Raw genomic sequence first — 55563 nt, 5'->3', positions numbered from 1 at the left:
GCGGCCTGTCGCCCACTGGCCGAAACAGCCCCTCTGCGTGGCCTGATCCGCGCGCTCAGAGGGCTGAAGGCGTGAAGCCGTCTCAGATAGTAGGAAGTCCGAGTAATTGTGGAGACAGAAGCAGCGATCCGTCCTAGCTTTGTAGAAGCCGAACGTATCGCTTACCTGGCGAATGGCGGACGCGAGCCGGAGCACCTCGCAGGCAACCCCTGCCGCTCCCCGCTCTCCGCCCCTTCCGGCCCTGAGAAATCCCCATAATCTCAAGGAGTCGATCCGTCATGGCCACTGCTACGCCCGCCCGCCGCCGCGTCCGTCACGTCTCCCCTTCGAGCGAAGCCGACCGGCAGACCGCCAAGATCGCCGCCGCCGCCCTCCAGCGCGCACTGGACCGCAGGGACAACGGCGGCGAGACCGGCCACTAGAGCCTTCTTGCGGTCAGGACCCCCGCCGTATCTCGAAGTGGTCGACGCGCCGCCCGTCCTGGGCCAGGGCCGACACCTTCAGGCGCGGGTGCGCGCCACTCTCCGCGTCCACCTTGAGCAGGGAGAATCCGCGGTAGCGCACCCGTGACCACTCGACGGTCTCGGTCCTGGACCGCTGTCCCCTCTTCCACACGAGGCTGTCGACGGACTCGTGGTGGTGCTCGTGTCCCTCGTAGCTCTCCTTGCTGCCGGGACGGAAGCCGTACAGGTCGCGGCCGCCGCCGCCCGCCGTGACGTACACGATGCCGTCACGCGTGGGGTCCGTCGTGCCGCCGACCGGCACGGCCCGGCCCACCGCGCCGTCCTTGACGGCGTCGGTCCGCTCGTAGACGTGGTTGTGCCCGTTGATCACCAGATCGACCTGGTGACGGGCGAACAGCGGCAGCCACGCGGCCCGCACCCCGCCGTCCGAGGCGTGCGTGGACGTGGAGTACGCGCAGTGGTGGAAGAAGACGACGACGAAGTCGACGGTACGGGAGGCCCGTAGCGCGCCGAGGGTCTTGTCGAGCCATGCCGTCTGCCGGCCGTCGCTGTGGCCGAGGTTGGCGGGGATCTCGTACGAGATGTCGTTCGAGTCCAGCGCCACGACGCCGACGTTGCCGTAGACGAAGGAGTACGCACCCGGTGTCGAGCGTGCGTCGAACCCGCTGTCCGGCAGCGACCAGCGGGCCAGTTGGCCGCCGTAGCCGTCGGGGGAGTACCAGACCTCCATGTCGTGGTTGCCGGTGGTCACCATCCAGGGCACGGTCCGCGCGACCTGCTCGTTCTGCTTGAGGAACAGGTCCCAGAACGCGGGGTCGTAGCCGTCCGACGTCTTGCCGTGCCCGGTGCCGTCGGCGTAGCAGAGGTCGCCGGCGTGCAGATGGAACGCGGGGTCCTGGCGCAGCACGAGGTGGTCGCTCGCCGCCGCCGCGCTGCCGACGCCCTGGTCGCCGAAGGCGGTGAAGGTGAACGCGGCGGGGTGCGCGGGCGCCGTACGGAAAGCGGAGACGGTCGGGCGGTGCTCGGCGGACGCCGGGTCGAAGCCGTCGTGGCCGACGCCGTAGTAGTACGTCGTGCCGGGGCGCAGCCCGTCCAGGGCCGCGTGCACATAGAACTGGTCGAGCGCGAGACGCACCCCGTCGGCCCCCGGAGTGTGCAGGCCGCGGACCTCGGCCTCGATCTTCCGGCCGAGGTCGCCCGGTTCCGTGCCGACGCGGACGTACGGGTTCTGCACCGCGACCGGCGTCTGCCAGGAGATCCGCAGCTGCGTCCGCGGGTCGGCCCCGAAGGCGAGATGGCGGCCGAAGGGCGGGACGGCGGAGCCCGGCGCCCCGGATGTCGCGGCGGCTCCCGCCCGTTCCGGCGACCCGCCGGACGAACAACCGGTGAGCAGGCCGCCCGCCACCGCGCCCGCCGTCACCAGGGCGCGCCGCCGCGTCAGCCTGGTGCGCACGTACTCGTACTGCTCGGCCATGCTCATCCGGCGCGCGAGCCGCGGTGGGATGCCGAAGTCAGGGAGGTCCATGTCGATGAAGTTCCCTCCGCACCCCAACGCCCGCTCTACGTAGGGGTGAACGCACGCTGTCGGGATGGCGCCGCCCGACGGACCGAGGTCCGCATTCTGGACATGGCGTGTCATCCCATGGGACACGGAGTACGGTGCGGGACATGTCTCGCAGCATCAATCTCGCAGTGATCCCCGGTGACGGTATCGGCCAGGAGGTCGTGGCCCAGGGTCTGAAGGTCCTCTCCGCCGTGCTTCCGCAGGATGTGAAGCTGGAGACCGAGGAGTTCGACTTCGGCGCCAAGCGGTACCACGCGACCGGTGAGACGCTCACCGACGCCGACCTCGACGCCCTCAAGAAGCACGACGCCATCCTGCTCGGCGCCATCGGCGACCCGTCGGTCCCCTCCGGTGTCCTGGAGCGCGGCTTCCTGCTCAAGCTCCGCTTCGCCTTCGACCACCACGTGAACCTGCGGCCCAGCAAGCTGCTCCCGGGTGTCGCGACGCCGCTCGCCGGTCAGCCCGCGATCGACTTCGTCGTCGTCCGCGAGGGCACCGAGGGCCCGTACACGGGCAACGGCGGCACGATCCGCAAGGGCACCGAGCACGAGGTCGCCACCGAGGTCTCCGTCAACACCGCCTTCGGTGTCGAGCGCGTGGTCCGGGACGCCTTCGCCCGTGCCCAGGCCCGCCCCCGCAAGAAGCTCACGCTGGTCCACAAGAACAACGTGCTGACCTTCGCGGGCCACCTGTGGACGAACGTCTTCAACAGGGTGGCGCAGGAGTTCCCCGAGGTCACCACCGACTACATCCACGTCGACGCGGCGACGATCTTCCTCGTCACCGACCCGGCCCGCTTCGACGTGATCGTCACCGACAACCTCTTCGGCGACATCATCACCGACCTCGCCGCTGCCGTCTCCGGCGGCATCGGCGTCGCGGCCTCCGGGAACATCAACCCGAGCCGCGAGTTCCCCTCGATGTTCGAGCCCGTGCACGGCTCGGCCCCGGACATCGCGGGCCAGGGCAAGGCCGACCCCACGGCCACCGTCCTGTCCGTCGCGCTGCTCCTGCGTCACCTCGGCTACGAGACCGAGGCCGCCCGCATCGAGACGGCCGTCTCCGCCGACCTCGGCGAGCGCGGCGCTGCCGTCCGCTCGACCGAAGAGATCGGCGACGCGCTCGCCGGCCGAGTAGCCGGCTGACCCGGCGCTCACCCTGTTACAGCAGAAGTCGCCGGGTCGCATCACGCACCCGGCGGCTTCTTCTGTGCGGCCCCGGGTGTCACCATCAACCCTGGGCCGCACCACGCACCACCGCACCCACCAGGCCCGTTTCGAGCACACCTCCCCACGCGCGATAATCGAACGTGGGCCGCGATGTACGTAGAAGCTCGGACGTCCTAGTACAAGGAGTGCAGGCGTGAACGCGGTCCGTCACAACCAACGGTGAAGGACACGCAACCATGACGACGCCCACGATCGAGCTCAAGCCCTCGAACACCCCGCTGTCCGCCAAGGAGCGCGAGGCGATCCTGACCAACCCGGGGTTCGGCCGCCACTTCACCGATCACATGGTGACGGTCCGGTGGACCGAGGGCCGCGGCTGGCACGACGGGCAGCTCACGCCCTACGGTCCGCTCTCCCTCGACCCGGCGACGAACGTCCTGCACTACGCGCAGGAGATCTTCGAGGGCCTCAAGGCCTACCGCCAGCCCGACGGCACCGTCGCCACGTTCCGCCCCGACATGAACGCCAAGCGCTTCCAGCACTCGGCCTGGCGCCTGGGCATGCCCGAGCTGCCGGTCGAGACCTTCGTCGAGGCCTGTGACCTGCTCGTCCAGCAGGACAAGGAGTGGGTGCCCGCACACGGCGGCGAGGAGTCGCTCTACCTGCGGCCGTTCATGATCGCGACCGAGGTGGGTCTCGGCGTGAAGCCCGCGAGCGAGTACCTCTTCATCGTCATCGCCTCGCCGGCCGGCGCTTACTTCCCGGGCGGTGTGCAGCCCGTCTCCATCTGGCTCTCCGAGGACCGCGTGCGCGCCGTCCCGGGCGGCGTCGGCGACGCCAAGACCGGCGGCAACTACGCGGCCTCGCTGCTCGCGCAGGCCGAGGCCGCCGCCAAGGGCTGCGACCAGGTCGCCTACCTCGACGCCGTCGAGCACAAGTGGGTCGAGGAACTGGGCGGCATGAACCTGTACTTCGTGTACGGGGACCGGATCGTCACGCCGACGCTCACCGGCTCGCTGCTCGCGGGCGTCACCCGCGACTCGCTGCTCTCGGTCGCCGAGGACCTCGGCTACAAGTCCGAGGAGTCCCGCGTCTCCATCGAGCAGTGGCAGGCCGACTCCGCCTCGGGTGAACTCACCGAGGTCTTCGCCTGTGGCACGGCCGCCGTCATCACCCCGGTCGGCACGGTCAAGCGCGCCGGTTCCGAGTGGCAGCAGTCGGGCGGCAAGGCGGGCGAGGTCACGATGAAGCTGCGCAACGCGCTCCTGGACATCCAGCGCGGCACGGCGAAGGACCCGCACGGCTGGATGCACCAGCTGGGCTGAGCTCTCGTGAGCCGGTTCTGCGGCCGGCCTCACCCTGATGTCAGGCCTGCGCGGCGTCGAATCCCGCGAACATGTCGTGCAGCTTCTGCTGCGCGTCCGGGCCGAACATCAGGGTGAGGTTGCCCGCGGAGTCGGCCGCCGTCTCCGCGCCGCGCGGGAAGAGTTCCTTCTCGTACGAGGTGAGCGCGGCCTCCGCGTCGCCGGGGTGGCCGACGATCGCGCGGGCCAGCTCGGCGCCGTCGAACATGGCGAGATTGGCGCCCTCGCCGGCGAACGGCGACATCAGGTGCGCCGCGTCGCCGAGCAGGGTGACGCCCGGCATCCGGCTCCACTCCGTGCCGATCGGCAGTGCGTGGATCAGGCGCGGCACCAGCGCGCCCGCGGCGTCCGCGATCAGGGCGCGCAGCCGGTCGTCCCAGCCGTCGAAGAGAGCGAGCACGGCGGCGCGCGCGGCCTCCGTGTCGGCGAAGTCGATCGTGCCGAGCCACTCCTCGGGTGCCTTCACCGCTACGTAGGTATGGATGCGGCCGTCGCCCTCGCGGTGCGTCAGCAGGCCCTTGCCGTCGCCGAGGGTGAAGCTGCTGCCGCCGCCGATGAACGCGGCGAGCTCCTCGAACCGCTCCGCGCCGGGCAGCACATCGGCCTCGACGAACGAGATGCCGGTGTATGCGGGCCGGGCGTCGGTGAGCAGCGGGCGCACCTTGGACCAGGCGCCGTCGGCGCCGATCAGCAGGTCGGTGGTGAACCTGCTGCCGTCGGCGAGGGTCACCAGATGGCGTCCGGGGACGTCCGTGGGCTCGGCCCCCGTGACCTTCGCGCCCCAGCGGATCGTGCCGTCGGGCAGCGACTCCAGCAGGATGCGGCGCAGGTCGGCGCGGTTGACCTCGGGGCGGCCGCCCTCGCCGTCGTCCGTGTCGTGCCGGCGCAGCGTGCCGTCCGGGTCGATCATCCGGCTCTCCTCGCCGCCGGAGAGGACGATCGCGCGGAATTCCTCGTACAGGTGCGCCGCGCGCAGGGCGGCCTGGGCCGTCTCCTCGTGCAGGTCGAGCATGCCGCCCTGGGCGCGTGCGCCGGCCGAGGCGTCCAGGTCGAACAGGGTGCAGGCGATGCCGTTGACGTGCAGGACGCGGGCGAGCGTGAGGCCGCCGAGCCCGGCACCGATGACGGCGATGGGGTGGTGGGGGTGTCCTGGGGGGTGGGGGTGGTCATGGCATTCATGGTGGCCTCCTTGGTTCGTAGCTGCCCTTTCACCGTAACGAACATGTTCGTAACGAACAAGTTCGTCTAGCGGTGTGGAGACCCCAGAATGTGCCGAAGGGTGCTTGTCAGGCGTCCGTGACCTGCGGTTCGGGCGCTGCCGCGATGCCCGCGATCAGAGCGGCGAACCCCCAGTCGAGGCGCGACGACGGCGCCCCCGCGACGAGCGTCGTGGAGAGCCGGGCGAGCTCCGGATGCCGGGCGGGGGAGGCGGCGGCGATCGCGGCGGCCGTGGGGTCCATGTGGTCCTCCGCGCGGCCCGCGTGCTCGGCCGCGGTGGCCGTCGCGTACATCAGGAGCAGGTCGATGCCCCAGGCGGCCCGCGCGTCGGAGACGCCGCCCGCCAGGAGCAGCGACAGCAGGGCCTCCACCAGGTCCAGGTAGTGCTCACCCGCCGGGCGCACGGTCAGCGCGGAGCGGGCCAGTGACGGGTGGCGGAACAGCATGTCGAGATACGAGGTGAGCAGCGCGGTCAGCCGGTCCCGCCAGTCGCCCGACGCGTCCCGCGCGGGCGTCAGGTCCACCTCGGCGAGCAGCGCGTCGAGCACTGCCGCGTGCAGTTCGTCGGTGTTGCGGACGTACACGTACAGCGAGGCGGGTCCGGTGTCGAGCTCGCCCGCGAGGCGGCGCATGGTCACCTTGCCGAGGCCCTCGGCGCGCAGGACGCGCACGGCGGCGGCGACGATGCCGTCCCTGCTCAGGGCGGGTTTCGCGGGTCGCTCGCGGCGGCTGCGCGGGGGCTGGGCCGCCGGGGTGCTGTTCGAGTCGGGGCTGTTCACGGGGTCACGGTAGCCGCCGGGAAGCGGTTAGAGTGGCGTTCAAACCTTTTAGAATGCCGTTCAAACCATGAAGGGGTGTGACAGCGTGCGACTGACCCCGACCGAGCGCGACCGGCTGCTGCTGTTCGGCGCGGCCGAACTGGCGAGGGCCCGGAAAGCGCGCGGGCTCCGGCTCAACGTGCCCGAGGCGACCGCGCTGATAGCGGACACGGTCTGCGAGGCGGCCCGGGACGGGCGGCGGCTCGCGGAGGCGATCGAGGCGGCGCGCTCCGTGCTCGGCCCCGACGAGGTGCTGCCCGGCGTCGCCGATGTCGTCACCGAGGTGCACGTGGAGGCCGTCTTCGACGACGGTTCGCGGCTCGCGGTGGTGAGCGACCCGATCGGGGCCGGGGAACAGGGTCTCGGCGACCGGGCCCCGGGCGCGCTGCTCCCCGGCCCCGATCACGCCGACGTGGCTCCGCGCTCGACGCTCACCGTCACCAACACCGCGACCGTCCCCATCTCCGTGACCTCGCACTTCCACTTCTTCGAGGCCAACCCGCGCCTCGACTTCGTACGGGCACGGGCGTACGGGATGCGGCTCGCCGTGCCCGCCGGGTCGTCCGTGCGGTTCGGCCCAGGGGAGAGCGCCGAGGTCGGGCTCGTCCCGATCGGCGGTGCCCGGGTCGCCATCGGCTTCGCCGGTCTCGTGGACGGGCCGCTGGACGCACCCGGCGCCCGTGAAGAGGCGCTGCGCCGCGCCGCGGCCTGCGGCTACCTGGGCATTCGTGACGTTCTCGACGAGGAGGCGGACCGATGAGCCGCCCCGGAGGGCACCCCGCGGAGGCCCGCCGCCTCACCCCGCATGAGTACGCGAGCACGCACGGCCCGCGCGCCGGCGACCGGCTCCGGCTCGGCGACTCCGGGCTGACGATCCGGGTGGAGTCCGACTCCCAGGCGTACGGCGACGAATTCCTCGCCGGGTTCGGGAAGACCGCGCGCGACGGGCTGCACCTGAAGGCGGCCGCGGTCCGTGACACCTGCGACGTCGTCATCAGCAACGTCGTCGTCATCGACGCCGCGCTCGGCATCCGCAAGGTGTCCATCGGCATCCGCGAAGGGCGCATCCACGCGATCGGCCGCGCAGGGAACCCGGACACCCTCGACGGCGTCGACGTCGTCGTCGGCACGGGCACGTCCATCGTCTCCGGCGAAGGGCTCATCGCCACCGCCGGAGCCGTCGACACCCACGTCCACCTGCTGTCCCCGCGCATCATGGAGGCCTCCCTCGCCTCCGGTGTCACCACGATCATCGGGCAGGAGTTCGGCCCCGTCTGGGGCGTCGGCGTGAACTCGCCCTGGGCGCTCAAGCACGCCTTCTCCGCCTTCGACGCCTGGCCCGTCAACATCGGCTTCCTGGGCCGGGGTTCGTCCTCGCACCGGGCGCCTCTGGAGGAAGCGCTCGCCGAGGGCGGCGCCTGCGGGTTCAAGGTGCACGAGGACATGGGCGCACACACCCGCGCGCTCGATACCGCGCTGCGCGTGGCCGAGGAGCATGACGTCCAAGTCGCCCTGCACAGCGACGGGTTGAACGAATGCCTGTCGGTGGAGGACACGTTGAAGGTGTTGGAGGGGCGGACCATCCACGCCTTCCACATCGAGGGCTGCGGCGGCGGTCACGTACCGAACGTGCTGAAAATGGCCGGAGTCCCGAACGTCATCGGGTCCTCAACCAACCCCACCCTGCCCTTCGGCCGGGACGCCGTCGCCGAGCACTACGGCATGATCGTCTCCGTCCATGATCTGAAGACGGACCTGCCCGGCGACGCCGCCATGGCCCGGGACCGGATCCGCGCCGGGACGATGGGCGCCGAGGACGTGCTGCACGACCTGGGCGCCATCGGCATCACCTCGTCCGACGCGCAGGGCATGGGGCGGGCGGGCGAGACCGTCCGCCGTACCTTCGCGATGGCCGGGAAGATGAAGGCCGAGCTGGACGAGCCGGATCTGTCAGGCGTCGGCCACGACAACGAGCGCGTCCTGCGCTACATGGCCAAGCTGACCATCAACCCCGCCATCGCGCACGGCCTCTCGCACGAGATCGGCTCGATCGAGCCCGGCAAGATGGCCGACATCGTGCTCTGGCGCCCCGAGTTCTTCGGTGCGAAGCCGCAGCTCGTCCTCAAGTCCGGCTTCCCCGCGTACGGCGTCGTCGGCGATCCGAACGCGGCCACCGACACCTGCGAACCGCTCGTACTCGGGCCCCAGTTCGGCGCATACGGTGCCACGGCCGCCGAGCTGTCCGTCGCGTTCGTCGCGCAGGCCGCGGTCGACCAGGGCAACGACGGGATGCCCACGCGCCGACGCCGCGTCGCCGTGCGCGGCACCCGCGGCATCGGCCCGGCGGACCTGCGCCTCAACTCCCTCACCGGAGCGGTGGATGTGGACCAGCGCACCGGCCTCGTCACCCTCGACGGCGAACCGCTCGGCTCCGAGCCGGCCGAGTCCGTCTCCCTCAACCGTCTCTACTTCCTCTGAGGACCTCATGATCTATCTGATGCCGCCCGAATGGGCGCCGCACGAGCGCACCTGGATGGCCTGGCCCGGCCCCAACCCGACCTTCGCCGACGAGGGGGAGCTGGCCGAGGCACGCGCCGCCTGGGCCGCGGTCGCCCGCGCCGTCCGCCGGTACGAGCCGCTGACGATGGTGGTGGGCACGGGTCAGCTCGACACGGCCCGCGAACTCCTCGCCGACGGCGTCGAGTTGGTGGAGCGCGATCTCGACGACGCGTGGATGCGCGACATCGGCCCGACCTTCGTCAAGGACCGGACGAGCGGTGAACTCGCCGCCGTGGACTGGACGTTCAACGGCTGGGGCGCCCAGGAATGGGCCCGCTGGGAGCAGGACTCCAGGATCGCCCGGCACGTCGCCGACCTCACGGGCGTGCCCGCGCACTCCTCGCCGCTGGTCAACGAGGGCGGCGCGATCCACGTGGACGGCGCGGGCACGGTCCTGCTCACCGAGACGGTGCAGCTCGACCCGGACCGCAACCCGGGCTGGACCAAGGAGCGGGTCGAGGCCGAGATCCATGCCCGGATCGGCACCTCGAAGGCGATCTGGCTGCCGCGCGGGCTGACCGGCGACTACGGCGAGTTCGGCACCCGCGGGCACGTCGACATCGTCGCCGCGTTCGCCGCGCCCGGCGTGGTGATGGTGCACTCCCAGCGCGATCCGGCGCACCCGGACTTCGAGGTGAGCCGCGAGATCATCGGCCTGCTCACCGGGCGGACCGACGCGCGGGGGCGCCCCCTGGAGATCGTCGAGATCCCCGCACCGGCCGTGCTCGCGGACGACGACGGCTGGGTCGACTACTCCTACATCAACCACTACCTCTGCAACGACGGCGTCGTCCTGTGCGGCTTCGACGACCCGCGCGACGAGGAGGCCGCGGCGCTCTTCCGCCGCCTCTTCCCGTCCAGGGAGGTCACCCTCGTCGACGCCCGGGCGATCTTCGCGGGCGGCGGCGGCATCCACTGCATCACGCAGCAGCAGCCCGTGGCAGGGTTCTGACGTGACCCGTCGACGCGTTCGCACCCCCGCCCCGCCCCTGGACACCGTGCTCGCCGCGACCATGGCGATGATCGCCGAGAACGGTCTCGAACGGCTCACCATGGCCGCGCTCGGCCGCGAGGTCGGCATGAGCAGCGGGCACCTCGCCTACCACTTCGGGTCCAAGGACGAGCTGCTGCTGCGGACGCTGGAGTGGAGCGAGGGCCGACTCGGGGACGAGCGAGCGCAGTTGCTGGCCGGATCGGGCGGTGCACGGGAGCGACTCGACGCCTACGTGGACCTGTACGTGCCCGGCGGGCCCCGCGACCCGCACTGGACGCTCTGGATGGAGGTGTGGAACCGCTCGCAGAGCGCCGCCGCCGGCATCTCCGCCCGCGCCCGGCAGTCCGCCATCGAGGGCGCCTGGCACCACGACCTCGTGGCGCTGCTCGCCGAGGGGATCGCGCGCGGCGAGTTCAGCGAGGTGGACCCGGACCGTTACGCGGCACGCCTGAGGGCGCTCCTCGACGGGTTCTCCATCCACGTGGCGATCGGCCTTCCGGGAGCGGAGCGGGGCCAAGTGCTTGCGCACGTAAGGGAGTTCCTCGACGACGGGCTGGCCGACCCCGTCGCCTGAAAAGGGCTGTCTCAGCAGGGCGCGAAGCGCACCGGGGTACCGGGCACCGCCTGAGCCGCGGCGGCCAGGGCCGGTTCGGGCACCACGGCGATCACCGGGTAGCCGCCGGTCGTCGGATGGTCGTGCAGGAAGACCACCGGGCGGCCGTCCGGCGGCACCTGGACCGCGCCGAGCACCATGCCCTCGCTGGGCAGTTCACCCGCCGACTCCCTTTCCAGGGGTGGGCCTTCGGTGCGCAGGCCGATGCGGTTGCTGTGCACCGAGACGGTGTACGTCGCGGTCAGGAAGGTCCGCAGCGCCGCCTCGGTGAACCAGTCGGAGCGGGGGCCGAAGCGGGCCGGCAGCACCAGCTCCGCGGGGGGCGCGGGCCAGGGCGCCGCCGCGGGGAGCGCCGGGGGAGTGGCGTGGGCGGCCCCGCCGACGGGGAGCAGGTCGCCCTGCGCGAGCGGGGCCGGGCCGAGCCCCGAGAGGAGGTCGGTGGAGCGGCTGCCTAGCACGGGTGGGACGTCGATGCCTCCGGCGACGGCCACGTAGGAGCGGATGCCTGCCGTGGCCGGGCCCGCGTCGAGTGTGGCGCCGGCCGGGACGCGGACCGGCGTGCCCCAGGGGGCGGGGATTCCGTTCACGGTGACCCGGCACGGGGCTCCGCCGATCACCAGGGTGACGTCCGCGTCCGGGCGCAGGGCGCAGCCCGTGAGGGTCGTCTCCAGTACGGCGGTGTCCTCCGGGTTGCCGGCCAGTCTGTTGGCCAGGTGCATCGCGGGGGCGTCCAGGGCGCCGGATCGCGGTACGCCGAGGTGGGCGTGGCCGGTGCGTCCCGCGTCCTGGATCGTGGTCAGGGCTCCGGGCCGGGTGACCGTCAGTTTTGTCGTCATCGCTCGTTCGGCTCCGGCTGCTCGCCGTGGCGTGGTGCGTGGGTCGCCGACTGATCGTCGTCGGTGGCGGGTCGCGCCCCGCGGCGGAGCCGCTGATCGATACGGTCCCGCGCTCCTGAAGGGGCGAATCGCACCCGGGATCCAGGGGACAGGAGGGCAGCCTGCTCTCGCGACGGGTCCCACAACCGGGACGGATCCGGCATCGTGCCGATTATTTGCCAGCCGCCCGGGGTCGCCCTCGGGTAGACCGCCGAGTACGGGCCCGCCAGGGCCACCGCGCCCGCCGGGACCCGGGTGCGCGGGGTGTCCCTGCGCGGGACGTGCAGTTCCGGCGGGAGGCCCGTCAGGTAACCGAAGCCGGGGGCGAAGCCGCAGAACGCGACCCGGTAGGTGTACGAGGCATGGCGCGCCGCCACCTCGTCCTCGGGGACACCCCACCGTGCGGCGACGTCGGCCAGGTCCGGGCCGTCGTACACGACCGGGATCGTCACCACGTCACCGTCGGCCGGGGGCGTCGCGGGGATGTCCCAGGTGGTGAGCTGCCGGGTCAGCGCGGCCGGATCGGGGACGCCGTCGAGCAGTACCGTGCACGCGCCGGGCACGATCTCGGTGACCGGTGGCAGGGTGCCCGCGGCCCGGCGTCGCAGCAGCTCCGCGTGGAGGGCGCCGGTGCGCTCGGCGTCCGGCAGTTCCACCAGGAGCGCGTGCCGCCCGGCGGGCCGGACCACGAGGTCTGCGAGGTTCGCGAGGTCTGCGGTCACGCGAACGCACCCACCGTGACCCCGGCCTCGGCCAGGGCCGCGCGCACCCGCGCCGCGATCCGGGCCGCGCCCGGGGTGTCGCCGTGCACGCACAGCGAACGGGCCGCGACCGCGACCGGCGTGCCGTCGATCGCCTCGACGCCGCCGTCCACGGCGAAGCCGACGGCCCGGCGCACCACCGTGTCCGCGTCCTCGACGACCGCGCCCGGCTCGCGGCGCGGCACCAGCGTGCCCTCCGCGGTGTACGCGCGGTCGGCGAACGCCTCCCGTACGGGGTGCAGGCCCGCCTCCTCGGCGGCGGCGAGCAGCCGCGACCCGGGCAGGCCGAGCACCGGCAGGTCGCCGCCCGCGAGGCGGACCCCGGCCACCACGGCGTGCGCCTGCGCGTCGTCGCGCACCGTCCGGTTGTAGAGCGCGCCGTGCGGCTTCACGTACGTCACCTCGGCTCCGGCCGCCTGGGCGAAGACCCGCAGCGCCCCGATCTGGTAGGCCACCTCGGCCGCCAGCTCGTCCGGCGGTACGTCCATGGCGCGGCGCCCGAATCCGGCGAGGTCCCGGTAGGAGACCTGCGCCCCGATCCGCACCCCCCGCTCGGCGGCCAGGTCGCAGACCCGGCGCATCACGGAGGGGTCGCCGGCGTGGAAGCCGCAGGCGACGTTGGCGCTGGTCACGACAGAGAGCAGGGCCTCGTCGTCGGTGAGGGTCCAGCGGCCGAAGCCTTCGCCGAGGTCGGCGTTGAGGTCGATCACGCCTGGGATTTCGTCCTGGATCACCTGCTCAACGTAAGCGATCGTTCAACAATCCGACAAGAGGTGGTTTTGATGGGTGATGCGCCACAACCTCTTGTTCGATCGTTCAACGATCACCTAAGGTCCCGTGCATCCCCCATGGAAGCGGAGTCTCCGTTTTCATGCCTTCCCCGTGCCCTCGTCCTGAAGAAGGCGGCCGCATGATCGTGCTTCTCGGCGTGCTCGTGGTGATCCTCGGATTCGTCACGCGCCGCAATCCCGTCCTGGTGGTCGGCGTGGCCGGTATCGCCACCGGACTCCTCGGCAAGATGAACCCGCAGGAGATCCTCGCCGCCTTCGGCCACGCGTTCGCCGACAGCCGGTCGGTCACCGTGTTCGCCATCGTGCTCCCGGTGATCGGCCTCCTGGAGCGGTACGGCCTGCGCGAGCAGGCCCGCACCCTCATCGGGAAGCTCGGCAAGCTCAGCGCCGGCCGCTTCCTCACCGTCTACCTGCTGGTCCGCCAGGTCACGGCCGCCTTCGGGCTCAACAACCTGGGCGGCCCGGCGCAGACCGTGCGCCCGCTCGTCGCGCCGATGGCCGAGGCCGCCGCCGAACGCACCATCGGGGGGAAGCTCCCCGACAAGATGCGCGAGAAGGTCCGCTCGTACTCGGCCTCCGCCGACACCGTCGGCGTCTTCTTCGGCGAGGACTGCTTCATCGCGATCGGCTCGATCCTGCTGATCACCGGCTTCGTGAACTCCACCTACCACCAGGAGCTCGAACCGACCCAACTCGCCCTGTGGGCCATCCCGTTGGCCGTCTGCGCCTTCGTCATCCACGGCGCCCGGCTGCTGCTGCTCGACAAGCAGCTGGAGCGCGAGATGGCGCTCGCCGCCGCCGAGAACGACCTCCCCCTGCCGCCGCAGACGCCGGGACAGTCCCGTGAGGAGTCCGCCAAGTGATCAAGGTCGAATGGCTCTACTGGCTCATCGGTCTCGTCTTCGTCATCATGGCCGTCCAGATGGCGCGGGACGTCAGCAACCCCAAGCGCTGGACGTCCGCGGCCTTCTGGGGACTGCTCGGACTGACCTTCCCCTACGGCACCGGTGTCGTCGAGGGCGGCGCGAGCTGGACCCTGCCCGCCGAACCGCTCGGCGTCGCCGTCCTCGCGCTGATCGTCCTCGCCGGGTTCAACTTCATCGGCAAGGGCGTGCCGGTCACCACGACGCAGGAGCAGCGCGAGGCCTCGGCGGCCCGGCTCGGGAACAAGCTCTTCATCCCGGCCGTCACCATCCCGATCGTCGCCATCATCTGCGCGTCCTTCCTCGACGAGTCGGGCCTCTTCGAGACCGGCAAGGCCACGCTGATCGGGCTCGGCCTCGGCTGCATAGTGGCGCTGGTCGTCGGCATGCTGGTGACGGGCGAGCGCAAGGTCTCGGTCCCGATCCACTCCGGCCGCTCGATGCTGGAGGCGATGGGCTCGGCCCTGCTGCTTCCCCAGCTCCTGTCGGTGCTCGGCTCGATCTTCGCGGTCGCCGGGGTCGGCACCCAGGTCGGCAAGATCGTGAACGACGTCCTGCCCGACAACTCCAAGTACTTCGCCGTGGTCGCGTACTGCGTCGGCATGTTCCTGTTCACCGTGATCATGGGCAACGCGTTCGCCGCGTTCCCCGTGATGACCGCGGCGATCGGCTGGCCCGTACTCATCCAGCAGATGCACGGCAACGAGGCGGGGGTGCTCGCCATCGGCATGCTCGCCGGCTTCGCCGGCACGCTCTGCACGCCGATGGCCGCCAACTTCAACATCGTCCCGGCGTCGCTGCTCGAACTGAAGGATCAGTACGGGCCGATCAAGGCGCAGTTGCCGACGGGTATCGCGCTGCTCGTCTGCAACATTGTGATCATGGCCGTCTTCGCGGTCTAGCCAGTAGTCCAGTTCAGGAGGCATGTCGATGACCCGGGTCCTGCTCACCGGCTTCGAACCGTTCGGCGGGGAGTCCGTCAACCCGTCGTGGCAGGCGGCGGAGCTCGTCGCCGCCGCGCCGCCGGACGGTCTCGCCGTCACCGCGGTGCAGCTTCCCTGCGTCTTCGGGGAGTCCCTGACCGCGTTGCGCTCCGCGGTCGAGCGGGTGCGGCCCGAACTCGTGGTCTGCCTCGGCCAGGCGGGCGGCCGCACCGGCGTCACCGTCGAACGGGTGGCGATCAACGTCGACGACGCGCGCATCCCCGACAACGCGGGTGCCCAGCCGATCGACGAGCCCGTGGTGCCCGGCGGGCCCGCCGCGTACTTCTCTTCCCTGCCGGTGAAGGCGTGCGTGGCCGCGATGCGGGGTGCCGGGGTTCCGACGGCGCTCTCCAACACGGCCGGCACGTTCGTCTGCAACCACGTCGCGTACGGCCTGGGTCATCTGCTGGCGACCGAACTCCCCGGCGTCCGGGGCGGTTTCGTCCACGTCCCCTGGGCCCCGTCCCAGGTCCCGGACGGTAACGCCGCCGCGCTGCCCGCGGAGCTGGTGGCGACCGGTATCCGCGCCCTGCTCGCCGTTGCCGCCGAAACCACGACGGACATCCGCGTGACCGAGGGCGCGACTCACTAGCGCCGTGGGGTCTGGGCGGGTCGCAGGTTGTTCGCCGACCGTGCCCCGGTGGGGACTTCTCGCGCAGTTCCCCGCGCCCCTGAAATGCGCACTGCGTGCGCCATTTCATCGGGCGCGCATCACGCGCCCCATGGAGCAGCGGCGAAGCCGCACGCCCTAGGGGCGCGGGGAACTGCGCGCTCAGCCCCCACCGGGGCCGCGGTCGAAGGACCTCCTAGGGGCGCGGGGAACTGCGCGCTCAGCCCCCACCGGGGCCGCGGTCGAAGGTCCTCCTAGGGGCGCGGGGAACTGCGCGACCAGCCACGACGAACGCGCACCCGGCAACGAACCCGCCCCCGGCAGACGCATCCCCGCAAACCGACCCAGAGAGGCCACCCCATGCTCACCCCGGAGGAAACCGCTCAGCTGGCCACCGCCAACGTGACCCGCGAGTTCCCCAACTTCCCCGCCCACCTGGTGACAGCCGCCACCGAGAACACCCGCCCCAGCACCCTGCACCCGGCCTTCTACGGCGCCTACGACTGGCACTCGTCCGTGCACATGCACTGGCTGCTCGTACGGACCCTGCCGCAGCTGTCCGCCGACACCACAGCCACGTACACCGACGTGCTCGACCGGCACCTCACCCCCGCCCACCTCGCCACCGAGGCCGCCTACCTCCTGGACAGGCCGGGCTTCGAGCGGCCCTACGGCTGGGCCTGGCTGATCGCGCTCGCCGCCGAGTGCAAGGACACCCGGTGGGGCGCCGCGTTCGCGCCCGCCGTGGACGCCGTGGAGCGGCTCCTCACGGACTGGCTGCCGAAGGCCACGTATCCCGTGCGCCACGGCATCCACACCAACAGCGCTTTCGCGCTCGGCCTGATCCTGGACACCGGCGCGGCGGCCGGTCTCACGGCCGCCACCCTGGAGAGCGTCCGCACCCGCCTGCGCGGCTGGTTCGCCGACGACCACGACGCGCCCGCCCACTGGGAGCCCTCGGGCCAGGACTTCCTGTCGCCCGCGCTCAGCGAGGCCGACGCGATGCGCCGGGTCCTGGGCGCGGAGGAGTTCGCGGCGTGGCTCGACCGGTTCCTGCCCGCGCTGCGCACCGGCGAGCCCTGCGCCCTGCTCGACGTGCCGGTCGTCTCCGACCACGCCGACCCGTGGATCGGCCACCTCCTCGGCCTCGCGCTCTCCCGTGCCGCCGCCCTGCGCGCGATCGCGGGCGCGCTGCCGGACGGGCCGGTACGGACCCGCCTCACCGAGGCCGTCGACGCCCATCTCGCGGCGGGCCTCCCGGCCGTCGACAGCGGCGACTTCAGCACGGACCACTGGCTGGCCACGTTCGCGGAGCTCGCCCGCCGTCCGTGAGACCGCCGACCGTGAGCCGTCCGTAACCGGTCGTGAACTCAATGAACGCAAGTACGCGCGATCGTTGCGCGGCGCACCCTTGTCACGCGGCCCGGCGGTCCTCCATCGTGGCCCCCCATGGGACGAGAGCAATGGAAGAAAGTCCTGGTCGGATCGGCCGGGAACATGGTCGAGTGGTTCGACTGGTTCGTGTACGCGAGCTTCGCGACGTACTTCGCCGGGGCCTTCTTCCCCGACGGCAACCCGACCGCGCAGCTGATGAACACCGCGGGCATCTTCGCCGTCGGCTTCTTCATGCGCCCGGTCGGCGGCTGGCTGCTCGGCCGGGTCGGTGACCGCAAGGGCCGCAAGGCGGCGCTGACCCTCACCGTGACGCTGATGTCGGCGTCCGCGGTCCTCATCGCGGTCGCGCCGACCTACGGCGTCGCGGGGTACGGCGGCGCCGTCGTGCTCCTCATCGCCCGCCTCCTGCAAGGGCTTTCGGTCGGCGGCGAGTACGCGGCCAGCGCCACCTACCTCACCGAGGCGTCCGACCCGAAGCGGCGCGGCTTCGCCTCCAGCTTCCAGTACGTGTCCATGACAGCGGGCCAGATCGTCGGCCTCGGGCTCCTGATCATCCTGCAGCGCACCCTGTCCGACGACGCCCTGCACGGCTGGGGCTGGCGCATCCCGTTCATCGTCGGCGCGCTCGGCGCGGCGATCATCTTCTACCTGCGCCGCAACATGCTGGAGACCGAGGTCTACGAGGAGTCCGCCGACGCCGGCACCGTGGCCGGTGACGACAAGGGCAGCATGAAGGCCCTGTGGGCGCACCGGCGCGAGGCGTTCCTCGTCATCGCGCTCACCATGGGCGGCACCGTGGCGTACTACACGTACACGACCTACCTCACCAAGTACCTGTCCAACTCGGCGGGCCTCAGCAAGCAGACGGCGACCCTCGTCTCGTTCTGCGCGCTCATCGTCTTCGCCTGTCTGCAGCCGCTCGCGGGCGCGCTCTCGGACCGCATCGGCCGCCGTCCGCTCCTGATCACGTTCGCCGTCGGCTCGACCTTCCTGACCGTGCCGATCATGACGCTGCTGCAGCACGCGGGCTCGTTCTGGCCGGCGCTCGGTCTGTCGCTGCTGGCGCTCGTCATCGTCACCGGCTACACCTCCATCAACGCCTGCGTGAAGGCGGAGCTCTTCCCGACCGGTATCCGCGCCCTCGGCGTCGCCCTGCCGTACGCCATCGCCAACGCCCTGTTCGGCGGCACCGCCGAGTACGTCGCCCTGTGGTTCAAGGACGGCGGCATGGAGTCGGGCTTCTACTGGTACGTCGCCGGATGCGCGGCCGTGTCGCTGATCGTCTACCTGAGCATGCGCGAGACCCGCGACATCGACCTCAATCGAGTGAAGCCGACGGACCCCGCAGTGCAGCCGGAGCCGGCGACTTAAGGACGCCTGTTCGCATCGTGAGACCACAGTCCGGGGCCGCCCGGGCTGTGGCAGACTGCGGTCGTGCTCTCGTTGGCAATGATTATTGGCAGCAGGCGCGCCGGTCCGCAGTGACCGCCACGTACGACCACGTACGGGCGGACACCGTCGTCCTCGACCCGCGCGCAGACCTCTCGCACCCGCGAGAGGTTTTTCTCGTTTCTGGCCCACCCCATGCCAGGCGGAGAGCGCGCGGGATCATTGATGGACGGTGGAGCCGGTCATTCCGGTAGACCGAGATCCCATACAGGAGCCAGATCAGCATGAGCAGCAGCACCGGCGAACGCACCAGCGAAACCGACGATTCCTTCCACGTCTTCGACACGACGCTGCGCGACGGCGCACAGCGTGAGGGCATCAACCTCACCGTCGCGGACAAGCTGACCATCGCACGGCACCTGGACGACTTCGGCGTGGGCTTCATCGAGGGCGGCTGGCCCGGCGCCAACCCCCGCGACACCGAGTTCTTCGCCCGCGCGCAGGAGGAGATCGACTTCCAGCACGCGCAGCTCGTGGCGTTCGGCGCGACGCGCCGCGCCGGCGCAGAGGCGGCGCAGGATCCGCAGGTCAAGGCCCTCCTCGACTCCGGCGCCCCGGTGATCTGCCTGGTCGCCAAGTCCCATGACCGGCATGTCGAACTGGCCCTTCGCACGACCCTCGACGAGAACCTGGAGATGGTCCGCGACACCGTCTCCCACCTCGTCGCCCAGGGCCGCCGGGTCTTCGTCGACTGCGAGCACTTCTTCGACGGCTACCGCGCCAACCCCGGGTACGCGAAGGCGGTCGTACGGGCCGCGCACGAGGCGGGCGCCTCGGTCGTCGTGCTCTGCGACACCAACGGCGGCATGCTGCCCGCGCAGGTCCAGGCGATCGTGCACACCGTGCTCGACGACACCGGCGCCCGGCTCGGCATCCATGCCCAGGACGACACGGGCTGCGCCGTCGCCAACACCCTTGCCGCTGTCGACGCGGGCGCCACCCACGTGCAGTGCACGGCCAACGGCTACGGCGAGCGCGTCGGCAACTCCAACCTCTTCCCGGTCGTCGCGGCCCTGGAGCTCAAGTACGGCAAGAAGGTCCTCCCCGACGGCTCGCTGAGCGAGATGACGCGTATCTCGCACGCCATCGCGGAGGTCGTGAACCTCACCCCGTCCACGCACCAGCCCTACGTGGGCGTCTCCGCGTTCGCCCACAAGGCGGGCCTGCACGCCTCCGCGATCAAGGTCGACCCGGACCTGTACCAGCACATCGACCCCGACCTCGTCGGCAACCGCATCCGGATGCTGGTCTCCGACATGGCGGGCCGCGCCTCCATCGAGCTCAAGGGCAAGGAGCTCGGTGTCGACATCTCCGGCGACCGCGAGCTGGTCGGCCGCGTCGTCGAGCGCGTCAAGGAGCGCGAACTCAAGGGGTACACGTACGAGGCCGCCGACGCCTCCTTCGAACTCCTCCTGCGCGAGGAGGCCGAGGGCAGGGCCCGCCGCTACTTCCGCGTCGAGTCCTGGCGGGCCATCGTCGAGGACCGCCCCGACGGCACGCACGCCAACGAGGCGACCGTGAAACTGTGGGCCAAGGGCGAGCGCATCGTCGCCACGGCGGAGGGCAACGGCCCGGTCAACGCCCTCGACCGCGCCCTGCGCGTCGGCCTGGAGCGCATCTACCCCCAGCTCGCCAAGATGGAGCTGGTCGACTACAAGGTCCGCATCCTGGAGGGCAAGCACGGCACGTCCTCCACGACCCGCGTCCTGATCTCCACGGCCGACGGCGCCGGAGAGTGGGCCACGGTGGGCGTCGCCGAGAACGTGATCGCGGCGTCGTGGGACGCCTTGGAGGACGCGTACACGTACGGCTTGCTCCGCGCCGGGGTCGAGCCGGTCGAGTAGCTCAAGCTCGGGGGCGGGGCTCGGGGCTCTGCCCCGGACCCCGCTCCTCGATCGCCGGAGGGGCCGGATCTAAGCCTGCCCCCCGCTCCACGTGAAGGTCGCCGACGTCTTGCCCGGCAGGGAGTAAGTGGCGTGCTGCCCGCCCCAGTTGACGGTGACGTTCTTCGCGCTCGACGCGTCGTTGTAGGCGATCAGCGCCTTCGAACCGTCCGGGTTGCGCCACGCGACGTTCGGCACGGTGGTCGACGCGGTCGAGGCGATCCGCGACGCACCCGGCCGCACGAACTTCGTCAGGTGCCCCATCGTGTAGTACTCGATGTTGTAGTCGACCTGCCCGGAGCGGCCGTCCCCGTTGTGGACGGTGATGAGCCCGTCGCACGTGCCGCAACCGCCGTTGTGCGGGCCCCTGTTCTGGTCCACGGCCAGCGACCACTTGGTCACCGACTTCGCCCAGTTACGGGTGTAGTCGATGATGTTCGTCATGTCCTCGCGCTGCTGGTTCGCGATCCAGGTGCCGCCGGAGTGCTCGGTCTGGAAGGCGCCCAGCTGCGGGTACTTGTTGTGGATCTCGGTCTGTTTGGCGACGTCACCGCCGTAGCCGTGCCAGGCGATACCGCCGAAGTTCGGGTGGGAGCGCACGGCCGCGTCGTCGACGGTCGGCGCCGCGTACGCGTCGTAGGTGTCCCAGTTCCAGTCGTGCGCGAGGACCTTGGTCTTCACGCCCGCGCCCGCCAGCTTCGGCAGCAGCTCGCTCTTGGTGAAGTACGCGAGCCCGGAGCCGTTCCAGCTCATCGACGGGTACCCGGAGCAGCACGTCGGCTCGTTCTGCGCGGTGACGTAGTCGATGGGGACACCGGCCGCCTGGTACGCCTGGATGTACTTCACGAAGTAGCTCGCGTAGGCCCCGTAGTCCTCGGCCTTCAGCCAGCCGCCGTTGAGCTGCCCGCTGTCCTTCATCCAGGCGGGCGCGGTCCACGGCGAGGCCATCACGGTGGCGGCGGGGTTGAGCTGCTTGGCCTGCTTGGTCAGGGGCAGCACGTCGGCCTGGTCGTGCGCGAGGGAGAACTTGGCCAGCGACGGATCGCTCTGCCCGGCCGGTACGTCGTCGTACGTGTACCCGGAGCGGGCGAGGTCGGAGCCGCCCATGGGGTTGCGGATGAAGGAGAGCCCGATGCCCTCGGTCGGCGAGAACAGCTTCTTCATCGTCGCGTCGCGGGTGGCCCCCGACAGGGCGCCGCTGCTGTTCATCAGCCAGGCGGCGGTGTCGGTGAAGGAGGCGCCGCCGCCGGTGAACGTCTGGTACTTGGTGTTCTCGTCGACGGTGATCGCGGTGCCGCTGCCGCCGGTGCCCGACTGGAACGAGACCGGGGTCTGCTGCTGCAGCCCCCGCGTGACATGGCGGCCGCCGCTGTCGTCGGTGGTGGTGAGATAGACGGAGACCTGTTCGCCCGCGGCGTGCGCCGTGGTGGCGCCCGCGCCGGCGAGGCCCGCGGTGGTCAGGGCTCCGGCCAATAGCAGTCTGGTCAGGCGTGCAGCGCGGGTGGGGGGTTTTGTGGGGGTGCGCACGATGCCTCCTGTATCCCAACAGTCAACTCTCATGGCTTATTTCAAGACGTGAGTTAAAGGGCGTTCCATGCCCGCGTCAAGACTTCACGTCGCGAACGCCCCGATCCGTCATTCACACCCCGGCTGGGTTAGCGTCGAGGTATGAGGCCCCTCCTCGCGGCCCTCGCCGCTCCGCTGCTCGCCCTCGGCGCGACGCTCACCGTCGCGCCCGCCGCCTCCGCCGCGACGGACGTCTCCACCGTGGCGGACGCCCTCGAAAAGAGCCCGGTCTATGTCGATCCGGCCGCCGCCGGGGGCCTGACCTCGACGGATGTCGACGCGCTCAAGAAAAAGATCAAGGATGCGGACAAGCCGGTGATGGTGGCGGTGCTGCCCGCCGACTTCCCGAAACAGGACCTGTTCAACGACCTCCGTACGAAGACGGGGGTCGTCGGCGTGTACGGGGTGCGGCTCGGTGACGCCTTCGACGCGCGCGCCGATCACCAGGTCATGTCGAACGACGCCGTTCACAACCTGACGACGAGTGTCCGCGGCGAGCCGGTGAAGCGGCAGCTCGACGACTTCGTCGACACGGCGGTCCGTACGGCCAAGGGCTCGGCTCCGTCGTCCTGGGGCGGCGGCGACAAGGCCGGCGGGGGGTCGCACGCCGGTGCGCTGATCGGCGTCGGCGTGGTCGTCGTGGCCGGTGGCGCGGGCGTGTACGCCCTGACCCGCCGCAACCGGCGCCGCCGCGAGGAGGAACAGCGCCAGGCCCTCGACAAGCTGCGGGTCGTGGTCGACGAGGACATCACCGCGTTCGGCGAAGAGCTCGACCGGCTCGACTTCCATCCGGCGGAGGCGGGCGCCGACGACGCGATGCGCGCGGATTACGAGCGGGCGCTCGACGCGTACGAGAAGGCCAAGCAGTACATGGCCGCTGCTCAGCGCCCCGAGGACGTCCGGGGTGTCACGCAGGCGCTGGAGGACGGCCGTTTCTCCCTCGCCCTGCTGGCCGCCCGCCGCGAGGGCCGCCCGCTGCCGGAACGCCGGGCGCCGTGCTTCTTCGACCCGCGCCACGGCCCCTCGGTCGAGGACGCCCGGTGGACACCGGCCGGCGGGGCGCCCCGCGAGGTCCCGGTGTGCGCGGCGGACGCGACCCGGCTGCGGGACGGGGTCGAGCCGATGGTGCGCACGGTCGACACCGGCGCGGGTGAGCGCCGCCCGTACTACGACGCGGGCCCGATGTACGGCCCGTGGGCCGGCGGCTACTTCGGCGGCGGCATCCTGCCCGGCCTGCTCGTCGGCACGGTGCTCGGCTCGATGATGTCGAGCCCCGCGTACGCCGCCGACTACGGCTCCGGGTACGGCGACTTCGGCGGCGACGCCGGGTACGACGGCGGCGACTACTCCGGAGCGGACTTCGACTCGTCGGACTTCGGCGGCGGCTTCGGTGACGGAGGCGGCGGAGACTTTGGCGGTGGCAGCGGCGGCGGTGACTTCGGGGGTGGCGGCTTCTGAGCGCCGCGCGGGGCGTTCCTAGTTCCGGCTGAGCGCCCGCGTCACTCCGGCAAGCACGGTCGTCGTCAGCACCCAGCCGAGGGCGATCAGTAGGTACGCGAGCCCCTGGACGCCGCCCTCGGCCCAGTGCCAGCCGTCCCGCTGGCCGAGCCCGCCCACCGGGATCAGCAGGTCGAGCGTGTACGCGACCGGGTTGAACGGTGCGCCCTCGCCCGCCTTGTTCGGCAGGGGAGTATGGGTGTGGAAGACGAGCGAGCCGAGCAGGGTGAGCAGCATCAGCCAGATCCCGGCGATCCACGGCCGGTACCCGTACCCCACGGTCGCCTCGAGCAGCCAGCCCCACACCCGCCCCAGCGGGCGCTGAGTGCCGCGCCGTCTTCGCTCCCGCACCAGCAGGACCCGCCGCGCCTCGTCCTCGTGCCCCAACCTCCGGTAGTACGCGGCCAATTGCTCGTACGGCTGCGGTGCGAACGCGGGCTGCAGGCGCAGCCACGCCAGCCGGTTCGCGGTGTCCTCGCGCTGGGTGGCCGCCGACGACTCCATCCAGTCGTACGTCAGGCCGTCCAGACCCAGCGGGGCGCGCCACGTGGCCGGCCGGTCCTGGATGCGGGTCGCGCGGGCATTACGCAGGTTCACGCCGCCAGCAGGCGGTCGGGCGAACCGCAGGTCCAAAGCCTCCACCTGCGCGCCGACCGCCATCAACGACGAGCCCACGCCGAGGAGTTCGGCATCATGGAACGTCAGCAGGTCCTCGATCCGCGCCCCGCGCAGCCGCACCCGCCCCTCGGCCCGGAACCCCTCGTGCAGCCGGACCGTCGAAGCCCGCACCCCGTCCCCGTTGAACGCGATCTCCTCCGGGGCGCCGACCACGATCCGGGCCCCGCGCATCCACAGCCCGCCCGCCAACTCGGCGCCCGGCACCAGCACTTGGCCGTGCGCGACGAACCCGTTCTCGCAGAAGACTCCGCCCTGGATGACGAGACCGCCCGCGTTCAGCGCGATCTCCTCCGTCGTGACCAGGTGCGCCCCGTCGAGCCGCAGCCCGCCCGCTATGTGTGCGTGGACGATGTTCACCGCGCCGCGACGGCCCCCGGTGATCGTCGACCCCCGCAGGTCGAGCCGCCCGCCGATCTGCGCGGTCGGCGCCACGAACCCGGGCAGCACGCAGTCGGTGACGGTGAACGCCAGCGTGCTCGCGCCCTCCAGCGTCATCGGCCCGTCGAACCGACACCCCTCGAACCGCACCAGCCGCCGGATCTCGGCCCCGTCCAGCGCGAGCGCTCCCCGTACGCGGGCGCCCCGCAGTATGTAGGGGTCCGGCCCCGCGTCAGGATCGAGAATCTCCCGTCTGACACTCTCGGCGCTTACGCTCCGCTCAGGGGCGGGTGGCATGGGTGCGCAGGAATGCGGTCCAGGTGTCGGGGGTGACGGTGAGCACGGCTCCGGTGGCGGGGTTGTTCTTGGAGTCGCGGATGTGGATGGCGGTGGGGTGGGTGGCGACCTCCAGGCAGTTGCCGCCCTGGTCGGTGCTGTATGGCGACTTCCGCCAGCCGCTAGCGACCTCGAGACAATTGCCGCCGTTGTCGCCGCTGTAGGTCGACTTCTGCCAGTCGCAGGCGACTTCGAGGCAATCGCCGCCTTGGCTGCCGCTGTAGCTGGACTTGAACCACGCGAGGTCGGTGGTTGCGCGGCCGTGTGGTCGTGCTGCGGTGTCCATCATGCTCCTAGCAGTCCGTCCAGCAAGCGTGCGCTCTCGTCGGGCGATAGTGCCTGTGACCGCAGCATTCCATACTTGAGTTGGAGCGAGTGCACCTCGTCGGCGTCTTCGACGAGGGCGCTGATGCACTGGTCCTCCAGGTAAGCCACGCTGTCGTGGTCGACCGTCTCGACCAGCACCATCGGGCCGCTGAGCCCGGCGTGCGGTCGCCGCAGAGTAGGCATGATCTGGATGCCCATGCATTGGAGTTCGCCCAGTTCGACAACCCGACGGACCTGCGCCCGCATCACATCCGGGTCGCCGACGGGGCGGTGAAAGGCCACCTCCTCGATGATGAAGTTGCACCAAGGCGGGTGCTCACGCTCCCAGATCGCCTGCCGCTCCAAACGCCCGGCGAGCCAGTCCTCCAGCGTCTCGTCCTCGATCGGCGGATAACTGGAATCGAAGACTGCGCGCATGTACTCCGGCGTCTGCAGTAGTCCGGGCACGACCTGGGTCTCGTACGTCTGGATCGCGCGCGCCTGCTGCTCCAGCTCCACCAGATCGGCCACGAATAGCGGGAACTTCTCCCGGGCTGGAATCTTGGCCACCGCGACCTTCAACGAGCCCCGGGTATCGAAGAGTTCATCGAGAGACTCGGCCAGCGCCAGGCTAACCGGCCTCCGCCCCTGCTCGATCGACGCCACCTTGTCCTGACTCACGCGCAGCCGGTCGGCCAACTCGGCCTGCGTCATCCCAGCGTGCTATCGGTAGTTGGCGATCTGAGCCCCGATCGCATGCCACGAAGTCACCTGCTTCTTCAAAAAATACGCGCACCGTTCCCCTCCTCAACCCGTCCCGACCGGCGCGGACTCGTACAAATGCAGATGTACGACCTGCCGCGCTGCCGAAGCGCATCGCACAGGCGCAACAGTCACCGCATGGATCAACACCCGCTGCAGCGCGAGGCGTTCTACCGACGCGAACGCAAATCGATCCCCACGGCTCGCGCGTTCACGGCGTGGGCCCTTGACGACTGGCATGCAATTGAACGCTGTGACGATGTACTCCTGTGCGTGAGCGAACTGGCGACCAACGCACTGCTGCACGGCACCCCGTAGGGCAGAGGTTTCCGGCTGCACATCGCGATGTGCGAGCACCGGGTCATCCGGATCGAGGTGGAGGACAGCGGAGACGGCACGGTCGCCGCCGACGCACCGGGGCCCGAGGCCGAACATGGCCGCGGGCTGCACCTCGTGGCGGCGCTCGCCGACAAGTGGGGCATCGCCGGGCGAAACCCGGGGAAGATCGTGTGGTGCGAGTTCGGGAGTCAGTGACGTGCGGACCCGGGCTCCAACTCCTCCCGCCGAGCCTTGGGAATCCGGGACCCTTCCCCGTACATCCACTGCGACAACGCGACCCGCAACCGCTGCACGGCCCGCACACGCCGCCGCACCCCGTGTTCGTCCGTGTCCGGGAGGGCTTCCAGCGCGGCAGGCTGCTCATGCTGGGTCAGGCGGTACAACTCCCCGGCTTCCAGGGGCTCGTGGGCCTCCACGTACTCACCGTGGGGCAGGCGCTTGATGATCCCCGTCTCCCGCCCGTGCAGCACCTTGTCCCGGTCGCGGCGCTGCAAGCCCAGGCAGATCCGTTTCGTGACGACGTACGCGAGGACGGGTCCGGCGATCAGCGCCACCCGCGCGAACCAGGTGATGGCGTTCACGGAGAGGTGGAAGCGCGTGGCCCAGAGGTCGTTGCCGCCGGCCCCCATCGCCACGAAGAACCCGGTCAGCCAGGCGACACCGAGTCCCGTACGGACAGGCCGATTTCGAGGCCGGTCGAGAAGATGGTGTTCGCGGCGGTCGCCGGTGATCCACGCCTCGATGAACGGCCACACCCCGATGAGGGCCAGCCACAGCGGGAACGCGACGAGCGGGACGAGAATGCCGAGGTTGAGGGTGTGGCCCCAGTAGGCGATCTCCCAGCCGGGCATGACGCGCACAAGACCCTCCGCGAATCCGAGGTACCAGTCGGGTTGCGCGCCGGTGGAGACCTGGTCGGGGCGGTAGGGCCCGTACACCCAGACGGGGTTGATCGACGCGATGGCCGCGACCACCGCCACCACCCCGAAGACCAGGAAGAAGAAGCCGCCCGCCTTCGCGACGTAGACGGGGAAGAAGGGCTGGCCGACCACGTTGCGCTCGGTCTTTCCCGGGCCGGGGAACTGGGTGTGCTTGTGGTAGAAGACGAGGATCAGGTGGGTGACGACGAGCGCCGCCATGATGCCCGGCAGCAGGAGCACGTGGAGAGAGTAGAAGCGGCCCACGATGTCGTTGCCGGGGAACTCGCCGCCGAAGAGGAAGAACGAGAGGTACGTCCCGACGATCGGGACGGAGAGCGTCATGCCCTCGATGAGGCGCATGCCCGCCCCTGACAGCAGGTCGTCGGGGAGCGAGTACCCCAACAGGCCCTCGAACAGGGCGAGAAAGAGCAGCAGCCAGCCGAACAGCCAGTTCAGCTCCCGGGGCTTGCGGAACGAGCCGGTGAAGAAGTGCCGCATCATGTGCACGAACATCGCCGCCACGAAGATCAGCGCGGCCCAGTGGTGGATCTGCCGGATGAGCAGGCCGCCGCGCACGTCGAAGCTGATGTCGAGCGTCGACGAGTACGCCTCCGACATCCGTACGCCGCTCAGCGGCACGTAACTGCCGTTGTACTGAACCTCGTTCATCGAAGGATGGAAGAAGAGCGTCAGGTAGACGCCCGTCAGGATCAGGATGATGAACGTGTAGAGGCAGACCTCGCCCAGCAGGAACGACCAGTGGTCGGGGAAGACCTTCCGCAGGTATTTGCGGCCCAGGCCGTAGATCCCCAGCCGGCCGTCGGCCCAGTCGGCGATGCGCTCGGACATGAATGCCTCCCGTCGGTGCTCACAGTTGTGACGGTGGGGGACGGGTGGAATGTGACATGTGCGCGGAGTTTGTGAGCCAGGTCACGCGGCGAGTGGGGCAGTTGACGGAAGGTTGGGTCGGCCTCAACAGCGGGCTCGCGGTGATCGCCCGCATCTCGGAGATCGAGGACCTTCCGGGAGAGGAGCAACAAGTCGGCTACGCAGGGGAGTTGGTGTCCGGGCCCGTCCGGGTCGCGTTCCGCGACGTCGTCTTCCGGTACGACGAGACCCGCGCCCCCGCGCACGACGGCGTCACCTTCGAGGCCCCGGCCGGCGGCCTCACCGCGCTCGTCGGCCCGTCCGGCGCCGGCAAGTCCACGGTCTTCGCCCTGCTGGAACGCTTCTACGACCACGACTCCGGCAGCCTCACGGTCGACGGCCGCTGCATCCGCGACTGGCCCCTGCCCGCTCTGCGCGCGGCACTCGGCTACGTGGAACATGGCGCGCCCGTCCTCGCGGGCGCCCTGCGCGACAACCTGCTGTACGCGGCCCCCGAGGCGACGGACCACGACGTACGGGATGCGGTGTCCCGTACCCAACTCGATGATCCGGTGGCCCGGCTCCCGGCAGGCCTCGACACCCCTGTGGGTCACCGTGGAGTACTGCTGGTGATCGCGCACCGGCTGTCCACGGTCGTCGACGCGGACCGCATCGTCGTACTCAAAAAGGGGCGCGCACGTGCCCAGGGAGCCCACCCCGAGCTCCGCGAACGGGGCTGCCGGAACGCCGAGTTGGCGGCCACGCAACTCGTGACCGCCTCAACTCGCTGAACACCCCGGCAGGGTCAGGCGTTCTTGATCGCCGAGATGTCGAAGGTCAGCTTGATCTTGTCGGAGACGAGGACGCCACCGGTCTCCAGCGCCGCGTTCCAGGACAGGCCCCACGCGGAGCGCAGGATCTCGGCCTTGCCCTCGAAACCGGCGCGCTCGTTGCCGAACGGGTCCTTCGCCGAGCCGTTGTACTCAAGGTCGATGGTGAGCGGCTTGGTGGTGCCCAGGATCGACAGGTCACCCGTGATGCGGTAGTCGTCGCCGCCCAGCGCCTCGACGGACGTCGAACGGAACGTCATCGTCGGGAACTCGTCGGTCTTGAAGAAGTCCGCGCTCTTCAGGTGGCCGTCACGGTCGGCGTTGCCCGTGTCGATGCTCGCCATCTGCACGTCGAACGAGGCGGAGGACTTGGCGGGGTCCTCGCCGTCCAGGTGCAGCTCGCCGGTGAAGTCCGAGAAGGCGCCCTTCACGTTCGTCACCATGGCGTGCCGGGCCACGAAGCCGAGCGTCGTGTGCGCGGGGTCGACCGTGTAGTCGCCGGTGACGGCGGCCAGGTCGGGGTTGACCGCGGCGGGGGTCGCGGTGCCGGTGTCGGTGGTCTCGTTCTTGCGGCCGAAGATGCCCATGACGTGCTCCTTGGGGGGACGGGCGGCACGGTGGATGCCGGATGATGTTGAACGTTGAACTATCAACAGAGACGACTCTAGCGCGGAAATGTTCAACCTTCAACATCATCCGCAGCGTGTTTCTGCGATTACACCCCGATTGCGCCCGGGGATCGCGTAGGCGCTCTTCCGGACGCGCGTAGAACCGGGCACCATTCCCTTGCTCCACCTGCATCACAGCCGTCCCACAGCCAGCACGGTCAGCACGGTCAACAGCAGGAAGGAACTCCCCATGCGTATCCGCTCGGCACTCACCGCGCTCGCGCTCACCACCGGCGCCCTCGTCGCCCCGGGCTTCGGCGTCCTCGCCGGCGCGACCGACGCCTTCGCCGCCACCAAGATCAGTCACGCCACCGCGACCTCGATGTTCAGCTCGGTCGGCGTCACCTGGTCGTCCTCCGGAGGCTGTTCGAACCGCAACAACGCGACCTGCACGTCCTTCGACCAGCTCAACCTCGCCACCGCCCAGGGCGCCCAGACCCTCAAGGGCGCCACCGGCTGCGCGCTCAACATCACCGGCGGCACCGAGACCGGCCACGCGAGCGGCACGTACTCGCACTGGAACGGCTACAAGCTCGACTTCGGCAAGAGCACCTGCGTCACGAACTACATCAAGAACACCTTCACCTACATAGGGCTACGCGGTGACGGCGCTCCCCAGTACAAGTCGGGCTCCGGCAACATCTACGCCGACGAGGGCAACCACTGGGACGTCCTCTACTACAACTGCGGCGGCTGCTGAGCTCGCACCTGGGCGGAGCTAGCGCGCGGCGAGACGCTCCATGAGGGCGGCGCCGCGCGCCAGCAACTCCCGCTCCTCGCCGGTCAGTTCGGCCTCGATGGCCTGAGCGAGCCAGCCGGCCCGGCGGCCGCGCTCCGTTTCGAGCGCGGCCCGTCCGGTGTCGGAGAGCTCCACCAGGTGCTTGCGGCCGTCCGTGGGGTGGGGGCGGCGGGTGATCAGGCCCTGCTCCATCAGCAGGCCCACGGCGCGGGCCATCGACTGGGGGCGTACGCGCTGGTCCGCGGCGAGGTCGCTGGTGGTCATGGCGCCGTCGCGGTCGAGGACGCCGAGCACGGCGACCTGCCCGAGCGGAATCCGGTCCTCGTGCTTCACGCGCCGCGTGAGCTTGCCCATCGCGGTACGCAGTTCGGCGGCGACGGCGGCGGATTCCGGGGTGGGCATACGGAACTTTAACCCGCCGGTATCCAGCGAAACCGCACAGCCGACCTGCTGAGCCACGCTGTGCAGCGAGACTGAACAGCACAACTGAACAGAGTGACTGAACAGCCTGACTGAACAGCAATGCTGTAGAGTTTCGCTCCGTCGGGCTCAGCGCCAGCGTCGTCGCAGCCGGGGTCCGGCACGTGACAAGCGAAGGAACTCCCATGCCCGCACCGGCACTTGATTCCACCGTCAAGGACACCGCTGTTCGTTCCGTCACCGCCCGCGCCGTCCTCGACAGCCGCGGCAACCCCACCGTCGAGGTCGATGTCGTCCTCGCCGACGGCTCCCTGGGCCGCGCCGCCGTCCCCTCCGGCGCCTCCACCGGCGCCCGCGAAGCCGTCGAACTGCGCGACGGCGAAGCGGGGCGCTGGCACGGCAAGGGCGTCGACCGGGCGGTGGCGCACGTGAAGGGCGAGATCGCGGCCGCGGTCACCGGGCGCGACGCCGACGACCAGGCCGGTCTCGACGCCACCCTGATCGCCCTCGACGGCACCCCCACCAAGTCCAGGCTCGGCGCCAACGCCCTGCTCGGTGTCTCGCTCGCCGCCGCCAAGGCCGCAGCGGCGGCCCACCGGCTGCCCCTGTACCGCTACCTCGGCGGGGCCGACGCCCGCGTCCTGCCCATGCCGATGATGAACATCGTCAACGGCGGCGCCCACGCCGACAATCCGCTGGACTTCCAGGAGTTCATGATCGCGCCGGTCGGCGCGGCGACCTTCGCCGAAGCCGTCCGGATGGGCTCGGAGGTCTTCCACACGCTGCGCCGCGACCTCCTCGCCGCCGGCCACTCCACCGGCGTCGGCGACGAGGGCGGCTTCGCGCCCGCGCTGCGCACGGCCGAGGAGGCGCTCGACTTCGTCATGGCCGCGATCGAACGCACCGGATACCGGCCGGGCGCCGACATCGGCCTCGTCATGGACCCGGCGTCCTCGGAGTTCTACCGCGACGGCGTGTACGCGTACACCGGCGAAGGCGTCCGCCGCACCTCGGCCGACCAGGTCGACTACCTGGCCAAGCTGATCGACGCCTACCCCGTGGTCTCCGTCGAGGACCCGATGGCGGAGACCGACCTCGACGGCTGGCGGGAGCTGACCGCCCGCGTCGGCGACCGCTGCCAGCTCACCGGCGACGACGTGTTCTGCACGAACGAGGCGTTGGTCAGGGAGGGCATCAGGACCGGGGTGGGCAACGCGGTCCTGGTCAAGGTCAACCAGATCGGTACGCTGACCGAGGCGCTCGGCACCGTCTCCGCGGCCCGCCGGGCCGGCTGGGCCACGGTCATCTCGCACCGCTCGGGCGAGACCGAGGACACGACGATCGCGGACCTGGCGGTGGCCACCGGCTGCGGCCAGATCAAAACGGGTTCCCTGTCGCGCTCCGACCGCACGGCCAAGTACAACCGGCTCATCCGGATCGAGGAGGAGCTGGGAGCGAGCGCCGTCTACGCGTGTACCCAGTAGCCGAAAAGCGCGCTTCCGCTGCGGAGTGTGACGGGTCTCTCATGCGGCATCTTTGTACGACCTCTACAAGCCGACAGGGTCTTGAGCAGTAACTTCAGCTGCACGCGGCCCGGGTTCTGTTCAGGGCTACCAGGAAAACGAGCCGGAGACTGTCCGAAGTCGACGGCCCGTTTTCCTTGGTCGGCTTCGTAAGGTCACTACATGACCGTTTTGGACGAGACCGCCTCCACTCCAGGGGACGAGCCCACCGACGCCCGTGGGCGCGTTGCCGAGCTGCACGCGATTCGTGAGCAGGCGGTGCGCGGACCCAGTGAGAAGGCGACCGCGGCCCAGCGTGCCAAGGGCAAGCTGACGGCGCGCGAGCGTATCGAGCTGCTGTTGGACGAAGGGTCGTTCAACGAGGTCGAGCAGTTGCGCCGGCACCGCGCGGTCGGCTTCGGCCTGGAGGCCAAGAAGCCCTACACGGACGGTGTGATCACCGGCTGGGGCACGGTCGAGGGCCGGACGGTCTTCGTCTACGCGCACGACTTCCGGATCTTCGGTGGCGCGCTGGGCGAGGCCCACGCCACGAAGATCCACAAGATCATGGACATGGCCATCGCGGCCGGTGCGCCGCTGGTCTCGCTGAACGACGGCGCGGGCGCCCGCATCCAGGAGGGTGTCAGTGCCCTTGCCGGGTACGGCGGCATCTTCCAGCGCAACACCAAGGCGTCCGGTGTCATCCCGCAGATCAGCGTGATGCTCGGCCCGTGCGCGGGTGGCGCGGCCTACAGCCCGGCTCTCACCGACTTCGTGTTCATGGTCCGCGAGACCTCGCAGATGTTCATCACCGGACCCGACGTGGTCAAGGCGGTCACCGGCGAGGAGATCACCCAGAACGGCCTGGGCGGCGCCGATGTGCACGCCGAGACCTCGGGCGTCTGCCACTTCGCCTACGACGACGAAGAGACCTGCATCGCCGAGGTCCGCTACCTCCTGTCGATGCTCCCGCAGAACAACCGCGAGAACCCGCCCACCGTCGACTCCGACGACCCGGCGGACCGGCGCGGCGACGTCCTGCTGGACCTGGTCCCGGCGGACGGCAACCGCCCCTACGACATGACCAAGGTCATCGAGGAGCTCGTCGACGACGGCGACTACCTGGAGGTCCACGAGCGCTGGGCGCGCAACATCATCTGCGCCCTGGCCCGCCTGGACGGCCAGGTCGTCGGCATCGTCGCCAACCAGCCGCAGGCCCTCGCGGGCGTCCTGGACATCGAGGCGAGCGAAAAAGCTGCCCGCTTCGTCCAGATGTGCGACGCTTTCAACATCCCCATCGTGACCCTTCTCGACGTCCCGGGCTTCCTTCCCGGGGTCGACCAGGAGCACGGCGGGATCATCCGGCACGGCGCCAAGCTGCTGTACGCGTACTGCAACGCGACCGTGCCGCGGATCTCGCTGATCCTGCGCAAGGCGTACGGAGGTGCCTACATCGTCATGGACTCCCAGTCCATCGGCGCCGACCTCACCTACGCCTGGCCGACCAACGAGATCGCCGTGATGGGCGCCGAGGGCGCGGCCAACGTGATCTTCCGCCGGCAGATCGCCGAGGCCGAGGACCCCGAGGCCATGCGCACCCGCATGGTCAAGGAGTACAAGGCCGAGCTGATGCACCCGTACTACGCGGCCGAACGCGGCCTGGTCGACGACGTCATCGACCCCGCCGAGACCCGCGAGGTACTCGCCCGCTCCCTCGCGATGCTGCGCACCAAGCACGCCGACCTGCCGTCCCGCAAGCACGGCAACCCGCCGCAGTAGCGGCACCTACTCGTAGGAGACCTGCCCCTATGTCCATGCCTGACATCCGTGTCGAGAAGGGCCACGCCGAGCCCGAGGAGGTCGCGGCCATCACCGCGATCCTGCTGGCCCGCGCCGCCACCGCACCTGTCGCGCCCGCCCGCGGCCGCGACAAGGCCGGCTGGCGCCGCCTGGAGCGCCAGTACGGCTTCCGCGCGCCGCACTCCTGGCAGGGCTGAGCGCCTGTCTCCGGCCCGCCCGCGCCCCGCAGAAAGTGAGCCCCGCCCGAACCGGGCGGGGCTCACTTTCTGCGTGCGTCAGGCGCCTACTCAGTCGAACTCGCCGTGCAGCGCCCCCAGCCTGAAGGCCTCCCACTCCCGGGCGTTGAACCGCAGGACGAGTCCTCGCGGGTCCGCCGGGTTGCGCATGGCCACTCCTCCGTCTCCGAGCGCGGCGACCTCCACAGGCCCGTCCGCGGGGCCGCCCGGGGCGCTTCGCCACTGGACATCGGAGAGGTCGAGAGAGTACAGGTGTGCCTTTTCCCGCTCGATGTCGAAGTCGATCTCGATATCGGAGGAAAGGGTGTCCGTCGTTGGCGTGCTCATAGCGACAAAGCCCCCGAGTTTACGCCTTCAACAAATGCCAGCCATGCTGGGGAATCGAAGACGATCGCTCCGGACTCCCGGTTCTTCGTATCGCGGACCGCCCGCAGGTTCGAAGATAGTGTTGCGTGTTCGACACATCCGTTGGATGCGCCGCTGAAAGTGCTCTTGTGCCACACCGCTGACCCGATTTCGAGGTATGCCGCGGTGGGTGCGGAAGTGGGGGGCATCACGACCCGCTTTCATGCTTGATTCGGTCTTTGATGTACTGACGGGACTGGGCCGGAGAAAGTGCGCCGGCCGTCAGGTCGTCCCAGGCCTTGGTGTACATCTCCACGTCGGGGCGTTGCTCAAGGAGCGTGCCACCGGTCATATGCTCCAACCATGCCACCTGTACCGAAGGTTCTCCGCGCATGGTGAAGAGCGTGTACGGAGCGTACTGCGCCAGAGGCAAGGTTATGTCCAGGGGCAGAACCTGGATGGTGACATTGGGCAACTCACCTGTTTCTATCAGGTGTTCAAACTGTTCATCGATCAACTCTTGCGGCCCGGGAATCCGGTGCAACGCGGCGGTGTCGATGACAACTCTCAGGCGGAATTCTGCAGACCCGCTGAGTAGATCCTTGCGCTTCAGTCGAGTCTTCACAAGGGGTTCGACTCGATCCGCTTCCGCTCCTGCGGTGAATATCTCACGCATATATGCCTCTGTCTGCAACAGCCCAGGTAGCACCGACGGTTCAAAAGACCGCACGAGCGAAGAATCCGATTCCAGCGTCAGGTAGTCGCGCAAGTCGTCGCTGAGGAGCGGCCCTTGTCCGGACCACCAGTCGACCTGGTGGACGTCCTTGGCCAGCCGCTTGAGGTTGGCCCGCTGCTTCTCGTCCACGACACCGTACAGATTGAGCAAAGTTGTCAGATCCAGCTGGCGAATGCCGCGTTTGCCCGTCTCGATCTGACTGATTTTGGGTTGTCCGCACTCGAGTGCCAAGGCCGCGTCGTTGACCTTCAGGCCGGCATCGGTGCGCAGTTGGCGCAGCTCGGCACCGAGGCGGCGGCTGCGCATGGTGGGCATCTCGCTCTGGGACATGGCCACATGATGTCCCGCCCCTTCCGGCCACACAACTGTCATATGCGTTTCCCTCCCAACGGCATAGTACTCGAGCGTAATACTTGCCTCAGCAATACTTTCGGATACATGATGCTCACGCAACGTGCAGTGTCTGCAAGCGAGTTGACCGCTACGCGACCCCCGGAGGGGTAATGCCGGACCAGCCAACGGATGAGGTCGATGTGATCGATCGGCCGTGTGCGATCCGTATGGAGTACAGCCCGCAACGCCTGGAGCAGATCCGCAGGATCGTGGGCGCCCGCCTGCGCTGCTGGGGGCTGCAGAAGCTGGTCTACGACACCTCGTTCGTCGCGACGGAGCTGTGCAGCAACGTGCGGCACTGTGACGACAGCATGTTCGAGTTCGTCATGCGTCGGACCGACGGTGGCGTCCGCCTCGAAGTGACGGACTCGTCGCCCGAGTTGGTGGTGATACCCACCGAGCCGCCCGACTTCATGTCGACCGGCGGCCGAGGCCTGTTCCTGGTGGCCGCCCAGGCCTCCGCGGTCGGTATGACCCCGACGCCCACCGGAAAGGTGGTGTGGGCCGAACTGGCGCTGGGCGACGTCGACACCGACGTGTCCGGCTGACCGGGCAGGCCCTTTCCGGGCCCGCAGGGAGCAATCCGACGCCACCGTCGCCACTGTCCTACGGGGCAGCGGCGACGGTGGCGTCGCTGTGTGTCTGTGCGTATGCATTCGAATCCTCTGCGTGTTCGCTCAGGGGCGTGCGGATCCCCGCGATTCGACCGGGTGGTGCCGGGGCCGGTGAGCGAGAAGAGCGGCAGGCATCCGCGTGCTGGGCCCTGTGAGAGGGCGACACGGAAGGGCTGGGCCCGTCCTCGCGCGACCGGTTCTGCATCGACCGGTGAACGCGGGTGTGGACGCGACCGAAGGACACGCACGAGCCGGCTCCGTCTGTGCGGAGCCGCGTGTCCGGTGGGTGCGTCCGCGCCGGGGGCCTGGGCGCGCCTTCCGCGCGGGGCGGAAGGTGGTGCGGGGAACTCCTCGCGCCGGATGGCTGCCAGGAGTTGCCGAGGAGCGCGGCTGCGAGCAGCTACGGGTGTGCGGTCTCCGTGACGAGGCAGGAGAGCTTGCGGATGCCGCGGTGGGCGGCCGTGCGCACGGCACCGACGCGCTTGCCGAGGATGCCGGCCGCGCGCTTGGCGTCGAGTCCGACGACGGCGAGCAGCATCACTGCCTCCGCCTGCTGGCGCGGAAGCTGGGCCACCAGGGCCATGGCCCGCTCGGTGCCGATGGTGCTCAGGGCCTGCTCGGACGTGTCGTCCGGGGCGGGCCGTTCGCCCATCTCCGAGACGTCGTCGATGGACTCGGGGCGGCGCTTGCGCCAACGGATGTGGTCCAGCGCCCTGTTGCGCACGATCCGATTGCACCAACCGTGGAAGCCCGCGCCGTCACCCCGGAACTTGTGCAGGTCCCGGGCGATCTGGAGCCAGCTGTCGGAGAGCACGTCCTCGGCTTCCGTCACGCCCACCAGGGCGCGCGCGTACGGAAGGAGTCGGGGCTGCAGCATCTCGTAGACGGTACGGAAAGCCCGTTCGTCGCCTTCCTGTGCCTCGCGAAGCGCGTCGTGCAGCGGGTGCTGCTCCGAGGCACAGGCACTTCCCGGCGGCTCGGGCCGCGGACTTGGAGGCCTTTCGGGTCTCGCCACGACGGCACCGACTCTGGTAGCCCTGGCGCCCGGGTGGGACAAACTCATCGGATGGCTCCGCTTCCTGCTCTCATATCGCCCTTAGTTAGGGCGGACATCGCACATCGTCCCGCCCCCACAAGGTGAGCGCGAGAGCGAGCGAAATCATCACAGTGGCAGGTATGCAGATCCGGTCAGACTCGGTACCGGACATCTCGGACGAACTCAACCTATAGCCAAAGGTATTACTGCCCGTACGCGCAAGTGTCCGGACACAACACGCATGTGAGGGACGTGCGGACCTGGCCGGAGGAGACCGCCCGAGCATGGCCGAGAGGTGGCGCCGGATTCCAATTGGCAACGACGGCGCGGAGAACAGAATCGCCCCGCTGGTGCACACCAGCGGGGCGAAGGTACAAGACGGACCATGGTCCGGCTAGCGCAGGCGCGCCATCAACGCGTGCTCGACCAAGGTGATCAACGAAGACTTTGCATCTGCACGGTGTCGCGCGTCCGTCGTGATGATCGGGGTGTCCGGGCCGATCTGCAGCGCTTCACGGACCTCGTCAGGGCCGTAGGGCTGGCTGCCGTCGAAGCCGTTGAGGGCGATGACGAACGGCAGGCCGGAGTTCTCGAAGTAGTCGACCGCCGGGAAGCAGTCCGCGAGGCGGCGCGTGTCCACCAGGACGATGGCGCCGATCGCGCCGCGCACCAGGTCGTCCCACATGAACCAGAAACGGTCCTGGCCCGGCGTGCCGAACAGGTACAGGATCAGATCCTGGTCGAGCGTGATGCGGCCGAAGTCCATGGCGACCGTCGTGGTCGTCTTGTCCCCGGTGTGGGTCAGGTCGTCGATGCCCGCGGACGCGGACGTCATGACGGCCTCGGTGCGCAGCGGGTTGATCTCCGACACGGCGCCGACGAACGTCGTCTTGCCGACGCCGAAGCCGCCCGCCACCACGATCTTCGCGGACGTGGTGGAGCGACTTTGAGCAACCGGCCCTCCGCTAGAGCTTGCGAAGTCCACTGAGCACCCTTTCGAGCAAGGTCACGTCTGGCTGGCCGCCGGCGCTGTCGTCGCCGCCGGGCTGATGGATGGCGACCAGGCCCGCTTCCGCCAAGTCGGCGACGAGAATCCTGGCCACGCCGAGGGGGATGGTGAGCAGGGCCGAAATTTCGGCCACCGACTTGATCTCTCGGCAGAGATGGCAGATCCGCTGGTGCTCGGGCAGTTGGCCCTGCAACTGGTGCGGCTGCGCGGTGGTGTGCACCAGCGCCTCGATGGCGAGCTGGTAGCGCGGCCTGGTGCGGCCGCCCGTCATGGCGTACGGGCGCACCAGGGGATTGTTGGCGGCGGGCGCGGGCCTCGCGTCAGGACGCGGCTGCGGCTGCACGGGCTGGATGCGGGGCGCGGGCGGCTGGTCGTAAGGACCGGGCTGCCGGGTGGGCCGGGCGTGGCTCGGCGTGGAGGGGAAGTTGTACCGGTTCTGCGAACCATCGTCACGACCCGCGCCGGGCTGACCCTGACCCTGGGCAGGGCCGTAGGGCGGCCAATGGGCCGACGAACCGCTCGGGGGTGTTGCTGAACCAGACACGTACTCCTCCTCCGACTGCGCTGGGCACCATCACTGTGGAGCCGCGTCCCGAAACTTTACGGCCACGAGGCGCGAAAACGCACCGCCTGTCTGTTAGTTGAGAAGGCTTCCCTGGAGCTCCGCACGCAGGTCGGGCGTGAGAACCGAACCCGCACGGTCGACAAGAAGGGCCATCTCGTACCCAACGAGACCAATGTCCGCCTCGGGGTGTGCAAGGACGGCAAGAGAAGAACCGTCGGATACGGACATGATGAAGAGGAATCCTCGCTCCATCTCCACAACTGTCTGGTTCACCGCGCCTCCCTCGAAGATGCGGGACGCGCCCGCGGTCAACGAGGTCAGTCCCGACGCGACCGCCGCCAGCTGGTCGGCGCGGTCACGGGGGAACCCTTCGGACATCGCCAGAAGAAGTCCGTCGGCGGAGACCACCACGGTGTGGGACACCCCGGGGGTGTTGTCCACGAAGTTCGTGATCAACCAGTTCAGGTTCTGTGCCGCCTGGCTCATCGGGCTCACACTAACGCTCCTGGGAGTAGGTGCTGTCAGGGCCACCGGGAAACCCGCTGTCCTGGCCGTTCATCGTCACTACGGTCACTGCTGCTCGCCACTGCCTTCACTGCGCCCGCGCTGCACGCCCCGGCGCAGATTGCTCAGCCTGCCCCGCACATCCTCGGGGGCGCGGGATATCTGCGGTCCGCCCTGCGGCGTCGATTCCGCGGTGCCCTCGATCAGGTTGGCCTTGGGTACCCGGCGCGGCAGCCCGGACGAGGTGACCCCGCCCGCCGTCGGCTGCTTCAGCCGCTCCGCGCGCCCCCAGCGCTCGTCGTTGGACGAACGCCAGCTGTCGTCGGTGGCGGCCACTGCGCCCTCGGTGGCCTCGGTGGCCTGGGCGGCCTCGTCCTGCGCCGGTTCCTGACGCTGGGAGGCGCTGGAGCCGCGGCGCGGGAGGCCGGCCTCGGTCAGATCGTGCGAGACGGAGGGGGAGGGACCGGCCGCCATCCCCGTACCGGTGGTAGCACCCGGTTCGAAGCCTACGCTCTCCCGGCCCGTCGCGTCAGTGGCCTGCACGGATTCCGCTTCGGGGGAGAACGGCGTCCGGAAGTCGCCCTGGTAGCTGTCCCGCGCCTGCCAGTCGGCCTGCCGGACCGGCTGCTCGAACGCGTTGTAGGAATCCCGGGGAGATTCCGCATAGCCGTCCTGCGTGGCAGGGCCAGGAGTGTAGGCGTCCTGCTGACCGTGGTCGTAGCCCGGCTGCGCGGGGGCGAAACCGTCGTACGAGACCTGCTGCCGGTCGTCGTAGACGTCCTGCCGCTGATCCTCGTAGGAGATCTGCTGCTGATGGTCGTAACCGAGCTGCTGACCGTCGTACCCGGACTGCTCTGCGAAGGCCGGGTGGTTCGGCTGGTTCGGCTGGGAGTGCTGCGGACCCTCGGCGTCCTGGCCGTACGTCTGGGCCTCCAGGGCCGCACGACGCTCCTCCCGCATCAGGGAGCGGCCGACCGGGTCCAACTCGCGGGCGTCGTCCGGCACTTCGTAGCGGCTGTCGTCGAAACCGAGCTCGGCCGCGGTGCGCAGCGGCTCCTTCACGAAGACCGGCTCCTGCGGAATCATCGTCGAGACGGTGAACTCGCCCTCGCCCTGCTGCTGCCCGCTGCCGCCGTGCGTGATCGCGTCCGGGAGCATGACCAGCGACGTCGTGCCCGCCTGCTCGCCCGAGGGGCGCAGCTGGACGCGGATGCCGTGCCGGTCGGCGAGGCGGCCGACCACGAACAGGCCCATGCGCTGGGAGATCGCGGCGTCCACGGTCGGCGGGTTGGCCAGCTTGTGGTTGATGTCCGCGAAGTCCTCGGCGGTGAGGCCGATGCCCTTGTCGTGGATCTCGATCATGATGCGGCTGTCGGGGAGACGGGTCGCGGTGACGCGGACCTTGGTCTGCGGGGAGGAGAACGTCGTGGCGTTCTCCAAGAGCTCGGCGAGCGCGTGCACGAGGTCGGTGACCGCGCGGCCGTGGATGTCGGCCTCCGGCACGCCGGACAGTTCGACACGCTCGTACTGCTCGACCTCGGAGGTGGCGGCACGCAACACGTCCACCAGCGGGACCGGCTGGTCCCAGCGGCGGCCGGGCTCCTCGCCGGCGAGGACCAGGAGGTTCTCGCCGTTGCGGCGCATACGGGTCGCGAGGTGGTCCAGGCGGAAGAGGCTCTCCAGCTGGTCCGGGTCGGCCTCGTTGTTCTCCAGGTCGGTGATGAGGGTCAGCTGGCCCTCGATCAGCGACTGGTTGCGGATCGACAGGTTGGTGAAGATCGCGTTGATGTTGCCGCGCAGCAGGGCCTGCTCGGCGGCGAGCCGTACCGCTTCCCGGTGCACCTGGTCGAAGGCGCGGGCGACCTCGCCGATCTCGTCCGTGGTGTTGATCGGGATCGGCTGGACGCGGGTGTCCACGCGGCCCGGATCGGTGCGCGAGAGCTGGTCGACGAGCATCGGCAGCCGCTGCTCGGCCACGTCGAAGGCGGCGGAGCGCAGGCGGCGCATCGAGCGGGACATCTGGCGGGCCATCATCCCGGCGAGCAGGAACGCCGCGAGCAGGGCGATCACGACGGCGGCGCCGATGACGACGGCTTCCCGCTTCGCGTCGTCGGCGATGCCGGAGGCCTCGGTCACGGCCTTGTCGGCGAGGTCCGACTCGATCGTGCGGTACGCGTTGAACTTCGCGGTGTTGACCGCCCACCAGTTCTCCGCCGTCACGCCCTTCTGGGCGAGAGCGAGGCGGGCGCTGGGCTGAGTGCTGGGCAGCGCCACGATGTCGCCGACCATCTCGGTGGTGTCGGCCGGCGGCGGGACGTAGCTCGGGTCCTTCGCCTTGGCGGCGGCGGCCTGCTGGGCGCCGTCGGACTTCAGCTTCTTGATCGTGGCGTTGAGGTTGTCGAGGTCCTGCTGCGTACCGCCGCCCTTGTACTCCTCGAGAGCGATGCCCTCGAGGTAGGCGTAGCTGCCGAGCGCGGTGCGCTGCTTGGCGAACGTCGTCACGGTCGGACCGGGCTTCACCAGCAGGTGCATACCGATGGAGCGCTCCAGGGAGAGCGCCGCCTTGGTGAGCGAGATCGCGTAGACGGTGCGGCCGTAGCTGGTGATGTTTCCGGTGCCGAGACCCAGCTCGTTGGCGAACTCCATCAGCGGGTGCTGGATGGCGACATAGCCCTCTTCGGTCGCCACGCCGGGAAGCTTGGAGGTGTACGAAGCGGCGCGCAGCTTGTCCAGGCCGCCCTCGACCTTGGTGAACTGCGCCATGCGGCGCTCCAGGCCCTCCTTGTGCGGCATGTTCTGCGCCGCCGCGTGGAACTCGTCGGCGGCGGTGTCCGTCGCCGCGCGGGCCCGCACGACCTTGGGGTCGTTCTTCTTGCCCTGGAGCAGGGGCGCGGCGGAGACGTCGCGTTCCTGGATGAGCTGGTCGCCGTACTTCAGCGAGGCCTGGACCAGGCGCGCGGTGTTCTCGGCGTCCTGGGCCTCGTGCCAGGTGTCGATGGAGCTGTTCACCTGGAAGCCGCCCATGACCAGGCCGACCAGCACGGGTATGAGCAGGATCGCGTTCAGCTTCGTGGGCACACGCCAGTTGCGCGGCGACATCCGGCCGCCCGACGGCTTCAGTGGCGCCGTCTCGGCCTGGGCGGCCTGCGCCGCTGTGCGCGGCGGCGGGGTGAAGTTGCCCCGCGCCGACGCCGGCTCGGGACTGTTCTTGCTTCGCCTCACTCGACCAACAACCTCTCGGCGTCGGCACCTACGTTGTGCCGCTGTGTGTCTCCAGGCCCGTATCTACTGGGCAGTTCAGCGCATTCCAGCACGTCAGGAGGTGCACTCACAAACAGTCGGAACCGGAAGCTCCACGTGATGCATGCCCCAGATAAAACGGTCATAAAGAGCGAGCCCCGCCAAAAGGCGGGGCTCTTGTGCGCACAGTGGAACCGGCTGTGCGCGACGTGTGTCCGCACCCACGGAATTCTCTGTCGAAACGTTATGAACACAGCGGCCCCGCGTGTCAAAGCCCACAGGGGCCGCCGAAAGGGCCTACGACAACTGCCGTACGTATCCGGCCACTTGTCGGCCGAATTTCGACCGTTTCCGTCTACTTGAGACGAGCCATCAGAGCGTGCTCCACCAGCGTGATCAGCGCACTCTTTGCATCCGCACGGTGCCGGGCGTCCGTCGTGATGATCGGGGCGTCGGGGCCGATCTGCAGCGCCTCGCGCACCTCTTCGGGGGCGTACGGCTGGTGCCCGTCGAAGCCGTTGAGGGCGACGACGAACGGCAGGCCGGAGTTCTCGAAGTAGTCGACCGCCGGGAAGCAGTCCGCGAGGCGGCGCGTGTCCACCAGGACGACCGCACCGATCGCGCCGCGCACCAGGTCGTCCCACATGAACCAGAAACGGTCCTGGCCCGGCGTGCCGAACAGGTACAGGATCAGATCCTGGTCGAGCGTGATGCGGCCGAAGTCCATGGCGACGGTGGTCGTCGTCTTGTCCCCGGTGTGCGTCAGGTCGTCGATGCCCGCGGACGCGGACGTCATGACGGCCTCCGTGCGCAGCGGGTTGATCTCGGAGACGGCGCCGACGAACGTCGTCTTGCCGACGCCGAAACCACCGGCCACCACGATCTTGGCCGAGGTGGTCGACCGGGGAGCGGCCCCCGTGGCGCCGTCAGAGCTTGCGAAGTCCACTGAGCACCCTTTCCAGCAGCGTCACGTCCGGCGCGCCGCCGTTGTTCTCGTCGCCGCCTGGCTGGTGGATCGCGACGAGCCCGGCCTCGGCCAGGTCCGCGACGAGGATCCGGGCCACCCCGAGCGGCATCGACAGCAGAGCCGACACCTCGGCGACCGACTTCACCTCGCGGCACAGGTGGCAGATGCGCTGGTGCTCGGGCAGCAGCGTGCCCAGGGCTGAGGGGTCGGCGGTCGTGCTGACCAGCGCCTCAATGGCGAGCTGGTAGCGCGGCCGGGTCCGGCCGCCGGTCATCGCGTAGGGGCGGACCAGCGGCTGGTCGCCCTCAAAACCGTAGGCGGCGTGTGCGGCTGCGCTGCCGTACGGATCGTGAGGAGCGGTGGGCGGGGTCATGGATCCTCCGGGCGGGACGGCGGGGCGGGGGCCTGCCGTCTGAGGGTTGGCCGGTGGGGGGATTGTGACGGCCGTACGGTGACGGGACGCAGATCGGAAGGGGATTACGTGTCTTCTCTGGCTTCTGGGGCTGGTGGTGCACCAGACTTCAGGTGTGGCCGGGGTTACCGGTCGTCACCCCCGTCAGTGCAGCAGGGTTCCCTGCAGTTCTGCACGGAGATCGGGGGTGAGCACGGCGCCGGCCCGGTCGACGAGGAGCGCCATCTCGTACCCGACGAGACCGATGTCGCAGTCCGGGTGCGCGAGCACGGCGAGCGATGATCCGTCGGAGACGGACATGATGAAAAGAAAGCCGCGCTCCATCTCCACGACCGTCTGATTCACCGGCCCGCCCTCGAAGATTCTCGAGGCCCCCGCCGTCAGCGAGGTCAGACCCGACGCCACGGCCGCCAGCTGGTCCGCGCGATCGCGCGGAAAGCCCTCGGACATCGCGAGCAGCAGGCCGTCCGCGGACACCACGACCGTGTGGGAGACCCCCGGCGTGTTGTCCACGAAGTTGGTGATCAACCAGTTCAGGTTCTGTGCCGCCTGGCTCATCTGGCTCAACTAACGCTCCTGCTGGTGAGTGGGGCGGGGGTAGCTGCCGGTCTGGCCGGTGCCACCGGCCTGCCGGCCCTGCTGGATGCCCCTACGGAGATTGGTCAGCCGTCCGCGCACCTCGTCGGGTGCGCGTGAGACCTGAGGACCGGTCTGGTTCTGCTGCTGCTCCTGAGCCGTGCCCGCCACGAGGTTCGCCCGGGGCACACGACGCGGCAGACCCGAGACGGTGACGCCGCCCGCGGCGGGCTTGCGCACCCGCTCGGCCTGACGCATCAGCTCGTCGTTGGGGGACTGCCGCCAATTGGCCTGGGTCTGGCCGGAATCGGGGGAGGCGGGCGCCTGACGTGCGGGCGCCTGCGGACGCTGCTGGGCCTGCTGCGGGGCGGCCTGCTGAGCACCGCGCTGCGGCAGGGGGTGGCCCTGCTGCCCGAGCTGCGGATCCTGGTACTGACCCTGGCTCTGGCCCTGCTGGCCGTGGAACCAGTTCGTTTCCAGCGTGTCGTACAGCGGCGTGCGACCGTCGCCCGGCTCGCTGGCCGGCGGCAGGTACTCCTGCTGCGACTGCTGTGCCTGCTGCGGGACGCCCTGGTCCTGCCCGCCACCGCGCTGCCGCGGCGCGGCGGGACGCTCGTACTGGCCGGTGTTCGACGGGTCCTGCGGCCGCTCGTACTGCCCGGTGCCGGAGGGGCCCTGCGGCCGCTCGTACTGCCCGGTGTCGGACGGGATCTGCGGCCGGCCGTACTGCCCGGTGTTGGCCGGACCCTGGGGACGCTCGTACTGGCCGGTCCCGGACGGGTCCTGCGGTCGGCCGTACAGACCGGCGTCGGCCGGGTCCTGCGGGCGCTCGAACTGGCCCGTGCCGGAAGGGTCCTGGCGGTTCGGCAGGCCACTGTCCCGGAAGCCGTTGCCACCGGCGGCCGGCGCACCGTTCCCGTTCGGTATGCCGCCGAACACGTCGTTACGGACGAACTGACCGGTGCCCTGGCCCGGAACCTGGCCGGGGCCGGAGCGGGGCGCGGGAGGCGGCGCGTCGTAGTCGGGGCGGGCGAACTCGGCCGTGGCAGCCGGGCCCTGCCGCTCGTCCTGGATCCGCGGGAACTGCGACGTCGAGTCCGGCTCGTCGTGACCGCGCGGCGCGTCGAGGTTCGGCTGCGCGTTCTCGTCGCTCCAACTCGGCACGCGGGGCTGCGGGTTGCCGCCCGGCAGCTCGGCACGCGGCCCGCCGCGCGGAGGCAGCACCGGACGGCGGCGCCCCTGCTTCTCGGCCGGGTCGTTGTGCGTGCGCTGCTGCGGCGGGACGGGACCCTGCCCGACACCGTTGAAGGCGCCGGTGCCCGAACCGGTCGGGGCCTGCGGATTCTGCGGGCCCTGCGGGTTCTGCTGGGCGTGAGCGGGCTGGGGGGCCTGCGGACGCTGCGGCATCTGCGGATTCTGCGGTGCCTGAGGGCCGCGCTGCTGGCCGCCGTCGCGCGGACCCTGCGGGTTCTGCGGACCCTGCGGGTTCTGGGAGCCGCCGTCGCGGGCGGGGAGTGCCGCCCGGGGGCCACCACCGGCGCCGACCTGCGGCCGCGCCGCACTGGGCCCGGCGCCGAGGAGGCCAGGACCGCCGCCACTGGCGCCCGGCGCGACACCGCGCCGCGCACCGGCGGCACCGACGGCGCCGCCGGGGGCCTGCGCCGCGCCCGGGCCGCCTGCACCACCCTGACCGGGAATCTTCTTGCCGCCCTGGGCGACATCGACGGGCAGCATGACCAGCGCGGTCGTACCACCGGAGTCGGAAGGACGGAGCTGGATACGGATGCCGTGCCGCTGCGACAGCCGGCCGACCACGAACAGACCCATGCGGCGCGAGACCGACACGTCCACGGTGGGCGGCGCGGCGAGCCGCTCGTTGATGGCGGCCAGGTCCTCGGGGGACAGGCCGATACCCGTGTCGTGGATCTCGATCAGCACGCGCCCGTCGGGCAGCGCGTGACCGGTCACCTTCACCTTGGTCTGCGGCGACGAGAACGAGGTCGCGTTCTCCAGCAGCTCGGCGAGCAGGTGCACGAGGTCGTTGACCACGCGGCCGGCGACCTCGGTCGGGGGCACCGAGGCGAGTTCGATGCGTTCGTACTGCTCCACCTCGGACGCGGCGGCACGCAGCACGTCGACGAGCGGCACGGGCCGCGTCCACCGACGACCGGGCTCCTCACCCGCGAGCACGAGCAGGTTCTCACCGTTACGGCGCATACGGGTCGCGAGGTGGTCGAGCTTGAACAGCGAGGAGAGCTGGTCGGGGTCGGCCTCGCGCGACTCCAGCTCGGAGATGAGGGAGAGCTGGCGCTGGATGAGGCCCTGCGAGCGGCGCGACAGGTTGGTGAACATCGCGTTGACGTTGCCTCGCAGCAGGGCCTGCTCGGCGGCGAGGCGGACCGCCTCGCGGTGCACGTCGTCGAAGGCCGCGGCGACCTGGCCGATCTCGTCCCGGGAGTGCACACCGACCGACTCCACGGACGTGTCGACGTCCTGCGGGTCGGACTCGGACAGCTGCTTGACCAGCTCGGGCAGGCGGTCCTGGGCGACCTTGGTCGCGGTGTCCTGCAGCCGGCGCAGCGACCGGATCATGGAGCGGGCCACGACGAACGCGCCGACGAGCGAGACGCCGAGCACGAGCAGGATCAGCGCACCGTTGATGATGGCCGACTGCTCGGAGGAGTTGCGCAGCTCGCGCGCCTGCTGCTCCATCTGGTTGAGCAGCGTCAGCTCGATCTTGGACATCTCCTGGAAACGGGAGCTGTCCGCGTCGACCCAGTCCTTGTAGGAGCGCTTGTCCTGGGACCGCATGCCGTCCGACTTGGACAGGACCCGGTCCGCGTAGGTGTCCGCCGCCTTGATGGTGGCGTTGTTCTCCGTGAGCGGCTTCAGAAGCTCGCTCGCCACATCGGACCCGTAGACGTTGCGGAAGGAGTTGAGCGAGTTGTCGAGACTTTCGGCCGCGGAGAGACCGTACTGCCGGTCCGTCTCCGAGAGCTTGCCGAACTGGGAGCTGTTCGGCGGCAGGGCGGCGGCGATGATGGCGCGCTGCTCGGAGGCGTACTCCTTCGCGGAGGAGAACGCGGCGAGCGAGCGCGTGCGCTCGATCATTTCCGGGTTGCTGGTCGCCTGCGCCATGTCGGTGGAGAGCGACAGGAGGTTCTCGATGATGCGGCTGTACGCCTCGACGGTCTGCGACGTCGTCGCTCCGGGGGCGTAGGCGTCCTCGCGGACGCTCTTGAGCGTGGTGAGCTGCGACGCGATCTGCACGACGTGGTCGTGCACACCCGTCAGATTGGACTGGTTGTCGTCCTCGACGCTGAACGTCCCATCGAGGAACGTCGACCTGGCCCGGTCCGTCTTCGCTCGCGACGCCTTGATGCTGAAGTCGTCGGACGCCTTGGGGTTGTTCGACAGCGGCCCCGCCGACTGGTCGCGCTCGTCCTGCAGCGCCGACGCCAGGTCGGTGGCCTTCTTCGTCATCTCGGTCAGCAGCTTCATGTTGTCGAGCTGCTGAATTTCGTCGAGGGACTCCGAGATGCGTAGCGCGCCCAGCGAGGTCGCGGCGACCACGGGCAGCGTCAGCAGAGCGACCAGACGGGTCGAGATGCGCCAGTTCCGCAGGGCTATTCGCGGGCCGGGCCCGGTGGGCGCCTTGGCCTTGGCCGAGGGCGGCGCGGGCGTGGCCGAACCACCGGACGCACCGGCGTCGACGGACGCCGTGCGCCCCGGGTTCTGGGCGTGCGGGGGCTGGGAGCCGCCTGTTGTCGGACCGGTCCCGCCGCGCGGCTCCGGCTCCGCCGCAGCGCTGCCATCCCTGTTCTTACGTCCCTGCACTAGCGTCGCAACCTCTGGACCAGGCGCCCCGCCCGCATGCGCGGACAAGACGGTGTCGGCGTCGTTCGAAGGGCGACCTGAAACGCCCCCCTTGGTCGTGAGTGACCGGCGCTGGCTCCCCTTCCCCGCCGCACCTCGGCGCCGAGTCGCGCCCTGTGCGCCGGATCCATCCCGCGGCAGTCCCGGGAATTTCAGCACAGTGCAGGATCTCCAACAAGGGCCGAGGCGCACGTCGCACCGCCCGTGACCCCTTGTGAGGGGAGGGTGACGAGCCGTAGAAAGTGATCTAGGTGAAACGGGACATTGGCGGGCGTACCCCCCGCTTTCCGGGGGTGTCCCAGTCGCCATGATCGGGAGCGGAATAGTGTCTTCAGTGATGCAATGTCCGTTTACTACTGGCGAGTTGGCGGCCCGAAGTGTCCCATTTGGGGGCCCTCTCGTGAGCAAACTCACATGCAACTGATCACAACGTCCCGTCTTGAGGCGGGAACCGGATGTTTAGCCTGAAGCTTTACAAGCACAACTCAAGCCAACCGAAAAGGTTCCCAAGCGCAGCCATGAAGACGACGACGATGTTCCTCAACCTCGCCAACCCGCGGCGCACCACGCTGGCTCATCTCAAGGACGCCGAGGAGATCCAGGCCGCGCCGTTCCTGCCGGAGCACTCCACCGCGCTGCCGATGAATACGGCCAATCCGAAGCGCACGATCCTTATGGAGAAGCCGCAGTAGGGGCGCCGCGTTAGCCTGGAGCGGTCACATCCCACCCGGGCCCAACGCAAGAATGAGGGGCGCAGCCACCCGTGCGCATCGCCAGATTCTCCATCGACGGGAACGTCGCCTTCGGCGCGGTCGAGGGCGACAAGCCAGACGAGCTCGTCCTCGACATCATCAAGGGCATCCCCTTCGCGGACTTCGAGCTCTCCGGCACCAAGGTCCCGCTGAGCAAGGTCCGGCTGCTGCCGCCCGTGCTCCCGAACAAGGTGATCGCCTTCGGCCGCAACTACGCGGAGCACGCGAAGGAGCTGGGCAACGAGGTCCCCGACGCCCCCTTCGCCTTCTTCAAGCCGTCGACGTCCGTGATCGGAACCGGCGACGAGATCCAGTACCCCTCGTTCTCGCAGGAGCTGCACCACGAGGCGGAGCTGGCCGTCGTCATCGGCCGGATGTGCCGCGAGGTCCCGCCCGAGCGCGTCAACGACGTGATCCTCGGCTACACCGCGGCGAACGACGTGACCGCCCGCGACGTACAGAAGCGCGAGAAGCAGTGGGCCCGCGCCAAGGGCTTCGACACCTCCTGCCCGCTGGGCCCCTGGGTGGAGACGAACCTGGACGTGGCGGCCGCCTCCGACCTCGGCATCCAGTGCACGGTCAACGGGCAGCAGCGCCAGCTCGGCTCCACGTCCCAGATGATCACGTCCATCGCGGACCTGATCGCCAACATCTCCGAGGCAATGACTCTCCTCCCCGGCGACGTCATCCTCACGGGCACCCCGGAAGGGGTCGGCCCCCTGCAGATCGGCGACGAGGTCGCCGTCAGCATCGAAGGCATCGGCACTCTCACCAACAAGGTTGTCAAGCGTGGCTAGCGCACCCGCCCCCACCGTCCGTGTCCGTTTCTGTCCTTCGCCCACCGGCAACCCGCACGTGGGCCTGGTCCGCACGGCCCTGTTCAACTGGGCCTTCGCGCGCCACAACAAGGGCACCCTGGTCTTCCGCATCGAGGACACCGACGCGGCCCGCGACAGCGAGGAGTCGTACAACCAGCTCCTCGACTCGATGCGCTGGCTCGGCTTCGACTGGGACGAGGGCCCCGAGGTCGGCGGCCCGCACGCCCCGTACCGCCAGTCGCAGCGCATGGACATCTACAAGGACGTCGCGCAGAAGCTCATCGAGGCCGGCCGCGCCTACTACTGCTACTGCTCCACGGAGGAGCTGGACGCCCGCCGGGACGCGGCCCGCGCCGCCGGCAAGCCCTCCGGCTACGACGGTCACTGCCGTGAGCTGACCGCCGAGCAGAAGCAGGCGTACGAGACCGAGGGCCGCAAGCCCATCGTGCGTTTCCGGATGCCCGACGAGACGATCACGTTCACGGACCTGGTCCGCGGTGACATCACGTACGAGCCGGAGAACGTGCCGGACTACGGCATCGTCCGCGCGAACGGCGCCCCGCTGTACACGCTGGTCAACCCGGTCGACGACGCGCTGATGGAGATCACCCACGTCCTGCGCGGCGAGGACCTGCTCTCCTCCACCCCCCGCCAGATCGCCCTGTACGCGGCACTGACGGACCTGGGCATCGCGAAGCAGACCCCGCTCTTCGGCCACCTCCCGTACGTCATGGGCGAGGGCAACAAGAAGCTCAGCAAGCGCGACCCCCAGTCGTCGCTGAACCTCTACCGCGAGCGCGGCTTCCTCCCCGAGGGCCTGCTCAACTACCTCTCCCTCCTGGGCTGGTCGCTCGCCGCCGACCGCGACATCTTCACGATCGACGAGATGGTGGCGGCCTTCGACATCAGCGACGTCCAGCCGAACCCGGCCCGCTTCGACCTCAAGAAGTGCGAGTCGATCAACGGTGACCACATCCGGATGCTCGACCCCAAGGACTTCGCGTCCCGCTGCGAGCCCTGGCTGAAGGCCCCGGTCGCCCCGTGGGCGCCGGAGGACTTCGACGAGGCGAAGTGGGCGGCGATCGCCCCCCACGCCCAGACCCGCCTCAAGGTCCTCTCCGAGATCACGGACAACGTCGACTTCCTCTTCCTGCCCGAGCCGGCCTTCGACGAGCCCAGCTGGACGAAGGCCATGAAGGAAGGCTCCGACGCCCTCCTGCGTACGGCCCGCGAAAAGCTGGAGTCGGCGGACTGGACGTCCCCGGAGTCCCTCAAGGAAGCGGTCCTGGCGGCAGGCGAGGCCCATGGCCTCAAGCTCGGCAAGGCCCAGGCCCCGGTCCGCGTGGCGGTAACCGGCCGCACCATCGGCCTCCCGCTCTTCGAGTCCCTGGAGATCCTGGGCAAGGAGAAGACGCTGACCCGCATCGACGCGGCGCTGGCGAAGCTCGCGGGCTGAGCCACCGCGGCGGCACCACCGAACGGCCCGGCCGACGGATTCACTCCGTCGGCCGGGCCGTTCGGCGTTACGGTCATGACATGACGAAGCAGCTGAGGCGGGGGGCTGTCAGAGCCGTCGTCTGGGACATCGACGACACGATCTTCGACTACGCGACGGCCGACACGGCCGGTATGCGCGCCCATCTCACCGTCGAGGGCCTGCTCCACACCTTCGGCACGGCCGAGCAGGCGCTCGTCCGCTGGAAGGCCCTGACCCGTGAGCATTGGGCCCGATTCGAGGCGGGAGAGGCTGACTGGGAGGGGCAGCGCAGGGACCGGGTGCGGGCCTTCGTGGGGGAAGCGCTGGACGACGCGATGGCCGACGCCTGGTTCACCCGGTATCTCAAGCACTACGAGGCGGCCTGGAGCCTGTTCCCCGACACGGTGCCCGCTCTCGATGTCCTCGCCGGCACCTACCGGCACGCGGTCCTCTCCAACTCCTCGCTCCACAACCAGGACCGAAAGCTCCGTGTCCTCGGCGTACGCGACCGCTTCGAGGCCCTCGTCTGCGCGGCCGAACTGGGCGTCGCCAAGCCCGAAGCCGCCGCCTTCCACGCGGTGTGCGAGGAGCTCGGCCTGGCGCCGCACGAGGTCGCGTACGTGGGCGACCAGCCGGACACCGACGCGCGCGGAGCGGTCGAGGCGGGCCTGACCGGCATCTGGTTGGACCGGGCCGCGATCGGCGGCCGGCCCGAGCTCATCCGCATCACGAGCCTCGCTCAGTTGCCCCCGTTGCTGGCCCGGGATACCCGTTTTGGAGCGCCGGACTCCTTCGGGTAATGTTCTTCCTGCGCCGAGGGAAGCGAGCCGAAAGGCCGGGCCCCGGAAGCGTAAGCCGAACAAAAATCCCGCAAGGGGTTGCGTTCTGGTGGCCTATGGTGTAATTGGCAGCACGACGGTTTCTGGTTCCGTTAGTCTAGGTTCGAGTCCTGGTAGGCCAGCTCGCAGAGCTCATCTGCAAATCGTGGATCCCAGGTCCACAGGCCCCCGTTGTGTAGCGGCCTAGCACGCCGCCCTCTCAAGGCGGTAGCGCCGGTTCGAATCCGGTCGGGGGTACAGATCCTTCCCGCGAGGACGGTACGGGTAGCTCCCGCCGACCACGCGGTGACAATATCCGGCTGACGCCGGGTGGAGGATCGCTAGGGCCCCCGTTGTGTAGCGGCCTAGCACGCCGCCCTCTCAAGGCGGTAGCGCCGGTTCGAATCCGGTCGGGGGTACGGGTTGAATCCTCGGATTCAATCACATTGGTATATACCACCATGGCCTATGGTGTAATTGGCAACACTACGGTTTCTGGTACCGTCATTCTAGGTTCGAGTCCTGGTAGGCCAGCTCGCAGAGCTCATCTGCAACCGCGGAATCCGTTCCGCAGGGCCCCCGTTGTGTAGCGGCCTAGCACGCCGCCCTCTCAAGGCGGTAGCGCCGGTTCGAATCCGGTCGGGGGTACATCACGAAGAGACCCTTCCCCATGTGGGAAGGGTCTTTTTTGTGCGTGCGGCGGTCGGCCTGCCCCGGACACAACTCCGGCCGGTCGCTGCGGCGTTGAAGCGACCGGCCGGGAAGTGTCAGGAGAGCAAGGCGAGTTGTGCGAGTCAGCCAGTGCGGCGCAGGGCCTCGGAGAGGCGGCCGGCGGCGTCGATGACGGCCTGGGCGTGCATCCGCCCCGGGTGACGCGTCAGGCGCTCGATGGGGCCGGAGACCGAGACGGCGGCCACCACGCGGTTCGACGGGCCGCGCACCGGCGCGGAGACGGACGCGACGCCCGGCTCCCGCTCGCCGATCGACTGGGCCCAGCCGCGGCGGCGTACGCCCGACAGGGCCGTCGCCGTGAAGCGGGCGCCCTGGAGGCCGCGGTGCAGACGCTCCGGCTCCTCCCAGGCCATCAGGATCTGCGCGGACGAACCGGCTTTCATCGTGAGCGTCGAACCCACCGGGACCGTGTCCCGCAGCCCGGACAGGCGCTCCGCCGCGGCGACGCAGATGCGCATGTCGCCCTGGCGGCGATAGAGCTGGGCGCTCTCGCCCGTGACGTCCCGCAGATGCGTGAGCACCGGGCCCGCCGTCGCGAGCAGGCGGTCCTCGCCCGCCGCCGCGGAGAGCTCCGACAGGCGCGGGCCGAGAATGAATCGGCCCTGCATGTCACGCGCCACCATGCGGTGGTGTTCCAGGGCCACCGCAAGGCGGTGAGCCGTCGGTCTTGCCAGTCCGGTGGCCGCTACCAGTCCTGCGAGGGTTGCGGGCCCGGACTCCAGAGCGCCCAGGACAAGTGCTGCCTTGTCCAGGACGCCGACGCCGCTACTGTTGTCCATGCGTCGATACTCCCGTCTCACTCTGTGAAACGCAAGTTCCTTTTCCCGTGGAACTTGCCACTCTGTACGGACACCGGCCCGAGGACCAACGGGTCCGGCAGCCGACGTCCGGTACGAGGGGTACGAGCGACGGCGATCCGAATCTCTAGTTGGGCCGACGCACGTGGTCGGTCGGAGGGAAAGCGATGGGTAGGACACTCGCGGAGAAGGTCTGGGACGACCACGTCGTCCGGCGCGCCGAGGGCGAGCCCGACCTCCTCTTCATTGATCTGCACCTGCTGCACGAGGTGACCAGCCCGCAGGCCTTCGACGGTCTCCGTCAGGCGGGCCGCCAGGTGCGGCGCCTCGATCTCACCATCGCCACCGAGGATCACAACACCCCGACCCTCGACATCGACAAGCCGATCGCCGACCCGGTCTCGCGGGTCCAGCTGGAGACGCTGCGCAAGAACGCCGCCGAGTTCGGCGTACGCCTGCACTCGCTGGGCGACGTGGAGCAGGGCGTCGTCCACGTGGTGGGACCGCAGCTGGGCCTGACCCAGCCGGGCACCACGGTGGTCTGCGGCGACTCGCACACCTCCACCCACGGCGCGTTCGGCGCGCTGGCGTTCGGCATCGGCACCTCGCAGGTCGAGCATGTGCTGGCCACCCAGACGCTGCCGATGGCCCGCCCGAAGACCATGGCGATCACGGTCGACGGCGACCTGCCCGAGGGCGTCACCGCCAAGGACCTGATCCTGGCGATCATCGCGAAGATCGGCACCGGCGGCGGCCAGGGCTACATCCTGGAGTACCGCGGCTCCGCCATCGAGCAGCTCTCGATGGAAGCCCGCATGACCATCTGCAACATGTCGATCGAGGCCGGCGCCCGCGCGGGCATGATCGCCCCCGACGCGACCACGCTCGAATACCTCAAGGGCCGCGTCCACGCGCCCGAGGGCGAGGAGTGGGACGCCGCGGTCGCGTACTGGGAGACGCTGCGCACTGACGACGACGCGGTCTTCGACGCCGAGGTCTTCATCAAGGCCGACGAGCTCTCCCCGTTCGTCACGTGGGGGACCAACCCCGGCCAGGGCGCGCCGCTTTCGGCGCACGTCCCCGATCCGGCTTCGTACGAAGACGCTTCGGAGCGCTTCGCCGCCGAAAAGGCCCTGGAATACATGGGGTTGACCGCCGGGCAGGCGCTGCGCGACATCAAGGTCGACACCGTCTTCGTAGGTTCGTGCACCAACGGCCGGATCGAGGACCTGCGCGCGGCCGCGGCCATCGTCGGGGGCCGCAAGGTCGCCGACGGCGTACGGATGCTGGTCGTCCCCGGCTCCGCGCGGGTGGGCCTGCAGGCCGTCTCCGAGGGCCTGGACAAGGTCTTCAAGGAGGCCGGCGCCGAGTGGCGGCACGCGGGCTGCTCGATGTGCCTGGGCATGAACCCGGACCAACTCGCCCCCGGCGAGCGCTCCGCGTCCACGTCCAACCGCAACTTCGAGGGCCGGCAGGGCAAGGGCGGCCGTACGCACCTGGTCTCGCCCCAGGTCGCCGCCGCCACCGCCGTGCTGGGCCATCTGGCCTCCCCGGCCGACCTGTCCGACGCCGATGCCCGTACGCCCGCTGGAGTCTGATCAGCCATGGAAGCATTCACC

General features: G+C 69.8%; 50 protein-coding genes, 5 tRNA genes and 4 pseudogenes (1 of these 59 cut by a window edge). 33 read left to right on the top strand and 26 right to left on the bottom strand.

Annotation, left to right across the window (positions count from 1 at the left end):
* Positions 1–278: 278 nt before the first annotated feature.
* Positions 279–422, top strand: a complete 144-nt coding sequence (locus tag ACIREE_RS22705) for a hypothetical protein (protein ID WP_361065280.1) — start codon at positions 279–281, stop codon at positions 420–422.
* A 13-nt stretch (positions 423–435) separates the two neighbouring features.
* Here ACIREE_RS22705 and ACIREE_RS22700 read toward each other — a convergent pair whose 3' ends face one another.
* Positions 436–1989 (bottom strand): purple acid phosphatase family protein, encoded by a 1554-nt coding sequence (locus tag ACIREE_RS22700; protein WP_404154917.1) that lies wholly within the window; start codon positions 1987–1989, stop codon positions 436–438.
* 143 nt (positions 1990–2132) lie between these two features.
* Between ACIREE_RS22700 and ACIREE_RS22695 the strand changes: the two genes are divergently transcribed.
* Positions 2133–3173, top strand: a complete 1041-nt coding sequence (locus ACIREE_RS22695; protein ID WP_404154914.1) for a 3-isopropylmalate dehydrogenase — start codon at positions 2133–2135, stop codon at positions 3171–3173.
* A gap of 260 nt (positions 3174–3433) precedes the next feature.
* The gene (locus ACIREE_RS22690; RefSeq protein WP_404154912.1) at positions 3434–4522 is read left to right on the top strand and encodes a branched-chain amino acid aminotransferase; all 1089 of its coding nucleotides are present in this window, start codon (positions 3434–3436) and stop codon (positions 4520–4522) included.
* A gap of 40 nt (positions 4523–4562) precedes the next feature.
* Here the strand turns inward: ACIREE_RS22690 and ACIREE_RS22685 are convergent, their stop codons facing one another.
* Complete coding sequence (locus tag ACIREE_RS22685; protein WP_404155170.1) at positions 4563–5645, bottom strand: FAD-dependent oxidoreductase; 1083 nt, start codon at positions 5643–5645, stop codon at positions 4563–4565.
* Between ACIREE_RS22685 and ACIREE_RS22680 the strand changes: the two genes are divergently transcribed.
* Positions 5559–5810: a hypothetical protein gene (locus tag ACIREE_RS22680; protein WP_404154910.1), complete on the top strand. Its 252-nt coding sequence runs from the start codon at positions 5559–5561 to the stop codon at positions 5808–5810. The two genes, ACIREE_RS22685 and ACIREE_RS22680, sit on opposite strands and share 87 nt — an antisense overlap.
* A gap of 37 nt (positions 5811–5847) precedes the next feature.
* Here ACIREE_RS22680 and ACIREE_RS22675 read toward each other — a convergent pair whose 3' ends face one another.
* On the bottom strand, positions 5848–6558 hold the full coding sequence (locus tag ACIREE_RS22675; RefSeq protein ID WP_404154907.1) for a TetR/AcrR family transcriptional regulator: 711 nt from the start codon (positions 6556–6558) through the stop codon (positions 5848–5850).
* An 85-nt stretch (positions 6559–6643) separates the two neighbouring features.
* Here ACIREE_RS22675 and ureA point away from each other — a divergent pair, with 85 nt between their 5' ends.
* The 4 genes from ureA to ACIREE_RS22655 all read left to right on the top strand — a co-directional run bounded on the left by ureA (position 6644) and on the right by ACIREE_RS22655 (position 10724).
* Entirely contained in the window at positions 6644–7357 is a 714-nt protein-coding gene (gene ureA / locus ACIREE_RS22670; RefSeq protein WP_404154904.1) for an urease subunit gamma, read from the top strand.
* The gene (locus tag ACIREE_RS22665; protein WP_404154901.1) at positions 7354–9075 is read left to right on the top strand and encodes an urease subunit alpha; all 1722 of its coding nucleotides are present in this window, start codon (positions 7354–7356) and stop codon (positions 9073–9075) included. The genes ureA and ACIREE_RS22665 overlap by 4 nt, the downstream gene beginning before the upstream one ends.
* Positions 9076–9082: 7 nt before the next feature.
* Positions 9083–10108 carry an agmatine/peptidylarginine deiminase gene (locus ACIREE_RS22660; RefSeq protein WP_404154898.1) on the top strand — a complete coding sequence of 342 codons (1026 nt, stop codon included), beginning with the start codon at positions 9083–9085 and terminating at the stop codon, positions 10106–10108.
* A 61-nt stretch (positions 10109–10169) separates the two neighbouring features.
* Positions 10170–10724 (top strand): TetR/AcrR family transcriptional regulator, encoded by a 555-nt coding sequence (locus tag ACIREE_RS22655; protein WP_404155167.1) that lies wholly within the window; start codon positions 10170–10172, stop codon positions 10722–10724.
* A gap of 11 nt (positions 10725–10735) precedes the next feature.
* Here ACIREE_RS22655 and ACIREE_RS22650 read toward each other — a convergent pair whose 3' ends face one another.
* From ACIREE_RS22650 to ACIREE_RS22640, 3 genes are read right to left on the bottom strand one after another with little or no spacing between them, the layout of a single operon-like run.
* Positions 10736–11599 carry a biotin-dependent carboxyltransferase family protein gene (locus ACIREE_RS22650; protein WP_404154895.1) on the bottom strand — a complete coding sequence of 288 codons (864 nt, stop codon included), beginning with the start codon at positions 11597–11599 and terminating at the stop codon, positions 10736–10738.
* Positions 11596–12360 carry an allophanate hydrolase subunit 1 gene (locus ACIREE_RS22645; RefSeq protein WP_404154892.1) on the bottom strand — a complete coding sequence of 255 codons (765 nt, stop codon included), beginning with the start codon at positions 12358–12360 and terminating at the stop codon, positions 11596–11598. Before ACIREE_RS22645 ends, ACIREE_RS22650 begins: the two co-directional genes overlap by 4 nt.
* The gene (locus ACIREE_RS22640) at positions 12357–13109 is read right to left on the bottom strand and encodes a LamB/YcsF family protein (RefSeq protein WP_404155164.1); all 753 of its coding nucleotides are present in this window, start codon (positions 13107–13109) and stop codon (positions 12357–12359) included. Before ACIREE_RS22640 ends, ACIREE_RS22645 begins: the two co-directional genes overlap by 4 nt.
* A gap of 200 nt (positions 13110–13309) precedes the next feature.
* Here ACIREE_RS22640 and ACIREE_RS22635 point away from each other — a divergent pair, with 200 nt between their 5' ends.
* The 6 genes from ACIREE_RS22635 (at position 13310) to cimA (ending at position 20394) form a co-directional block, all read left to right on the top strand.
* On the top strand, positions 13310–14053 hold the full coding sequence (locus ACIREE_RS22635) for a DUF969 domain-containing protein (RefSeq protein ID WP_404154889.1): 744 nt from the start codon (positions 13310–13312) through the stop codon (positions 14051–14053).
* Complete coding sequence (locus ACIREE_RS22630; RefSeq protein WP_404154887.1) at positions 14050–15015, top strand: DUF979 domain-containing protein; 966 nt, start codon at positions 14050–14052, stop codon at positions 15013–15015. The genes ACIREE_RS22635 and ACIREE_RS22630 overlap by 4 nt, the downstream gene beginning before the upstream one ends.
* A 28-nt stretch (positions 15016–15043) precedes the next feature.
* The gene (gene pcp / locus ACIREE_RS22625) at positions 15044–15688 is read left to right on the top strand and encodes a pyroglutamyl-peptidase I (RefSeq protein ID WP_404155161.1); all 645 of its coding nucleotides are present in this window, start codon (positions 15044–15046) and stop codon (positions 15686–15688) included.
* Between the two features lie 378 nt (positions 15689–16066).
* The gene (locus ACIREE_RS22620; RefSeq protein WP_404154885.1) at positions 16067–17038 is read left to right on the top strand and encodes a DUF2891 family protein; all 972 of its coding nucleotides are present in this window, start codon (positions 16067–16069) and stop codon (positions 17036–17038) included.
* 117 nt (positions 17039–17155) lie between these two features.
* Positions 17156–18472 carry an MFS transporter gene (locus ACIREE_RS22615; protein WP_404154882.1) on the top strand — a complete coding sequence of 439 codons (1317 nt, stop codon included), beginning with the start codon at positions 17156–17158 and terminating at the stop codon, positions 18470–18472.
* Positions 18473–18774: 302 nt separating this feature from the next.
* Positions 18775–20394, top strand: a complete 1620-nt coding sequence (gene cimA, locus ACIREE_RS22610; RefSeq protein WP_404154879.1) for a citramalate synthase — start codon at positions 18775–18777, stop codon at positions 20392–20394.
* Between the two features lie 72 nt (positions 20395–20466).
* Here cimA and ACIREE_RS22605 read toward each other — a convergent pair.
* Positions 20467–21993, bottom strand: a pseudogene (locus tag ACIREE_RS22605) (glycoside hydrolase family 30 beta sandwich domain-containing protein); the annotation flags it as partial.
* A 108-nt stretch (positions 21994–22101) separates the two neighbouring features.
* On the opposite strand from ACIREE_RS22605, the gene ACIREE_RS22600 reads away from it, so the two are divergent.
* Complete coding sequence (locus tag ACIREE_RS22600; RefSeq protein ID WP_404154878.1) at positions 22102–23457, top strand: hypothetical protein; 1356 nt, start codon at positions 22102–22104, stop codon at positions 23455–23457.
* 18 nt (positions 23458–23475) lie between these two features.
* On the opposite strand, the gene ACIREE_RS22595 is transcribed toward ACIREE_RS22600, so the two are convergent.
* From ACIREE_RS22595 to ACIREE_RS22585, 3 genes are read right to left on the bottom strand one after another with little or no spacing between them, the layout of a single operon-like run.
* On the bottom strand, positions 23476–24849 hold the full coding sequence (locus tag ACIREE_RS22595) for an oxidoreductase (RefSeq protein ID WP_404154875.1): 1374 nt from the start codon (positions 24847–24849) through the stop codon (positions 23476–23478).
* Entirely contained in the window at positions 24833–25177 is a 345-nt protein-coding gene (locus tag ACIREE_RS22590; protein ID WP_404154873.1) for a DUF397 domain-containing protein, read from the bottom strand. The genes ACIREE_RS22595 and ACIREE_RS22590 overlap by 17 nt, the downstream gene beginning before the upstream one ends.
* The gene (locus ACIREE_RS22585; protein ID WP_404154869.1) at positions 25174–25908 is read right to left on the bottom strand and encodes a helix-turn-helix transcriptional regulator; all 735 of its coding nucleotides are present in this window, start codon (positions 25906–25908) and stop codon (positions 25174–25176) included. Before ACIREE_RS22585 ends, ACIREE_RS22590 begins: the two co-directional genes overlap by 4 nt.
* Positions 25909–26094: 186 nt before the next feature.
* On the opposite strand from ACIREE_RS22585, the pseudogene ACIREE_RS22580 reads away from it, so the two are divergent.
* Positions 26095–26490, top strand: a pseudogene (locus ACIREE_RS22580) (ATP-binding protein).
* On the opposite strand, the gene ACIREE_RS22575 reads toward ACIREE_RS22580, so the two are convergent.
* Positions 26484–28064, bottom strand: a complete 1581-nt coding sequence (locus ACIREE_RS22575; protein ID WP_404154866.1) for a cytochrome bc complex cytochrome b subunit — start codon at positions 28062–28064, stop codon at positions 26484–26486. The pseudogene ACIREE_RS22580 and the gene ACIREE_RS22575 overlap by 7 nt on opposite strands.
* A gap of 92 nt (positions 28065–28156) precedes the next feature.
* Here ACIREE_RS22575 and ACIREE_RS22570 point away from each other — a divergent pair.
* A pseudogene (locus ACIREE_RS22570) lies at positions 28157–28873 on the top strand (ATP-binding cassette domain-containing protein); the annotation flags it as partial.
* A 14-nt stretch (positions 28874–28887) separates the two neighbouring features.
* Here ACIREE_RS22570 and ACIREE_RS22565 read toward each other — a convergent pair.
* Positions 28888–29499 (bottom strand): YceI family protein, encoded by a 612-nt coding sequence (locus ACIREE_RS22565; protein ID WP_404154863.1) that lies wholly within the window; start codon positions 29497–29499, stop codon positions 28888–28890.
* 271 nt (positions 29500–29770) lie between these two features.
* Between ACIREE_RS22565 and ACIREE_RS22560 the strand changes: the two genes are divergently transcribed.
* Positions 29771–30280 carry a hypothetical protein gene (locus tag ACIREE_RS22560; RefSeq protein ID WP_404154860.1) on the top strand — a complete coding sequence of 170 codons (510 nt, stop codon included), beginning with the start codon at positions 29771–29773 and terminating at the stop codon, positions 30278–30280.
* Between the two features lie 18 nt (positions 30281–30298).
* Here ACIREE_RS22560 and ACIREE_RS22555 read toward each other — a convergent pair whose 3' ends face one another.
* Positions 30299–30721 carry a MarR family winged helix-turn-helix transcriptional regulator gene (locus ACIREE_RS22555; RefSeq protein ID WP_404154857.1) on the bottom strand — a complete coding sequence of 141 codons (423 nt, stop codon included), beginning with the start codon at positions 30719–30721 and terminating at the stop codon, positions 30299–30301.
* A 203-nt stretch (positions 30722–30924) separates the two neighbouring features.
* On the opposite strand from ACIREE_RS22555, the gene eno reads away from it, so the two are divergent.
* The 3 genes from eno to ACIREE_RS22540 all read left to right on the top strand — a co-directional run bounded on the left by eno (position 30925) and on the right by ACIREE_RS22540 (position 34238).
* Complete coding sequence (eno, locus tag ACIREE_RS22550) at positions 30925–32223, top strand: phosphopyruvate hydratase (protein WP_404154854.1); 1299 nt, start codon at positions 30925–30927, stop codon at positions 32221–32223.
* A 201-nt stretch (positions 32224–32424) separates the two neighbouring features.
* Positions 32425–34020 carry an acyl-CoA carboxylase subunit beta gene (locus ACIREE_RS22545; RefSeq protein WP_404154851.1) on the top strand — a complete coding sequence of 532 codons (1596 nt, stop codon included), beginning with the start codon at positions 32425–32427 and terminating at the stop codon, positions 34018–34020.
* A gap of 29 nt (positions 34021–34049) precedes the next feature.
* Positions 34050–34238, top strand: coding sequence for an acyl-CoA carboxylase subunit epsilon (locus ACIREE_RS22540; RefSeq protein WP_404154849.1), 189 nt, complete (start codon positions 34050–34052; stop codon positions 34236–34238).
* Between the two features lie 90 nt (positions 34239–34328).
* On the opposite strand, the gene ACIREE_RS22535 is transcribed toward ACIREE_RS22540, so the two are convergent.
* From ACIREE_RS22535 to ACIREE_RS22525, 3 genes are read right to left on the bottom strand one after another with little or no spacing between them, the layout of a single operon-like run.
* Entirely contained in the window at positions 34329–34604 is a 276-nt protein-coding gene (locus ACIREE_RS22535) for a DUF397 domain-containing protein (protein ID WP_404154846.1), read from the bottom strand.
* On the bottom strand, positions 34601–34831 hold the full coding sequence (locus ACIREE_RS22530; RefSeq protein ID WP_404154843.1) for a DUF397 domain-containing protein: 231 nt from the start codon (positions 34829–34831) through the stop codon (positions 34601–34603). The genes ACIREE_RS22535 and ACIREE_RS22530 overlap by 4 nt, the downstream gene beginning before the upstream one ends.
* Positions 34831–35688 carry a helix-turn-helix domain-containing protein gene (locus ACIREE_RS22525; protein WP_404154840.1) on the bottom strand — a complete coding sequence of 286 codons (858 nt, stop codon included), beginning with the start codon at positions 35686–35688 and terminating at the stop codon, positions 34831–34833. The genes ACIREE_RS22530 and ACIREE_RS22525 overlap by 1 nt, the downstream gene beginning before the upstream one ends.
* Positions 35689–35861: 173 nt before the next feature.
* Between ACIREE_RS22525 and ACIREE_RS22520 the strand changes: the two genes are divergently transcribed.
* Entirely contained in the window at positions 35862–36299 is a 438-nt protein-coding gene (locus tag ACIREE_RS22520; RefSeq protein ID WP_404154838.1) for an ATP-binding protein, read from the top strand.
* 466 nt (positions 36300–36765) lie between these two features.
* Here the strand turns inward: ACIREE_RS22520 and ACIREE_RS22515 are convergent, their stop codons facing one another.
* The 9 genes and pseudogenes from ACIREE_RS22515 to ACIREE_RS22475 form a co-directional block, all read right to left on the bottom strand.
* Positions 36766–37242 (bottom strand): RNA polymerase sigma factor, encoded by a 477-nt coding sequence (locus ACIREE_RS22515; RefSeq protein ID WP_404154835.1) that lies wholly within the window; start codon positions 37240–37242, stop codon positions 36766–36768.
* Between the two features lie 553 nt (positions 37243–37795).
* Complete coding sequence (locus ACIREE_RS22510) at positions 37796–38386, bottom strand: ATP/GTP-binding protein (RefSeq protein WP_363196416.1); 591 nt, start codon at positions 38384–38386, stop codon at positions 37796–37798.
* Positions 38367–38954, bottom strand: coding sequence for a DUF742 domain-containing protein (locus ACIREE_RS22505; protein WP_404154832.1), 588 nt, complete (start codon positions 38952–38954; stop codon positions 38367–38369). The genes ACIREE_RS22510 and ACIREE_RS22505 overlap by 20 nt, the downstream gene beginning before the upstream one ends.
* A gap of 93 nt (positions 38955–39047) precedes the next feature.
* On the bottom strand, positions 39048–39461 hold the full coding sequence (locus ACIREE_RS22500; protein WP_053725133.1) for a roadblock/LC7 domain-containing protein: 414 nt from the start codon (positions 39459–39461) through the stop codon (positions 39048–39050).
* 10 nt (positions 39462–39471) lie between these two features.
* Positions 39472–42701, bottom strand: a pseudogene (locus ACIREE_RS22495) (nitrate- and nitrite sensing domain-containing protein).
* A 373-nt stretch (positions 42702–43074) separates the two neighbouring features.
* The gene (locus ACIREE_RS22490) at positions 43075–43665 is read right to left on the bottom strand and encodes a GTP-binding protein (protein WP_404154830.1); all 591 of its coding nucleotides are present in this window, start codon (positions 43663–43665) and stop codon (positions 43075–43077) included.
* Positions 43646–44059: a DUF742 domain-containing protein gene (locus ACIREE_RS22485; protein WP_363196419.1), complete on the bottom strand. Its 414-nt coding sequence runs from the start codon at positions 44057–44059 to the stop codon at positions 43646–43648. The genes ACIREE_RS22490 and ACIREE_RS22485 overlap by 20 nt, the downstream gene beginning before the upstream one ends.
* A 183-nt stretch (positions 44060–44242) precedes the next feature.
* Complete coding sequence (locus ACIREE_RS22480; protein ID WP_356494565.1) at positions 44243–44656, bottom strand: roadblock/LC7 domain-containing protein; 414 nt, start codon at positions 44654–44656, stop codon at positions 44243–44245.
* Positions 44657–44665: 9 nt separating this feature from the next.
* Positions 44666–48511 (bottom strand): nitrate- and nitrite sensing domain-containing protein, encoded by a 3846-nt coding sequence (locus ACIREE_RS22475; protein WP_404154827.1) that lies wholly within the window; start codon positions 48509–48511, stop codon positions 44666–44668.
* A 557-nt stretch (positions 48512–49068) separates the two neighbouring features.
* Between ACIREE_RS22475 and ACIREE_RS22470 the strand changes: the two genes are divergently transcribed.
* From ACIREE_RS22470 to ACIREE_RS22430, 9 genes are all read left to right on the top strand, one after another.
* On the top strand, positions 49069–49242 hold the full coding sequence (locus ACIREE_RS22470; protein WP_404154824.1) for a hypothetical protein: 174 nt from the start codon (positions 49069–49071) through the stop codon (positions 49240–49242).
* A gap of 71 nt (positions 49243–49313) precedes the next feature.
* A complete protein-coding gene (locus ACIREE_RS22465) occupies positions 49314–50099 on the top strand; it encodes a fumarylacetoacetate hydrolase family protein (protein WP_404154821.1) in 786 nt (261 codons plus the stop codon).
* Complete coding sequence (gene gltX, locus ACIREE_RS22460; protein WP_404154818.1) at positions 50092–51576, top strand: glutamate--tRNA ligase; 1485 nt, start codon at positions 50092–50094, stop codon at positions 51574–51576. Before ACIREE_RS22465 ends, gltX begins: the two co-directional genes overlap by 8 nt.
* An 80-nt stretch (positions 51577–51656) precedes the next feature.
* The gene (locus tag ACIREE_RS22455) at positions 51657–52397 is read left to right on the top strand and encodes an HAD family hydrolase (RefSeq protein ID WP_404154815.1); all 741 of its coding nucleotides are present in this window, start codon (positions 51657–51659) and stop codon (positions 52395–52397) included.
* Between the two features lie 89 nt (positions 52398–52486).
* A tRNA-Gln gene (locus tag ACIREE_RS22450) sits at positions 52487–52558 on the top strand.
* Positions 52559–52600: 42 nt separating this feature from the next.
* Positions 52601–52673, top strand: a tRNA-Glu gene (locus tag ACIREE_RS22445).
* A gap of 88 nt (positions 52674–52761) precedes the next feature.
* Positions 52762–52834: transfer RNA gene (locus tag ACIREE_RS22440), tRNA-Glu, on the top strand.
* A gap of 43 nt (positions 52835–52877) precedes the next feature.
* Positions 52878–52949, top strand: a tRNA-Gln gene (locus tag ACIREE_RS22435).
* 41 nt (positions 52950–52990) lie between these two features.
* Positions 52991–53063, top strand: a tRNA-Glu gene (locus ACIREE_RS22430).
* A gap of 146 nt (positions 53064–53209) precedes the next feature.
* Here ACIREE_RS22430 and ndgR read toward each other — a convergent pair.
* Positions 53210–53926 (bottom strand): IclR family transcriptional regulator NdgR, encoded by a 717-nt coding sequence (gene ndgR / locus ACIREE_RS22425; protein ID WP_326015364.1) that lies wholly within the window; start codon positions 53924–53926, stop codon positions 53210–53212.
* Between the two features lie 185 nt (positions 53927–54111).
* Between ndgR and leuC the strand changes: the two genes are divergently transcribed.
* Both leuC and leuD read left to right on the top strand, forming a co-directional pair.
* Positions 54112–55542 carry a 3-isopropylmalate dehydratase large subunit gene (leuC, locus tag ACIREE_RS22420; RefSeq protein WP_404154812.1) on the top strand — a complete coding sequence of 477 codons (1431 nt, stop codon included), beginning with the start codon at positions 54112–54114 and terminating at the stop codon, positions 55540–55542.
* Between the two features lie 6 nt (positions 55543–55548).
* Positions 55549–55563 carry the 5' portion of a 3-isopropylmalate dehydratase small subunit gene (gene leuD / locus ACIREE_RS22415; protein ID WP_404154809.1) on the top strand. The gene runs 579 nt beyond the window's last position, so only the first 15 of its 594 coding nucleotides appear in the window; it begins with the start codon at positions 55549–55551; its stop codon lies off the right edge, out of view.

It is taken from the genome of Streptomyces sp. NPDC102467, from assembly GCF_044765445.1.
Lineage (GTDB): Bacteria > Actinomycetota > Actinomycetes > Streptomycetales > Streptomycetaceae > Streptomyces.
Note: the sequence above shows the minus strand (reverse complement) of the source record. Positions and strands in the feature narration are given on the sequence as shown.

Coding starts and splice junctions, on each gene's coding strand:
- ACIREE_RS22455 (WP_404154815.1), top strand. CDS start 51,657: ATGACGAAGCAGCTGAGGCGGGGGGCTGTCAGAGCCGTCGTCTGGGAC.
- ACIREE_RS22545 (WP_404154851.1), top strand. CDS start 32,425: ATGACCGTTTTGGACGAGACCGCCTCCACTCCAGGGGACGAGCCCACC.
- ACIREE_RS22705 (WP_361065280.1), top strand. CDS start 279: ATGGCCACTGCTACGCCCGCCCGCCGCCGCGTCCGTCACGTCTCCCCT.
- ACIREE_RS22525 (WP_404154840.1), bottom strand. CDS start 35,688: ATGTCCCAGAGCGAGATGCCCACCATGCGCAGCCGCCGCCTCGGTGCC.
- ACIREE_RS22690 (WP_404154912.1), top strand. CDS start 3,434: ATGACGACGCCCACGATCGAGCTCAAGCCCTCGAACACCCCGCTGTCC.
- ACIREE_RS22515 (WP_404154835.1), bottom strand. CDS start 37,242: ATGCTGCAGCCCCGACTCCTTCCGTACGCGCGCGCCCTGGTGGGCGTG.
- ACIREE_RS22530 (WP_404154843.1), bottom strand. CDS start 34,831: ATGCCCCCCACTTCCGCACCCACCGCGGCATACCTCGAAATCGGGTCA.
- ACIREE_RS22565 (WP_404154863.1), bottom strand. CDS start 29,499: ATGGGCATCTTCGGCCGCAAGAACGAGACCACCGACACCGGCACCGCG.
- ACIREE_RS22600 (WP_404154878.1), top strand. CDS start 22,102: ATGAGGCCCCTCCTCGCGGCCCTCGCCGCTCCGCTGCTCGCCCTCGGC.
- ACIREE_RS22695 (WP_404154914.1), top strand. CDS start 2,133: ATGTCTCGCAGCATCAATCTCGCAGTGATCCCCGGTGACGGTATCGGC.
- ACIREE_RS22595 (WP_404154875.1), bottom strand. CDS start 24,849: ATGCCACCCGCCCCTGAGCGGAGCGTAAGCGCCGAGAGTGTCAGACGG.
- ACIREE_RS22650 (WP_404154895.1), bottom strand. CDS start 11,599: ATGACGACAAAACTGACGGTCACCCGGCCCGGAGCCCTGACCACGATC.
- ACIREE_RS22520 (WP_404154838.1), top strand. CDS start 35,862: ATGCCGGACCAGCCAACGGATGAGGTCGATGTGATCGATCGGCCGTGT.
- ACIREE_RS22555 (WP_404154857.1), bottom strand. CDS start 30,721: ATGCCCACCCCGGAATCCGCCGCCGTCGCCGCCGAACTGCGTACCGCG.
- ACIREE_RS22480 (WP_356494565.1), bottom strand. CDS start 44,656: ATGAGCCAGGCGGCACAGAACCTGAACTGGTTGATCACCAACTTCGTG.
- ACIREE_RS22470 (WP_404154824.1), top strand. CDS start 49,069: ATGAAGACGACGACGATGTTCCTCAACCTCGCCAACCCGCGGCGCACC.
- leuC (WP_404154812.1), top strand. CDS start 54,112: ATGGGTAGGACACTCGCGGAGAAGGTCTGGGACGACCACGTCGTCCGG.
- ACIREE_RS22655 (WP_404155167.1), top strand. CDS start 10,170: ATGGCGATGATCGCCGAGAACGGTCTCGAACGGCTCACCATGGCCGCG.
- ACIREE_RS22620 (WP_404154885.1), top strand. CDS start 16,067: ATGCTCACCCCGGAGGAAACCGCTCAGCTGGCCACCGCCAACGTGACC.
- ACIREE_RS22665 (WP_404154901.1), top strand. CDS start 7,354: ATGAGCCGCCCCGGAGGGCACCCCGCGGAGGCCCGCCGCCTCACCCCG.
- ACIREE_RS22635 (WP_404154889.1), top strand. CDS start 13,310: ATGATCGTGCTTCTCGGCGTGCTCGTGGTGATCCTCGGATTCGTCACG.
- ACIREE_RS22615 (WP_404154882.1), top strand. CDS start 17,156: ATGGGACGAGAGCAATGGAAGAAAGTCCTGGTCGGATCGGCCGGGAAC.
- ACIREE_RS22500 (WP_053725133.1), bottom strand. CDS start 39,461: ATGAGCCAGGCGGCACAGAACCTGAACTGGTTGATCACGAACTTCGTG.
- ACIREE_RS22535 (WP_404154846.1), bottom strand. CDS start 34,604: ATGAGCACGCCAACGACGGACACCCTTTCCTCCGATATCGAGATCGAC.
- ACIREE_RS22590 (WP_404154873.1), bottom strand. CDS start 25,177: ATGATGGACACCGCAGCACGACCACACGGCCGCGCAACCACCGACCTC.
- cimA (WP_404154879.1), top strand. CDS start 18,775: ATGAGCAGCAGCACCGGCGAACGCACCAGCGAAACCGACGATTCCTTC.
- ACIREE_RS22660 (WP_404154898.1), top strand. CDS start 9,083: ATGATCTATCTGATGCCGCCCGAATGGGCGCCGCACGAGCGCACCTGG.
- ACIREE_RS22485 (WP_363196419.1), bottom strand. CDS start 44,059: ATGACCCCGCCCACCGCTCCTCACGATCCGTACGGCAGCGCAGCCGCA.
- ACIREE_RS22560 (WP_404154860.1), top strand. CDS start 29,771: ATGCGTATCCGCTCGGCACTCACCGCGCTCGCGCTCACCACCGGCGCC.
- eno (WP_404154854.1), top strand. CDS start 30,925: ATGCCCGCACCGGCACTTGATTCCACCGTCAAGGACACCGCTGTTCGT.
- ACIREE_RS22540 (WP_404154849.1), top strand. CDS start 34,050: ATGTCCATGCCTGACATCCGTGTCGAGAAGGGCCACGCCGAGCCCGAG.
- ndgR (WP_326015364.1), bottom strand. CDS start 53,926: ATGGACAACAGTAGCGGCGTCGGCGTCCTGGACAAGGCAGCACTTGTC.
- pcp (WP_404155161.1), top strand. CDS start 15,044: ATGACCCGGGTCCTGCTCACCGGCTTCGAACCGTTCGGCGGGGAGTCC.
- ACIREE_RS22585 (WP_404154869.1), bottom strand. CDS start 25,908: ATGACGCAGGCCGAGTTGGCCGACCGGCTGCGCGTGAGTCAGGACAAG.
- ACIREE_RS22575 (WP_404154866.1), bottom strand. CDS start 28,064: ATGTCCGAGCGCATCGCCGACTGGGCCGACGGCCGGCTGGGGATCTAC.
- ACIREE_RS22700 (WP_404154917.1), bottom strand. CDS start 1,989: ATGGACCTCCCTGACTTCGGCATCCCACCGCGGCTCGCGCGCCGGATG.